Genomic DNA, 57,671 nt, shown 5'->3' on the forward strand with positions numbered 1-57,671 from the left:
GGAAGTATTACACTTGAGCATCTAGCGGAAGAGACGAAGACTTCTGAATTGTTGCCGGATGGAAGTATTACCAGCAGTAAGCTGGCAGAAGGATCAGTCGGATCATACCAACTTGCGAAGAGTAGCGTACTCGGAGACCATCTGGTATCTGATGTGATCGACAGCCGCCATATCAGTGCAGGAAGTATTACACTGGATCATTTAGCGGATGAAACGAAGTCTCCTAATCTGTTGAAGGATGGAAGTATTACTGGAAATAAGCTGGCAGAGGGGGCAGTTGGTTCACACCAAATTGCACACGGAAGTGTGTACGGAGACCACCTGGCATTGGAGACGGTCGATAGCCGCCATATCAGTGCAGGAAGTATTACACTGGATCATTTAGCGGAAGAGACTAGATCCTCTAAATTGTTAGCGGATGGCAGTATTACTGGAAATAAGCTGGCCGAAGGGGCAGTTGGCTCATTCCAGCTTGCACCTGCCAGTGTGTTTGGAGGTCATCTAGCGGCGGAGTCGGTAGACAGCCGCCACGTCCGTTCGGGTGGCATTAAGCTTAATCATCTGGCATCAGAGGTAAGGACACCTGATATACTACCGGACGGTAGTATTACCGGTAATAAGCTGGCGGAGGGAGCAATCGGCTCGTTCCAGCTTGCGCCGGGAAGTGTATATGGCGGCCATCTGGCATCTAAGGCTGTAGGCAGCCGTCATATCAACACAGGAAGTATTACCTTTGAGCATCTTGCTGAAGATGCTAAGACCTCGGAACTGCTGCCGGATGGAAGTATCACCGGTTCGAAGCTGGCGGAAGGATCTGTACATTCGGAGCATTTGCAGTCTGAGAGTGTCCAGGGCGAGCATTTAGCCGATGAATCCGTAGCAGGTCGTCATTTACAGCATGGAATTATTACTTTGGATCATCTTGCTGAAGATGCCAAGACCTCGGAACTGCTGCCTGATGGTAGTATTACCGGTTCAAAGCTGGCGGAAGGATCTGTACATTCGGAACATCTGCTGTCTGAGAGTGTCCAAAGTGAACATTTAGCCGATGAATCCGTAGCGGGCCATCATTTGCAGCATGGAATCATTACATTGGATCATCTTGCAAAAGAGACCCGTACCTCTGAATTGTTACCGGAAGGCAGTATTACCAGCGATAAGCTGTCACCTGGAAGTGTACGAATGGAACATCTCTTTACAGGAGCGGTGGGAAACACAGAGCTTCAAGACGAAGCAGTAGATTCATCCAAAATTGCACCGTTCTCGATCCAATCCAAACATTTGGAGGAAGAGAGTGTGCAAAGCTTCCATATTGCTCCGGAAGCTGTATGCAAGGAGCATCTGGCACCCGGTTCAGTGGAGAGGGGACATCTAGCCTTTAGTCCGGTCCAAAGTGCCGGGAATAGAGAGGCGCTGCAGCAGTTCGGGATGATGGCATTTATGTTCAATGGTGATGAGGACAGCGTGGAAGTGACCGTAACGTTCGATGAAAGCTTCGGTCATACGGGTTATGTACTTGTTGCCATGACTAATCAACCTTTCTTCCATGCTTCATTAAAAAGCAGGGGCAACGCAGACGCCGTCATAGAGGTGGTAAGATTACGTGAAACGCAGCATTTCTACGGTGTAATCTCATGGATTGCCATTGGAACCCCTCAATTTAAATTACCTGTAGATGATAGGGTGTTTGACTAGATCCACATGAAAGTAGATTAAGCGCAGCCTGAGGCTGCGCTCTTTTTTTGCGAATACAGCCATTTGTCCCATTTTCTATGAGAAGGAGGCATTGGCCGTTACCCTGCTTGGCGGATTACATAAACTGTGGTGTACCCTCAGCCTGGGAAACACGCCCTGTAAGGAAGGTGGATGAGCTTGAAAACAAAAAGATCTTTTGCCCGCCGCACGGGGCGGCCGCTTTCCCGTAAATCAAGGCGCCCCGCCCGTCCTGCGCGAGAAACCTCAGCACCGGTGAATCATCCTGAGCCCTTGGTGTCCGTCATTATTCCGGCCATGAATGAAGCCCCAACCATAGCCAGAGCGATTGCCGGGGCAAGAGGTGTTCACCCTCGATGTGAGGTGATCGTAGTAGCTAACGGTTCTATGGATGGGACAGTGGAAATTGCCCAATCCTGCGGAGCTCGGGTGATTTCCTATGCCGAACCGCTCGGACATGATGTGGGCCGCAGCATCGGGGCTGAAGTAGCAAAGGGTGAAATTCTGTTGTTTACCGATGGTGATCTTGTACTTTCCTCAACCCAGCTCCGCCCCTTTGTGGTGGCTGTGAGCGGCGGGGTAGATGTAGCCTTAAATAATTATTCCGGACCGGTCCATCGATCCCGTCCACATCCGGTTGTACTCTCCAAGCATGTGCTGAATATTATTCTTCAACGTCCCGATTTGAAGGGCTGCTCTATGACAGCTGTTCCGCATGCTTTAAGCCGAAAGGCAATTCAAGTTCTAGGGAGTGACTTGCTGTCCAGACCGCCTGTTGCCTATGTCCATGCCGTCATGGAGGGGCTTCGGGTGGAACCTGTGCATATTGTTCCTGTAGGTAAAATAAATGCTGTCCGCCGAAAGAAGGGTGGAAGAGATCCCTTGCAGCAGCTTGTGATCGCTGACCATCTGGAGGCAATTGCTTTGTTGCTCAAAAGGCGGGGGAACCGGGCCGGTTTCACTGACGGAATCCGGCGCCGCGAGATGGTGAGGTGATAATACGATGAGTAACAGCTCCAAGCTTTTCAAGCCTAGAATCGGGAAGGGTTTCTCTAAATCCGGCAAGTCTGCAAAATCCTCTTCCTCTACACCTCGTCGGTCGTCGCGAAAACCGAAGTCAGGTCGATCCCTTAGCTTGATTCCTGACTTTCGCAGCAGCTTATCCGTCATAATCTCGGCACGGGATGAAGAAGAGACGTTATTCCAGGTACTTAAGCAGGTAATGCGTCTCCGGCCGGTAGAAATAATTGTCGTACTCAACGGATGCAAGGATAGAAGCTTCCAACGTGCCAGATTGTGCAAACAGGCAGTGGTTGTCCATTGTCCGGAATCTGCAGGGCATGATGTAGGCCGGGCTATCGGTGCGAAGCTGAGCCGCGGTGATATTCTGCTTTTTCTCGATGGTGATATGGTAATTCCTGCTCCTCAACTGATTTCGTTTCCGGCGGCGATAGATGGGGGAGGAGATGTAGCGCTTAATGATATAGATCCACTGCTCCCAAATTTCGCTCAGTGGGACGAAGTAACACGCTGCAAGCTGTTTTTAAATTCGGTTCTTGGGCGGACAGATTTGGGCACGAGTTCTATAACTGCAGTTCCGCATGCTCTTTCACGGAAGGCGGTGGAGACGATTGGCTGTCAGCATCTGATGGTTCCTCCGAAAGCTCATGCCGTTGCTATTATGGAAAAGTTAAAAGTGGAAAAAGCAGGCACTGTGAATGTGATAACCCATAATCGGCAGCGTAAAGCCAATACAGGTGAAGGTAATGCTATGGCGAAGCTGATATCCGGTGATCATGCCGAAGCTCTTCACGAGCTGCTGGCGCGCGGAGGAAGCAAGGGGTTTGAGGGGAGCAACGGCGCTGAGAGCCGCCGGCAAACGGCATTATGGAGGAATGGCATATGACGATGACCAGCATCATTATCCCAAACTATAATGGTCTTCATCAGCTTCGGGCTTGTGTGGATTCAATCAGAGAATATACAGCAAGTCCTTATGAGATCATTGTTGTAGATAACGGTTCGGAGGATGGAACAACTGCTTATTGCCGCTCTGAAAAAATAACCTTCATCTCTTTGCCAGCCAATGCCGGTTTCCCGGTAGCCTGTAATATGGGACTGCAGTTAGCTTGCGGAGACGAGTTGCTGCTCCTGAATAATGATGTTATTGTTTCCCGGGAGTGGTTGACCAATCTAAAACGGGCCTTGTATAGCGCTCCTGATGTCGGCATTGTTGGGCCCATCACCAATTATGCCAGTGGAAGACAGCAGGTGAAAACCTACTATGAGGATATCCCGGCTTTTCATAAAACTACGGAAACGGCCAATGTTCCCGACCCTTCCAAATGGAGAGAGACTCACAGGCTTGTGGGGATGTGTTTTCTCTTCAAGCGAGAAGTGTTAGATGTTGTAGGCTTGCTTGACGAACGATTCTCTCCCGGGCATTACGAGGATGATGATTATTGCTTCCGGGCCCGTTTGTTCGGATATCGGCTGCTTATTGCCGGCGATGCTCTGGTACACCATGAAGGAAGTGTGAGCTTCAAGCAGGTATACAATGGAGGATGGCAAGAGTTGGTTGAGCGGAATCGCAAGCTTTATATAGATAAATGGAATACCGATCCTGCAGCTTTTATATAGCTTGGAATTAATAACCCTCAGGCGGGTGGTGCAGGAGTTTGTGTTAGAAGTCAGTTTTTGCTAAGGCAATGTGGTGGGAGCCCTAGGTTCCACAAAATGTTGAGGAGGAAAGGTAGTGAAAGGAGTCATACTGGCGGGCGGAACAGGATCTAGACTTTATCCGCTGACCCGGCTTATGAACAAGCATTTGCTTCCGGTCGGCAAATATCCAATGGTGTGCTACGGTATTGACCGGCTGCGCCGGTGTGGTATAACCGATATTCTTCTCGTAATCAGCAAGCAGTCAGCCGGGCTGTATCTGGATTTTTTGGGAAGTGGTGCTGCATTCGGTGTAACGCTTACTTACAAAATCCAGGAGGCAGCCGGCGGGATTGCGGAGGCACTGGAATTGGCAAAAGGATTTGTACCCCAGGGTGAACGTTTCCTGGTGCTGCTGGGAGATAACCTTTTTCTCGATGATCTAACGCTTTATGTCGAGAGCTACCTCCGTCAGCCTGCGGGTACGGCCAAGGTGCTGCTCAAACCGGTTGATGACGCACGTCGATACGGTGTCCCAGTGTTCGATAGTCAAGATTCTGCTTGGATCGCCTACATTGAAGAAAAACCGCAGCATCCGAAGACGGGGTATTGTGTGACTGGCATTTATATGTACGACGAGGCTGTGTTTGACATTATTAAAAGGGTGTCTCCTTCCAAAAGAGGAGAGCTGGAAATTACAGATGTGAATAATATTTATGCCGCAGACCGCAAGCTCAGCTATGATATCTTAAAAGAGTGGTGGAGCGATGCGGGAACGTTTCAGTCTCTGCGTGAGGCTGGGGAGAAATTGAGAGATGCGCTGCCTTAAGTGCGGCGTATTTTTTATTGTGAATTTCTTACACCTTCGATATCGCCCTTTTCAATTTTCCACCAAATAAGATCATCTGTATCCTGATATATTATCCTTTTCGGTATCGGCAAGTACATATAGGGATCCAGGCTGGTTAAAGATCCATTGAGTCATTGCCTGAAGCGCCTCTGTAGCATAACCTTGTCCTCTATATTTTTTAACTATCATGTAGCCTAAAATTCCTTTCTTTTGAAATTTTGCGTATTTGATCTCCAGCACCGTACAGGCTTATGCCGCATATGCTGTAGCAGGGCGTTTGAGCAAAGGAGACATGAAGGTGCAGAATAAAATTACAAAAGTACTGCAGCACATGGCCCATACGCACGAGCAAATGGCAAGAATTCTGGATGCCGAACGCCACGTGGCTGTCCGGATGTCTCAAATTGTTCACGATCTGCCGGATGCGGACCCGGATTTGGGCGATACCAGCGGTTTGATCGAAAGCTCGGGTCAGGTTAACAAAAGTATTATTGCTTACTTGAACGCACTTGCCGATTTGGAAGAAGCTATGGCCGAAGGGGTCGGCAGAGTCATCAAGGAATTAAATGGCCAGGAAGAAGAGTAAAGCTTAAGGAGCAGGAGGTGGATGATGAGCAGAGAAAAGGCTTATCTGCAAATGCTGGATTCGACCGCCACCATCCAGTGGAACATCGCAATGATTCTGGAGGCCAAGGCGGTGGAGGCAGAGAAGGTAAAGCAGTGGACACAGCATCATATCCATGCCAAAGCGTTCGCCAGTCACGAAGAGCAACTGAAGGAGTCCCTTTCCATACATGAACAAATCGTAGAACTGATGGAGGGACTGACCAAGCTGGAAAACGGATTGTACAGTAATTTAAAAGCTGTGCTTGGCAGCGGTGAAGAAGAGGGAGGCGGGGAAGGCTTTGGCGGAATGGCTGACGGGTTAGGATTCGGAGAGGAAAGCAAATGAGCCCCTCGAATCTTTCGGAACGAGCCGTCAAGCTGGAGATGATCCGCTCCATTGCTCGTAGTCAAGCGGCCTTAGCTACCATTCTGGAGAGTATCGCTGAATTAACAGGACATTCTGAGCTGACTGCCCGTAAGTTATGTGACAATGTAAGGGTATTAAGTCAATACCAGAGCGCGATGTGCCGGATGATGTCCGGTATTTCACTTCACCGGCATAAGACAGGAACTCCGGCTGCACCCTGGCTGAGCAAAACTTGCGTCGGTGAAAGCCGTAAGAGTCATGGAGTACAGGAGGAGTAGAGCGATGAAGAGAAAGAAGAGCCGTAGAGTGCTGCGCTTAGGGAAACCCTCGCGAAAAAGAATACTTTTACTCTCGCGGAAAGCCAGGGTTCGCAGAGGCCTTGTTCGTAAAATCCGCAAAGGACTTACTCGGAAGGTAGTTCGATATGGGAAAAGCAAGAAAGGGATCCTGCTGCGCCGAAAGAGAAGAATTCGCCGCCGGACTGTCCGAAGAGCACAAGTGCTTCATCCAGGTGTTAATGTAACACCGGGAGCCGGCTCTCTACCGGCGGCTGAGGTTGTAGCGCTCCCCCCGGATCTCGGCGTCCCGCCAGAAACACCGCCGGCAGACGCCTTTCAGCAGGGATACACCGAAGCATACAACGTGGGATTCGATGCGGGTTTCGCCAAGGGCTTCGAGGACGGGCATAAACTGGAGTTTGGCTGAGGCAGCAGGCATCCCAAAATAGCGTAGATGACAATGTATAATAGGTAACGAGAGAGTGTCTCAGTCTTATTAAGAATGAGGTCGCTCTCTTTTGTATGGATAAAATAAAGGTTGTATTTCTGCTTTTACCTGTAAATATGATAGACTTCTTTACAGAATGATAGGGGTTCAAAATACTATAGACGAAAGCAGGTGCACAGGGTGACAAGTGCTATTCGAGCAGGGCGCCAGGATGAGATTGAACAGATTATGGAACTGATTACCCGGTGCGTCCAAGTGATGCAGAACAGTGGAAGTGATCAGTGGGACGAAAGCTACCCCAATAGGGAAGTGATCAAGGAGGATCTGGAGCATGGCACATTGTATGTATGTGAGGTAGAAGGTGCCATTGCAGGAATTATCGTGTTGGATGAGAATCAGGCAGAAGAATATTCGGCCATCCACTGGGTACAGAATCAAGGCCCTCATCTAAGCATGCATAGGCTGGCTGTGCATCCGGAGGTTCAAGGAAAGGGAATTGCTCGCAGACTGATTGCTTTTGCGGAAGATCATGCCCTACGTAGCGGTTATACCAGCATCCGTCTGGATACCTATGCTAAGAATGCTTCTGCTCTGAAGCTGTATAATAGTTTGGAATATGATCTTAGGGGTGAAGTGAACTTTCCGGGAAGAATAGCAAGCTTTCCGGTGTTTGAGAAAGTATTTGTTTAGGTAGAAAAGTCCGATGGATAGAAATTAATATAGTTGTGTGATTATACATTACATATGGGAGTCGGGATACAGACAAAAAGACGTATTTATACTCTTAAAATGTGAAGTTGTGTTATTATATCTAACTATGATTGACAAGTAAGTTGTCCTTAGATTAAAATTGGACTATTCAATCGAAAATTGAATAGTCCTTTTTTCGTATATCCTTAATAATTGGTTTAAGGGTCTCTACCGGAAACCGTAAATTTCTGGCTACGAAAATATGCTCAGGCATATTTTTGTGGCCTTTTTGCACTATATAAATTGAACTTTAAATTAGAGAAAAGGGAACGGAGTGACGAAGGGGAATTTTGGAACTGGAGGAGCGATAGCGACCGCCTTTGTATCCGGATTTCAACCGCTAAAAGCGGGTTAAATCAAAGAAAGTCTTACTACAACAGCGGCCGGAAGTCCAAACATTCACCGCAGTGCGACTAATCCTTTATTCTAAAAATCTTAAGTTCAATTTATATAGAGGAAACATTAAGATGATCTACGATAAGGGGGAGAAAGGCCATGAGAAATATACTGATCAAGAATGCGGAAATCATAACGATGAACAAGCAGGAGGAAATCATTCAGGGAGACATTAGAATCAAGGACGGCATAATCGTTGAAATAGGCAGCGGGCTGACTCCCCGAGGTGACGAGAAGATCATAGACGCTACCAACCGTACGGTCATTCCGGGTTTCATCCAAACGCACATTCATTTATGCCAAACGTTGTTCCGGGGGAAAGGGGATGATCTGGAGCTAATGGATTGGCTTCGCAATCGGATCTGGCCCCTGGAGGCAGCGCATGATGAGGAGTCTATCTACTATTCCGCTATGCTGGGAATTGGTGAGCTAATCTCCAGCGGAACCACAACGATTGTTGACATGGAGACGGTACATCATACGGATTTCGCCTTTCAAGCTATTGCCCAGAGCGGGATAAGAGCCTTGTCGGGAAAGGTGATGATGGATCAAAAGAACAGTGATATCCCCCAAGCTCTTCAGGAGGATACCTTATCCTCTCTGCAAGAGAGTGTAGATTTGCTGGAAAAGTGGAACGGCTACGGGGAGGGACGCATTCAATACGCTTTCTCACCGCGATTCGTAATCTCCTGTACGGAACCCTTGCTGACAGAAGTAAGGGATTTGTCAGCCCGTTATGGAGTCAAGGTTCATACCCATGCTTCCGAGAATATGGGGGAAATTGAAATTGTGAAGGCTATGACCGGTATGCGCAATGTGGTATATCTGGATCATCTGGGGCTGGCCAATGACCGTTTGATTCTGGCGCACTGTGTTTGGCTGGATGAGGAGGAACATCGTATTCTACATGACAGGGGTGTTCATGTTAGCCATTGTCCGGGTTCCAATCTGAAGTTGGCTTCAGGTGTGGCAGACATTCCTGGAATGCTGCATGAGCATATTTCATTAAGCCTTGGTGCGGATGGTGCACCCTGCAACAATAATCTGGATATGTTCAACGAGATGAGGCTGGCGGCACTCATCCAGAAGCCGCTGCATGGACCAACAACGATGGATGCGAGGAGCGTATTTCGTATGGCAACGATAGGCGGGGCGCGGGCGGTGGGCATGGAGGACAAAATCGGCAGCATTGAAGTTGGAAAAAAGGCGGATCTTGCTATTCTAAATCTATATAATTTCCATACCTTTCCCTCCTATGATGTTGACCCTATCTCCCGTATTGTGTATTCAGCCACCCGGGCGGATGTAGAGACTACCATCGTGGACGGTGAGATTTTGATGGAGAGAGGGATACTTAAGACCGTTGATAAAGAGACTGTACTCCGTGAAGCTAATCGTTCTATAAAAAGACTCCTGAGAACCACATCTTTGGTTTAGAAGGGTTATCGGTAGGAATATAAGGACACAGCTGATGTATTTATGCTGTGTTCTTTTTTTTCAATTTTGATAAAAAAATAAAGTATTGTTATACTAGAAAAATCTGATATTTACAAAAGAAGAGTATGGTTTTTACAAATGAGGAATATAGAGGGAGGAATTATGAAGAATACAATGCTTGGACTCGGTAGAGTTCAATTTTATAGGGTCACTTGTTTACTGTTCCTTAAGCTGTTACTGCTCAGAATGATATTCTTTAATCGCATTGCCCTGGGGTGGGTAGCATCGGATGCGGCATCTGTACTGCTATTGATGGGGATTTTATATCTTATTACTCCAAATCGGATGAAAACCGCAGTATTTTGGGGATTTAATACACTGCTCTCTCTGGTGCTCTTCGCGGCTAGTGTATACTTCAATCAGTTCGGATCTGTTCCGACCTATCTAGCGCTGTCTGATTTGGATCAGGTGTTCGAGATCAGGGAAAGTGTGGGTTCCACGATACAGCTTATTGATTATTTGTTTTTCGCTGATATTGTAATTTTCCTTGGAGCTGCCATGTATCGTAAATGGAGCCGGGGTTCAAGCCGTACCCGGAATGCTTATGTCTCACCGACCGCACACCGAGTTCATCTCATTGTAATCATGATAGCTATCGTTGGTGGGCTTTCTTTATCTACCTACTCCATTCATGCAACGAAAGGAATTGCGAACGAGCTGGTTCAGGCGGAAAGCACCGGTTTCCTGAATTATGAGTTCGTTGCTGCGGTAGAAAGTAAAGAGGATAAAGTACTTGTCGGTACCGGCGACATCAGTGAGACTGTTGCGAAGGTTGCCGCATTGGAGTCCACGTTCAACTATAAGGATCAGGTTGCTGTGGGAGAGGTTCCGGCATATTTCGGATCGCAAAAAGGTAAAAATGTAATTGTGATCCAGATGGAAGCCCTTCAAAATTTCGCTCTGTTCCAATCCCTTGGGGGTCAGGAATTAACACCGGTGCTGAACAAGCTTGCCAAAGAGAGCATGTATTTTCCTCATGTCTTTCAACAAATTGGTCCGGGCAATACCTCAGATGCAGAGTTTATGAGTAATACGTCTATATATCCCATCGGATCACAGGCTATGTCTACCTCATTTGGAGACAGGGTACTTCCAAGTCTGCCGCGTTTACTTCGAGATAAGGGCTACGAGGCTTACACCTTCCATGTGAACAAAGTGGGATTCTGGAACCGCAAGGAGCTCTATCCCGCCTTGGGATTCACCCGTTATTTTGATCAGCCATATTTCACTAATGACCACTTGAATGCATTTGGTGCTTCGGATGAGCAGCTGTACATCACGGGTTTAAACAAGCTTTCCGAGCTGAAGAAGCAAGATAAACCTTTTTATGCCCAGTTCATTACCGTTTCTGGCCACCACCCTTTCAAGATTCCTAAATCCTTCAAGAAAATAACGGTTCCTGAGAATATGAAGGGAGGGGTGCTGGGTGATTACCTGACAGCGGTCAACTATACGGACTATGCTATTGGCACACTGATTGATGGGTTGAAGAAAAATGGATTATGGGACAACTCTGTGGTTGTGCTGTACGGGGACCACTTCGGCCTGCAGCCCAAGGTTGTAAGCTCGGAACAAATCAACGAAGCACTGGGCATCAAGTATGATAACCGGATTAGTCGCTACAATATCCCACTGATTATACATGCGCCCGACATGAAGCAAGGACAGGTAGTAGAAAGAACAGGCGGACAAGTCGATATTATGCCGACAATATCCAACCTGCTAGGCGTTTCACTCCAACAGGAGGGTTTTACAGCCTTTGGTCATGATCTCCTGAACATTGATCGCAATATTATCGGTATGCGGTATTATTTGCCGACAGGATCTTTTTTTAATAATGATATCCTGTTTGTTCCGGGTAAAGCTTTCAATGATGGAACAGCAGTATCGCTGAAAACACTTGAGCCTGTAGCCGATTTCTCCAAATATGAAGATGATTATAAGTATATAATGAAGCTAATGCGTCTGTCGGACGAATATGTGAAGCTGTTGCCGCAGCGTTAAGAGAGGTAGGAATAATGAAAAAGATTTTAAAACCAGAAATAATTACAGTGCTTGCAGGGCTAGGGCTCGCTGTTTATCTTCTGTTCAGCTCACCGTTTGTTGGAGTCGCCGATAACGGCGACTACCTGCGGATGATGAATACGATAGGGCTGAACTACTACAATGCCGCCGAGTCGTATGCAGACCGATTTTTTAGTTTCAGCCATTCCAGGTTTGCATATGACCATTTATTTAAAGGGTTCTATCCTTCAAGTCAAATCTTTCTTGTGCTGCTGCCGAGACTGATCGGAGGATTGTTTCATGGAAGTTATTTTGATATCCGCTTACTCGCAGCAGTATATGTATTCCTGCTATTGGCCGCTACATGGCTGCTTGTAAGGACTAATGCTCACGGTTCCTATGTGACGGGCTTGCTGCTGGGCGGGAGCTTGTTGTTTGTATTTTACGACATCGGATATTTGGCTTATTTCAACTCCTTGTTCGGAGAGCCGGTATCCATGGTGTTTATGCTGCTGACCTTCGCGCTGGGACTTCGTTTAACAGGCCAGGAGAGACCGACTGTGAAAGGGCTTATCTTGTTTTTTATATCGGTGCTCTTTCTCACCTCTTCCAAAATTCAGAATGCGCCGATTGGTATTGCCTTTGCCCTAATTTTTTTGCGTTTTGCCGCCTTGAAGGGTCAAGGAAGCTGGAGAAAGGTTTCTCTATGGTTTTCAGCAGCTATATTCTTAATATCTGTCCTTTTGTATGCAACGGCCCCCAAGGATCTGAAGCATATCAATCTGTATCAGACCGTATTTTTCGGAATTCTGAATCAGTCACCCGATGTGAGGGGAGATTTGAAGCAGCTTGGATTGCCTGAAAGACTGGAAGTTTTAGCAGGGACGAATTTTTTTCAGCAAGATACAGTAATTAAGCAGAATGATCCTTCACTTCAACCAGACTTCTATGCTCGTGTATCACATAAGGATGTGTTGTTCTTTTATATTAAAAATCCAGATCGCTTGATACATAACATGAAGTATGCGGCTGCGAACGGTATGTCAATCCGTCCCTATTATCTAGGAAACTATGAAATCGGGGAGGGTAATCCGAAAGGTGCTTTATCCTATACATACAGTACTTGGAGCCAGTTCAAGAACAAGCATATCCCGCACAGTCTGGGCTTCCTGAGTGTTTTTTATCTACTGTACTTCACAGGAATATTGTTTCAGTATTTCCGCAGCAAGAATATTCGGGAGAGAGTGGCCGGGGAACTGCTGATGCTGGTGGGACTCATTGGAATCTTTTCGTTTTTGGTACCCATTCTGGGGGATGGACGAGCCGATATCGGCAAGCATTTGTTCATGTTCAATGTCAGCTTCGATATGATGGTGGTCGTTATGTTTGGTTGGTTAGTCCACAAGCTGGTGGGTTTGAGAAGTCGATAGACGCATGTTGTGCGAGGACTACTTTAATAAGCACAAAAACTAGAATCGTTCTTTGGTACATGGAAGAATCAGCAACCATTTCCATAGGAGCGATTTTTTTTGTGCATCGGAGATGGATTTCCATCATTAGGTGTAATTCCGTTTACAAACAACACCCGGGAAACTACTTTCTACTCTCTTACACATATTATTTGACCCACTCCGTGAAATAGATGTATTTTATACACTTATTTCTAGCTTTTGGCGCTCGGATGTATGGATAGATGTACTTTGTGCAACTAAAAACACGAATAAGCCGGTTAAACCTCGGAATACCCAAAAATAAGTGTATAAAGTGCAATTAAACACCCCAAAGTGTGCTAAGGGAGAAATATAAGTGTACTTTGTGCAACTACCTGTAACAGACTTGCAGCAGCAAACTGGAATCCAAACAAACTTGTAATGTATCAGTTACTGGAGCGTAATTAATCGGGAGCTAATAGTTACTGGCAATAATTAAAAACGGTCGAGCGAAGGTCGCGGACAGCGGTAAAAATCAAGTGATTCTTATGACATCTAAAGTGCAATTTGAATAGCCAGTCTCCAATCACCCGGAGACTGGCTATTTTTGCGTCACCGGGTAAGCGTGCTTATTCCGGGCTCAGTAGCTCGTTCAGCATGCCTTCGCGGTCATTCATAAATGCTTTGGTTACGGTGTAATGCTCAGTTTCTTCCAGAGCAACTTGGCGGATACCATCACCCTCCAGCAGAAGAATATCCGCATTCGGATAGGACATCAGAATGGGGGAATGAGTCGCGATAATAAACTGCGAGTTCTGCTGAACGAGTTCATGTAAACGCACCAGCAGAGACATTTGCCGAAGGGGAGAAAGAGCGGCTTCAGGTTCATCAAGGATGTAAAGGCCCCGTCCTCTGAAGCGATGAATGAAGGCAGCGAAGAAGGACTCACCATGGGATTGCTCGTGCAGAGACTTACCTCCGTAGGAGTTCTTGATGGGTGGACCCCCGGGCTCCTCATCCAACTGATCAATATAGGATGCCACATTATAATAGCTTTCTGCCCTTAGAAAAAAACCGTCCTTAGGTCGGTGGGCCCCTCTGGCAATTCTCATATATTCATGCAGGATAGAATGCGAGGGTCGGGTGTTAAAGGAGAAATTAAGCGTTCCACCTTCAGGGTTAAAGCCCCAGGCGGTAGCGATGCTCTCCAGCAGGGTTGATTTTCCTGTGCCGTTTTCTCCTACTAGAAAGGTGACCTTCCTCTCAAAAACCAGTCGCTCCAGTGTACGTACCGCAGGCAAATGAAATGGATAGTTGTGAAATGAAGAGACCTTATCACGGAGCAGTTCCGCATGACGCAGATACAGCATGCTGTTACTCATGGGTTTCCTCCCTGCAGTTTCTTGGAACAGCGCAAGATTACCGTTGTCCGAGTAAATAGATGTACTCAAATTAGGGTTCAAAATCAAAACTAGTGGTTGACGAAATACTTTACACCATGGGGCAGAGGATGAAGATCGCTAACTATTTCACTTCACAACTCTGTGCTACGGACTGTATAGCCGCTATTTAAGTCTCAAAGGGTTATGCGAAACATGAAGCGGACTCAGGAGTCGCTATTCAATCAATAACAGTCTCTTTTGAAAAGAAAACTGCTCAATAGTGTCACTGGAGTCCGTTAAGCTCCCTAATCGACCGGTTTTGCTCAAATAAGGTCTTCTCTGCCCGTTTACTGACGGGTTCTCTCTTTAGGTTCAGCAAACTCTTGGTCAACCCCTAATTGTGAGATGGAGCCCCAATCATAACAGTTTTTCACTTGCTAAAACACTTCAATCCCCCGCTGACGAGCCGGGCGAATGACAGGGGACAGGTGCCAATTTCCCCGTCCTACAGACAAATGACCATGAGGCGGGTGCTGACTCCGCATATAGTTATACTGTCTTGAACAGATGACAGGGCCAAGTGAAGGACGTGAAGATTAAATGAATAAAGAGCACAAGCGGGAATACCACAGCGGCTATCAGGAAGGGTACCGTCTAGGAATGTGCGAGGCAGTGCTCAAGCTTAATCCTGATCAGGTAGAGCAATGCAGGCCATTTAAGCTAATGTACGTTCCCCAAGGGTTCCAAGCGATTGATACGGGGGTAACGGAGGCGTTGAGTCTTCTGGTAAGTGAGCTGATACTTAGTACCCCGGAAGCAATGCTGGAAACGGCGGCAAGGGAACGGCCGGGGGCTGTACTCGTAATGAATGGATTGCATGTATTTCCAGAGAATCATCTAGATCAAATTGCAAAGATACGCAATCTGGGTATCCCAACTGCAATATGGTTTGTGGATGATCCTTATTTCACGGAGGATACCTCGGTAATTTGCAGATTTTATGATCATGTGTTTACGCACGAACTGGGTTGTGTCGACTTCTACCGCTCTCTGGGTGCCGCTTCGGTTCATTACTTACCGCTATGTGTCAACCCGAAAATGTTCTACCCGCGACGGACTGGGCCTGAGTACCAATACGACATTGTATTTATTGGGAATGCCTTCTTTAATCGGACAGAGCTGTTTGATCAGCTTGCTCCTTATTTAAGCAGTAAAAAGACGTTTATAGCCGGCGGTTTTTGGGAGAGGTTAACTACCTATGATAAGCTGTCTCCTTTTATCAGTCATGGATTTATCCCTCCAGAGGAAACAGCGAATTACTACAGCGGAGCGAAGCTTGTCATCAATATTCACCGGCCGTGGGGAGCGGGGCAGGATAACCGGAATTCATTTCAGTTGCCCTCGCGGTCTATTAATCCCCGCACCTATGAGATTAATGCATGCGGAACCATGCAGCTAACGGACATTCGGGATGATCTAGGTAATTTTTACCGTCCCGGTTATGACCTGGATACTTTCGGCTCTGCCGAGGAGCTGCAAGCTAAAATCGAATACTATCTGGACCATGAAAAGGAACGTCGGCAGTTCGCTTTGAGAGGTCTGCATACAACGTTGAAAAGACATACCTTCACTGCGCGTATGCCGCAGCTGCTCGATGTTATTGCCCAGCGTGTGTAAGGAAAAGACTCGTATAAAAGGAGCGACAACCCATGGATAACAATTTTATCATGCCTATTCCGCCTTACCCGCTGACGGTTGCGGAAGAAGAAAAGCTGAGAGGAAGATTGACCGGCTTCAAAGGCGGTTACGATGAGGGTTACCTTCGAGGAAGATTAGCAATACTGAATGGCCGTGTAGAAGAACCGCTTCCTGTGCGGAATATCCATGTCATGTATGTAGCTTCGGGTAAAGGCTATCCCTATTCTCCTTTGGATGATGCTGTTCTTTCATCTTTGCAAAGCCTGACAACGGAAGTAACGGTTACAGATGTACGTCAGAATCTGGTTGAGCTTGCAGCTGTTAAACGGCCGGATTTAGTGCTTGTACTGGATGGTATGGATTTGCCTTTAGATCAGATTGCCACCCTCCGGGAATCCGGTATTCGTACCGCCATATGGCTCACAGATGACCCGTATTATACAGATTTTACGATGAAAATTGTAAACCACTATGACTATGTGTTTACGCTGGAACGGAATTGCATCGACTTTTACAAAGGTTTGGGCTGTGCGGAGGTACACTATTTGCCATTTGGCGCTCACCGGGATCACTATCGTCCAACGATAACACGTTCACCTGTGGTTCGTGATGTCAGTTTTATTGGCTCCGCTTATTGGAACAGAGTGGATTTCTTCCGGCCAATAATGCCAGAGCTGATGGCGTTCAATACCGTCATTAACGGAATATGGTGGGACCGTCTTCCTGAAGCACCGATATACGGGGATCGTATCGAAATTGGTAAATGGATGACTCCACAAGAAACAGCGGTAACCTACAGTGGATCCAAAATCGTAATTAACCTGCACAGATCCCATATGGATGAAGTTGCTAACAACAATACTTTATTAATCCAAGCGGCCTCGCCCAATCCACGAACCTTCGAAATTGCGGCCTCTGGAACATTGCAGTTATGCGATGCCAGAGAAGATCTGGGAACCTTCTATAAGCCGGGTGAAGAAATTGAGACCTTCAGCAACCCGCAGGAAATGATGGATAAAATTCGTTTTTATCTGACTCATGAGGAGGAACGTCGTGCGATTGCACTGCGTGCCTTGGAGCGTACGCTTAAGGATCACACTTACAATAAACGCTTGAATCAGCTTTTGACCGTTATCTTTGGTTAGATTTGTGCGAATACCGGGGGACAGGTGTCGTGCCAGCATCTGTTCCCTGTGCAATATACTATGGTACCAGTGTTGGTGTACGAAGTGCTTTCGAAGTTAGTTTTGCTTCGCAAAACGTTAAGGAGGTGAATGGCTGCTCCGAGTCCCTTATTGGGAGCGCCAAGAAGCCATGGCTGACAAAGCTACGATTGTCCTCTTTTCTCATGTGTCAAATACACGGAGTATTACTGGCGCCGAGAAGCTGCTGCTCTTCTTCGGCCGGGAGCTCTCCCTATACTTTAACTGTCTGCTTGTTGCTCCCCATGAGGGAAAGCTGACACGTCAGGCTCGGAAACACGGCCTTGAGGTTCAACTGCTGCCGATTCCACTTCTGTACGGTATGTATACCCCGTATGCAGGGCTTGAGGCGGATGCCCGTTCGCTTCAGGAAAGTAAAGAGTTTACGGAGTTAACGCAATGGCTGTGGAATCTTAAACCAACCTTTATTATTACGAGCACCTGTGTCCACGTACTTCCGGCAATGGCAGCAAAATTTCTAGGGATCCCCGTGGTTTGGAAAATCTCGGAGAGGATCACAGACAATGATTATACCCCCATCAGCGTGGACCTGATTCACCGTTACAGCGATGAGATTCTGGCGATATCTCATACGGTGGCTGCTCCTTTCCCGGAGGAGATCCGCCAGGCGAAGGTAACGCTACTCCCACCATCTTGGAATGATGCCGAGATGATGACGGAGGCTTGGAGTAAGCTGCGAGGCGAGCGGCGAAGGGAACTGCGAATCGCACCGGATAAGCCGCTGATTGGCTATATCTCCTCCTTTATCAATAAGGAAAAGGGTCTAGAACATTTTGTGAATATGGCAGTGTTAGTGTCGTCTCGATATCCATCCAGTCATTTTCTAGTTGTTGGCATGCCAGGCGATAAGAGCTTCTATGATCGCTGTGTCCGCAAGGTGAAGCTTGAGGGATTAACTTCCCTCTTTCGGTTTGTAGATTATGAGGAATGTATTCCCGCCGCTTACTGCGCGCTCGATGTATTGGTTGTTCCCAGCCTGATTCGTGAGGGCTTTGGTATGACGGCTCTGGAGGGGTTGGCTTTCGGCAAGCCTGTTGTTTCTTACAACTCAGGGGGACTGGGAGAAATTCTTCACACCGCAGGCTGCGCGGATTATCTCGTAACAGCAGAGGATATCGACGCTTTGGCGGAAGTGGTTTGTACACTGCTGGCGGAGCCGGGGCTGGCGGAAATCCTCGGCAATCAAGCGCGTGAGCGTGTGAATGCAATATACGGGCCGGCCGCATATCACGCCCGCCTGCAAGGCCTCGCGGAGGTGTGGAACCTCCGCTATTGCTTGCCAAGCGCGGAGCGTTACGCCGCTGCGCTGACAGTGCCGCCTGCGGCGGATGCGCCGGGCGTGCCCGGACCCGAGCCGCAGCCCGGCCCCGAAGCGGCGGAAGCCCCACGCCGCAACGGCCGTAAACGCCGCGCCCGGCTGCGGCGCGGCAAGCTCCGGCGCGGCAAGCTACGCCGCGCCAAATCTCGGGCGCGCAGACGTACGCGCCCGGCAGTGAAGCCGCGCCGCGCTGGGCGGAAGCGGCGCGGGGGCTCCGCCCGGCGGCGCACTGCCGGGCAGCGCAAGGGCAAGCGCCGGAGCGCGCGGCGTAGCAGCCGCCGCAAAACTGCTTAGAGTCTGACCCTCTTAAGCTCCACATACAAAAATAAGGCAGGGGAGTGAACCCATGAAGATCATGACGATTTTGGGCACACGGCCCGAGATCATCCGTTTAAGTGTGATCATCCCGCTTCTCGATCAGCATGCGGACCGGCATATTCTTGTGCATACGGGACAGAACTTCACCGCAAGTCTAAGCGGTATCTTCTTTGCCGAATTGGGTCTGCGGGCCCCGGATTATGTCCTGCAGGAGAGACAATCCGGTCTGGGCGGTCAGCTTGCCGCCATGTTTGGCGGACTGGAGCCCATCCTGCAGCAGGAACAACCGGATCGAATTCTGCTCCTTGGAGATACCAACAGCGCTCTATGCGCCATTCTTGCCGAACGTATGGGTATTCCGGTCATGCATATGGAGGCCGGGAACCGCTGTTTCGATCTACAGGTGCCAGAGGAGAAAAACCGCCGGGTCATTGATGCCGTCTCTACGATTAATATGCCCTACACGGGGCAGAGCAAAAGGCATTTGCTCAGTGAAGGGTTTCCTTCAGCACGTATTGTACTGACGGGAAATCCAATCCATGAGGTGATGTCCCATTATAAGCCTCAAATACAGGCCAGCCATATTCTGGAACGGCTTCAGCTGTCTCCGGGTCAATACTTTCTAGTAACGGCTCACCGGGCCGAGAATGTAGATGATCCGCAATCACTTATGCAAATAATGTCCGGTTTGAACGCAGTGGCTGAACATTTCGGAATCCGCTTGATCTGCAGCATTCATCCTCGCACACGCTCCAAACTTACGGAGCAACTCTCCCTGCAAATGAACCCTCTTGTTGAATTTCACGAGCCCTTTGGATTTTTTGACTTTGTAGCCTTAGAGCAGGATACCTTCTGCGCGATTACGGATAGTGGCACCGTTCAGGAGGAGTGTTGCCTAATGGGTGTACCTACCGTGACGATCCGCAGAACAACCGAACGGCCGGAAACGGTGGATTGCGGCAGCAACGTGGTGTCCGGCGTGAATGCTGACAGCATTCTGCGGAGTGTGAAACTGATGACGGCGCTAAGCCGAAGATGGGAGGTACCTGAGGGCTATTTGACCCCGGATGTCTCGGTAAAGGTAGTTAAATTTCTGCTTGGAGGGAACCTGCATGTTTAATAAACAACGGATTCTGGTCACGGGCGGCACCGGTTCCTGGGGGCATGAACTGATCAGGCAACTTCTGCCGCAAAACCCTAAGGAAGTCATCATATTCTCGCGCAGCGAGTCTGCCCAGGTAGCGATGAGCCGTGAATTTGAGGATAGTCGCCTCAGTTTCGTCATCGGGGATATCCGCGATAAAGACGCATTAACTGCAGCTTGCCGGGGTGTGGATTATGTATTCCATCTAGCGGCGTTGAAGCATGTGCCTGTCTGTGAAGACCAGCCTTATGAGGCTTTAAAGACGAATGTTGTAGGTACGCAAAATGTTATCGAAGCATCTATTGTCAGCAATGTCAAAAAAGTAATCTATATCTCAACTGACAAAGCTGCTAATCCGTCCAACTTTTACGGTATGACCAAGGCCATTGGTGAAAAGCTGATCGTTTACGCTAATCTTCTGGGCTCAAACACTCGCTTTGTTACCTTACGTGGTGGCAATGTACTAGGAACGAACGGCAGCGTTGTGCATTTGTTCATGAAGCAGATTAAGGATAAAGGTCAGGTACGCATTACCGATATGCAAATGACCCGCTTTTTCCTGACGCTACGTGATGCTATTACTTTACTGTTCAAAGCTTCAGAATTAAGCATAGGAGGAGAAATCTTCGTGATGACGATGCCGACCTGCCGCATCGTTGATTTGGCCGAGGTGCTGATCGAGGCTTCCGGAAAGTCGGGTGTAAGTATTGTGGAGGCAGGAATCCGTCCCGGTGAGAAAATTCACGAAATATTAATGAGCGAGTTTGAGAGCAGAACGACTGTTGTTTACGATGAGCAGTATCTGGTCATTTTGCCGACGCTGGATATGCCTGAATTGAAGGAGCATTACCGGCGCTTCGCTCCAGTCTCTTTTAGTAGCTTCTGTTCCGACCGGCAATTAATTTCAAAAGACGAAATCAGAGCTATATTGCAGCGCGGGGGATTTTTATAATGAAGCTGTTAATTTTTGGCGGAAACGGTATGGCCGGGCATATGCTGGTAGATTTTTTTACACGCCAGAACGGTGTGGAAGTGTTCTATACTACCCGTAATTCTGAGGATAAGAAGGGCTTACTTCTTGATGCTGCCGACGATCAACTTGTGGAGAAGACGTTGGAGCTCATTCGCCCGGATATTATTATTAATGCCATTGGTGTTCTGAACCATTTTGCGGACCAGGATATCATTAATGCTTATCATATCAACGGATTTTTTCCACACAAGCTACGCTTTGCTGCCGATCATATAGGTGCAAGACTGATTCATATCAGCACGGACTGCGTTTTTGAGGGAACGCGCGGTGGTTACAACGAATCCGATATTCCGGACGGAACAAGCACTTACGCATTAACTAAGAAGCTTGGAGAGATCAAAGCTCCCGGGCACCTGACGATCCGTACCTCGATCATCGGGCCCGAGATCCGTTCTAGCGGTATTGGTCTACTGAATTGGTTTATGTCGCAGCAAGGAACGGTAACAGGATACTGCCGTGTGTTGTGGAACGGCGTGACAACATTGGAGCTCGCGAAAGCAGTCAGTGTACTTATGAGGTCTCCTCTTTCGGGGATTGTTCATCTTTCTCACCCGAAGGTGCTCAGTAAATATGAACTGCTTCTTTTGTTTAAGGAGGTCTGGGGACTTCAAGAAATAAATGTAGTTGCTTGCGATACTCTTGTTCAAGATCGTACGCTCCTTTCAACCCGCAGGGATATGGACTATAGTGTCCCGGATTACTCGTTTATGCTGAAGGAGCTGGAAATATGGATGAACGAGGTTTAACGCCGCGTCAAACCGTCTTAATTACCGGCGCTTCCGGATTTACGGGGCAGCATGCCTGCGATTATTTCAGCTCTATCGGCATGAATGTGGTAGGAATGGTCCACAAAAAACCGGTCAATACGGGCACTCTAGGCATCCGCTATCATATCTGCGATCTGCTGGACAGAAACGAGGTTGAAGAAACGATCCGTGGCATCAAACCAGATTATGTGCTTCATCTGGGTGGCAAAAATTCTGTACCGGAAGCATGGGAAAAACCGCTGCTATATTTAGAGTCCAATGTAATGGCTACTCTGTTCCTGCTGAATGCGCTTCGACCCTTCCCTTCCTGCCGTATTCTTGTTGCTGGGTCACGTTTAAGTGCCCCTCTCTTGCCACCCTATCGTCCGGCACATCCTTATAGTTTAAGTAAAAGTCTTCAGTCGGCAGGAGCATTATGTTGGGCTTCATTGTTCGGTCAGTCTGTCATTATAGCTGAACCTAGTAACCTCATGGGTCCCGGACCTTCCTCCGGTTTCTGCTCTCTTTTGGGCAGGCATATCTCCGGACTGGAACGCGGAGAAGTTAAAATACCGTTCACCCTGTCTTCCCCAAAAGATCGCCGCGACTTTCTAGATGTTCGTGATGCGGTTAGGGCATATGCCTCGCTACTCTTCAAGGGTCAACAAGGAAGTACTTATCAGATCAGCTCTGGTATAGAACGAACCTTATTTGAAGCGGCCTCATTAATGAGTAAGCTAGCTTCCTGTTCCGTGCCTCTTACATGGAGCCAACTAGACGATTCGCAAGAAAATCCTACTTCACAAGCTGTAGAGCAGCCGTTTATACCTGAGTATTTACCTATTTGCGATTGGCAGCCAGAAATTCCGATCGAGCAATCGATGGCCGATATTTTGCATTATTTTCGTACGGAAGGGGGGAGTCGACATGAAACCTAAAGTGACTATCGTCATTCCTTTTTATAACTGTCCATATGTAGAGCTTGCCATTCGCAGTACGCTGGCGCAAACCTATCAGCCTATTGAAATTATTGTAGTTGACGACGGCTCTACACGTCATTCCGAGAAAATTCATAAATATCAAGATCGTGTCTTTTACCTTGGGAAGCCTAATGGCGGCACGGCCAGTGCACTCAATCATGGCATTCGCAATGCTTCAGGAGATTATATTGCATGGCTTAGTTCGGATGACTTCTACAAGCCTGACAAGATTGAACGGCAAGTGCGTTTCATGCTGGAGACTGGCGCCTTTATTTCGCATACCAACTTTAATTGCATTAATGGGGATGGGGGGCTGACAAAATTCGCTGCCGCATCCGTTTTCCCGTCCTTGAAGGATTTTTACGGATGTTTTCTCCACGCTAATCCCGTGAATGGATGCACAGTTATGATGAAGCGGGAGCTGTTTGACCAAATCGGGTTCTTTGACGAAAGTCTTCCCTATACGCATGATCTGGACTTCTGGTATCGGGCCGTATTAGCCGGTTTTGCCTTTCCGTTCTTGAATGAGACGCTTGTGTACTATAGGTGGCATGACGGAATGGGAACGCGCCTGCATCAGGCGGAAATTAAGGTGGAACTAGCCAATGTTCAAGCTAAATACCGAGATAGAATGAAGCAATTATTGCTTGGGTAGCCGAAATGGACACTAGAACCATCCAACATAAAGGAGTGAGGGGAATGATTATCGGAACGATCGTTAATGCGTCCGGCTTGCCGGCGGCCATGCTGATGGCGCATTCGGTCAAAGTGCAGATGCCTGATGTCAGAGTCGTCGTATGTTTGGTCGAAGAGAAAATAAATACCGATCAGCACCATCCAGACGTAGACCAGATAATTACCGCCAAAGTACTTTCCCGCTGTATCGGATTTCAGGATTATGATCGTTATATCATTAAGTTTAATCCTCTTCAATACGCTGCAGCTATGAAGGGTCAACTGCTTAAATACCTACTAGAAGCCTATCCGGAAGAGCAGCATATTGTTTACCTTGATCCGGAAATGTATGTGATGGGACCTTTAACCGAGCTGGAGCAAATGCTTCTCCACTATGATGTTGTATTGACTCCCCATCATCTGGAGCCTTCAAAACCTTGGGATTGCTCTCGAGAAATCGGTACTCTTCAGGATGGTACATTTCACGGGGGGCTTGTGGCGATAAGAAATACGTGGGAAGGAAATAATTTTGCCAATTGGTGGCTGACCATCATCGCGGGAGAATTTGAAGGACAGCCTAAGGGGATTTTTACGGATCAGCCATACCTTAACTTTGCTCCGGCTTTCTTTAATACCGGAATTTTGCGGCATCCAGGCTACAATTTAGCCTTCTGGAATCTTCATGAAAGCCATAGATGGCTTTGCCGGGAGAGCGGAGAATATCGACTAATGGGCGGTGTACCGATCCGGTGCGTAAACTTCAGTAATTTTTTGGGCCTACTCGATTACTGCCTGAAGACATATGTGCCTGATAATACGGAGTATGCTTCCCTTTGGAACGACTATAAGGGATGGCTATCCTCAAATGGTTATTAATATGAGATTTGTAGGGGGTGGATTACATGATTATTTGTTCAGTAACCTGTGCAGACAACTTGCATGAAGCGAAAATGATGGCAAGAGCTGTCAAATATCACATGCCGTATGCATGGATTGTGATCTGTCTGATGGAACGAACGATTCATCCGGCAGCAGTAAATGTCCCTTGGTTTGATGAGGTCGTTCTGGCTAAAGATTTGGAAATTCCCAGATTTGAAGGAAGTATCTTCAAATACAGCCTGCTGGAGGCGGTAACCTCCATTAAACCGAAGTTCCTCTGCTCTTTATTTGAAAGGTATCCACATGAGCAGAATGTGATATTTATGGATACGGATATTATTGCCTACGCCCCCTTTGATGATCTTTTAGCTGCTCTGGAGCAGCACCCTATACTATTATCCCCTCACCGTATGGAACCGACTCCTGAGCCTCTGGGGTACCTCCAACACGGTATTTTTAATACAGGATTTTTGGCGCTGCGCAGATCAGAGGAATCCCTACGTTTTCTTGAATGGTGGGGACAACGGTTGTATAGCTACTGTCATTATCATGCTCCTTTCTTTGTAGATCAGAAGTGGGTAGACCTGGCTCCAGCTTTTTTTGATATCAAAGTTTGGAAGCATCCGGGCTATAACGTGGCGGCTTGGAATTTACACGAGAAATGCCGGAAGATTGTCAGGGAAGAGGAAGGCTACTTTTGGCTGGAAAATGATTTCCCGTTCGTTTGTTACCACTATTCTGGGATGCATGGGATGCTGCAGTATTGCATGGACCAATGGATTCCCGATAAAAGCAATCCGCTGTACCACTTGCTTCAGGCCTATGTGGATGAACTGGAGGTTATGGGAATGAATGAGCTCTCTGAAGTGCCTTGGAGCTACGACTATTATTTGGACGGCAGTCCGATTTCCATTGAGGAAAGAAAAGCTTACGGTAAAAATGTTCAAGCTTTTGAGTCTGGTATAGATCCGTTTCTGGGCAGGTCTGAAGTACAGTCGGAGAATGGGGATGAGTGGCTGTGAAGGGGTTAATCGTTTGTGCCGGAAAAGGTTCACGTCTTAGACCCTACACGCTCAACAGGCCGAAAACGATGATACCAGTCGCGGGTAAGCCGATACTGTTCTATGCCATTGAAAAGCTTGCAGATGAAGGGATTCATGATATCGGAATCGTTATTCATCCTTCTCAGGAAGCCGTCATTTACGATGCGGCCGGTACCGGAGAGAAGTTCGGCGTCACTCTGACTTATCTGTACCAGAACGAACCGAAAGGGATAGCGGATGCTGTTGCTACAGCCGAATCCTTTATTGGGACGAGTGATTTTGTCCTTATGCTAGGCGATAACTTGGTCAAGGAGCCGCTTGGTCCGCTCATGGATCAACTGCGGCTAGCCGAGGCCTGTATCCTGCTTACGGAAGTGGTTGACCCTCAGCATTATGGAGTTGTCGAAATTAACGATCACCGGATTGTAAGACTGGATGAGAAACCGAAGTACCCGAAAAGCAATCTGGTTATAGTCGGTGTCTATGCCTTTAAATCCGGAATTTTTGACCACATTCGCAACTTGACAGTCTCTTTAAGGGGAGAACTGGAGATAACGGACGCAATACAGCGGTTAATTGACCAGAAGAACAAGGTGTCTTATGTAATTACACACAAAAATGTTTCTGATGTAGGGAACACAGAGCGATGGCTGGAGGCTAACACATGGATGATGGATGAGGTCTGCCAAGGGAAGAAGCTGATCTCTTCGGATGCCGTTCTTATAAAGTGCACTCTTCATGAACCCGTAATTATCGGTCCCGGGTGTAGGTTGGAAAACTGTTCTATTGGTCCTTATGTATCTATGATATCTGGTGCCCATTTGGTGGAATGCAGTATTGAACGCAGTATTTTACTCTCTGATGTTACCATTCTAGGAACTGGGCAAGCCTTCAGCAACAGCATTCTAGGAGACAAGGCATGTATAAAGGGTCAAAGTGGCACCTTCGCCAAAGGACGTTTTATCCTTGGGGATCACTCGCAATGCAGTTGGCTTGAAGAATAATCTATTCGGTTTATTTAAGGGGGAATAAGGCGTGAAAATCATTCCCAGAAGACTTGCGGGCGTATATGAGATCCGAATGTCTCCTTTTCACGACCATCGGGGGATATTCATGAGGACTTATGAAGAGTCGACCTTCTCGGCTTACGGTATTCATCAGAAGTGGGTTCATGAGAATCAATCGGTAACGTTGAAAAAAGGAACGATTAGGGGGCTACATTTTCAATACGCCCCTTTCTCAGAGACCAAGCTGGTAAGGGTTGTTACCGGAGCTGTTTTAGATGTATTTGTAGATTTGCGGAAAGATTCTCCCACCTTTGGACAGTGGGACAGTCTGGAACTATCCGAAGATAACCTGTCTATGGTTTACATTCCACGGGGGTTTGCGCACGGTTTCTGCACGCTTTGTGATCACTGTACCGTACTTTATAAGGTGGACCATGTGTATACTCCGACTGCCGACAGCGGAATTCGTTGGAATGATCCTTCGCTAGCGATAGATTGGCCCATCCAGGATCCGATTCTCTCTAGTAAAGACAGTAATTTACCGACACTGGACATGTTTGTAAATCAGAATAAAGGGATTGATTCGGTATGAGAATTCTAGTGACCGGAGCAGGAGGGTTTATCGGAAGTGTATTGTGCAAGCAGCTTCATGCAGACGGTCATGAGGTGGTTCGTATGCTTCGGAAACTGCAGAAGAAGGAAGGGAAGGCAGTCGATAGCTACGAGGATTACGAATGTGATGTGCTCTCCGACAGCTTTCCCGACATACAACTGAGTGGGGATGCTATTGTTCATCTTGCGGCAGCCAACGATATTGTTTCCAAGAATGGGCGCGAAGGGATACGGTTATCTGTAATCGGAACAAAAAATGTACTGGATTTTGCCGTAAATAACAGAATTGATAAAGTGGTTTTCTTTTCAACCATACAAGTATTAGGGTCGGAGCTCGAGGGACTTATTACGGAGGAATCTGCTTTCTATCCGGAGAATGACTATGCTGCTAATCATATGATGGCAGAAATGTACACGGAGATGTATGCGCGGAAGGGACTGCTTAGAGCTGTCAGCATGAGGCCGACCAATGTATATGGATACTTCACACTTCCAACGATAAACCGCTGGAGTTTGGTGCCGGCTTGCTTTTGCAGGGAAGCTTTCTTTGACAAACAGATCACTTTACGTTCCTCGGGAAAGCAAATAAGGAATTTTGTCAGTGTGGATAGTGTGGCAGGGGCAACAAGAGCAGTTCTTGCCCATTTCCCGGCTTCCTATGATGTTCTGAATATTGGCTCACAATGTCATATGACCATTCTGGAAGCTGCGGAATTGGTTAAGGAAGTTCATGATGAAATGTATCCACATCCGGTTCAATTGCTTATTCAAGGGGAGCAGCCGCAGCAAGAGAACCGGTTTGAAATTTCTTTGAATAAATTGGAGGATCGGTACGGATTTGGACAGCACCTTGGGAGAGAAGAACTGCGGAGACAAATTCAGTTGATTTTCCTCGATTTGGAACAGTTGCCACCGACAAGTGGAGTCTGATCAAAATAGCATGAATAAAGCAGCCTTGTTCGGTAATTCACCGGAACAAGGCTGCTTTATTTTAAAAATATATGAGAGTGACAGGGATGGGGAGGCAGATGAATACAGAGATGACCCTATTTGATCAAAATCTAACGATTATGGAGTTTAACGGACTCCCCCAATTAGCGGAAATACTGTCCGCAACACAGTCCACAACACAGAGGTGTGAAGTGAAGTGAAAATAGCTTAAAGGGATCCGAATTTTTGTGTCATTAACTAGAGCACTGTTCGTACTGTCTGATCTGTTCGCGACATACCTCGAGCAAATTTTCCTGCTTCGAATAAGCCTTATACCATTCGACAGTGTTAACAAGAGTGGTATCCAAATCCCAACGTGGATGCCATCCAAGGGCAAGCTTCGCTTTGGAACAGTCCAGCTTCAATAAGGCTGCTTCATGCAGCCGGTTGTCGGCTTGCACCTCATAGGTTGCTCCCTCTCCCCATAAGCTGCAAAATTGCCGAACCACCCATTCCACACTTCGGGCGTCTGTATCCTCCGGGCCGAAATTCCAGGACTCCCCAAAACGTATCCCCTCTTCCAGAAGTCGTTGTCCCAAGAGGAGATAACCGCTGAGCGGTTCTAATACATGCTGCCACGGTCGAACAGAGCCGGGGCTTCGAAGCACTAGAGGAGCACGACTGCAGATGGCCTTGAAGCAGTCCGGAATAAGCCGTTCTGAAGCCCAGTCCCCACCTCCGATAACATTCCCCGCTCTAGCGGAGGCGATGGCCACTCCGTGTTCTTGATACCGATCGGGATGAAAGAACGAATTCCGATACGAGGAAGTGACCAGTTCGGAACACGCTTTGCTATTGGAATAGGGGTCGAAGCCCCCCAGAGGATCATTCTCCCTATATCCCCATAGCCACTCTCTGTTCTCGTAGCATTTATCCGTTGTAATGTTTACAAAGGCTTTGACCGCTCCTCCTCGAAGAGCATTCTGACGTACTGCTTCGAGTACATGTACCGTACCTAAAACGTTGGTGGCATAAGTATCAACAGGCCGGCGATAAGCTTCTCTGACGAGCGGTTGAGCGGCGAGATGGAACACGATATCCGGGTCGGCCTCGTGCATGGCCGCTTCAAGGCGGCCGGAATCCCGTATATCTCCTGTGACAGAATGTAGAAGCTGATTACTCTGGCAGCAGTGAAAGAGGCTGGGATCGGTCGGTGGAGCGTCAGAATATCCGGTGATTCTGGCACCTAGCCGGTGCAGCCAAATCGATAACCAGGTGCCCTTGAATCCAGTATGGCCGGTAATGAACACCTTTTTGTCTTTCCAAAAATTTATTTTTTCCACGGCGCATTCCCCGATTTCCATAGTTGCTCCAGATAATTCTTATCTCTCAGAGTATCCATGGGATGCCAGAAGTCTTCGAATTGATAACCCATTAACTGACCATCGCGTGAGATATTTTCCAAGGGTTCTTTTTCGAACACGGTATGATCACCATCGATATACTTAAAAACCTGAGGCTCTAATACAAAAAAACCAGCATTAATCCAAGAGTTATCTCCTTTAGGTTTCTCTCTGAAGGCTTCTACCATGTGCTGATCATTTAACTGCATGGCCCCAAATCTGCCCGGAGGCTGGGTTACAGTTACTGTGGCGAGCTTACCGTGACTGTGATGGAAGGCCAGCAAACTTGTAATGTCTATTGAAGAGAGGCCGTCTCCGTAAGTCATCATAAAAGTCTCATCCCCAACAAAATCCGCAATACGTTTCAGCCTGCCTCCCGTTAGCGTTTCCAGCCCTGTGTCTACAAGCGTAACCTTCCAAGGTTCCGCCTTATGCTGGTGGATGAAAGCTTCACTCTTATTCGTAAAGTCAAAAGTGATATCGGAATTGTACAAATAATAGTGGGAAAAGTACTCTTTGATGATATTGCTTTTGTAGCCCAGACAAATGATAAAATCATTAAACCCATAATAGGAATATGATTTCATAATGTGCCACAGTATCGGTTTTTCCCCGATTTCTATCATCGGTTTAGGTCGAAGATGTGATTCTTCGCTAATGCGTGTTCCATACCCTCCTGCGAGTATAACTACTTTCATATAGACGCTCCCCTTTCGTTTAACGATTAGATCCATTGATTTAATACCTGCATCAGCGCTGCCTGATCGTACTTTCTTATAAGCAGATTGTTGGACAAAATCTTACGGATCCATTCCCGTGAAGACGGGTCTCCATTACACTTCCAATTGCATAAATCCAAGTGAGTCTCCCATTCTTCGGGAGTAGGATAAAGCCCCAATTGGTTGAGCAGCTCCAGACGGATCCGGTCAGCTTGCATAAGCTGTTCCCGTGACATCGTTCTGGTAATCTGACCTTCATGGTGCCTGTAAAGTAGATGAATCTCCTTTAAATTGGCCATACGGGTAATGCCCGACAGTCTTGCCCATAAGCGGTAATCTTCGGCATGCTTGTAGGAAATTTCATAGAGGGGACCTTCTAGTCGCTCCAGGATGTTCCTTCTCATCATTACAGTTGGATGCGCCAGGCAACACTGGAGCAGCAAAGAACAGGCAAGAATATCGGGTTGAGTGGGGAGCATCGAAACTGGAACTTCGGGTGTGACTTTGCCAATGATCCGGTACTGCGTTCCGCAGACCCCGATATCGGAGTGGACGTTCATAAATTGAAGCTGTGCCTTGAATCGATTAGGCAAACTGTAATCATCCGCATCCATTCTGGCGATAAAAGCTCCAGAAGAAGCGGCGAAACCGCTGTTAACACAGGAAACGATTCCGCTGTTCACCGGGTTGTCGATTAGTTTTATACGTGGATCGGTTAACTGATGAATAATTTCCAGGCTGTGATCGGTTGAACCATCATGAATGATGATCAGTTCGAAATCTGTATAGGTTTGGGACAGGATACTCTCTATCGCGACCCCTAGATAGCGGGAGGCATTATATACCGGCATCAAGACAGATAGGTTGGGCATCATCGTTCTCCTCCTTTTATAGTAAATACAAATAGAAGGGATACAGACACGGACAAATGCACCGGACATCCGCAAATATTTAGCATCCTTTGGGAAACGATTATTACGATTATAGGCATACTCCTTATGCGGAATATGCCCTGTATACATATATGTAGTAGTAGGTTATTCAGTCAGGAGGGTTTGACTTGAGGATATTACAGATTGCACCGAATCATGAAACCGTTCCTCCGCAAAGGGATGGGGGAACAGAACGGGTTATTTATGACCTTACTCAAGAGCTGAGCCTCCGTGGTCATGATGTTATTCTCTATGCTCCGCCCGGTAGTTCCGTTTCCGGATCGGTGATTCATTACCCGTTTGTCGGTGACTATCAAATCAGCTCTTATGTATCGGAGACTCTTCCTAACGGTATTGATATCATACATGACCATACTTTTGATTCCGCGATCAGCCGGATCGGAGTAAACATTCCAATGGTGCACACTATCCACCTGCCCGTCCATAATTCTGTTCATTTTCCGGTGTATGTGAGCCGTAGCGCATGGGAAACAATAGGCGGTCGAAACGGCTGGTATGTGCATAACGGGATTGTTCTTGATGATTACCAGTTCAGTCATGAAAAAGACGATTATTTGCTATTTATGGGCAGGCTTATCCGGGAAAAGGGGATTATCGAAGCGATGGATCTTGCGGAAACCACCGGACAGCGTCTGATTATAGCGGGGCCACCTCATGATGAAGAGCTATTCCTGCAAGAAATAACACCTCGATTAAAGCAAAATCCATTGCTGAAATATGTAGGACCGGTCGGTGGAACGATTCGCCAGGATTTGCTGAAACATGCGAAATGCCTCCTTTTCCCAATACAGTGGGATGAGCCGTTCGGGCTGGTCTTAATTGAAGCGTTAGCATGCGGCACTTCAGTGCTTGCTCTGGGGAAAGGAGCAGTACCCGAAATATTAGAGCAGTTCCCCCAAATGATGTGCGGCTCACTTACGGAAATGACACACAAGCTTCTCCATAATAATGCTCCATATTCTCCCGAGGAATTGCGGAAGTACGTCGGAGAACAATTCTCCAGGTCCAAAATGACGGATGATTATTTATGGATCTATCAAAAAGCAATGAATCAATAGTGAAGCAAGGAGGAATCTTCGTGTTCGATAATAAGACATTACACTTTGACGGTAACGAATTGATCAGGTTCCAAAAAACTTGCGATATCAGCAACACCTTTACCTACGAATTTTGGGTGAAGGCGGAAGAGGAGCAAATTCTAGATCCAGAAAGTAACGTTGGAGCGGACGGCTTACATGGGAGAAAGTATGTGGTCGGACCTGATTTCTATCCTGTAGGAGCCGCAGGCTGCGGTATTTCAGTGGGTACAAACGGGATTTCGGTGTACGAACATTGCGTGAATCACCTTCCCGCCAGACTTGTTTTCCCTCATGACTTCTCGGATTGGCAGCATGTTGCCGTCGTCTCGGATAACAAGAAGCTTCAACTTTATATTAATGGACACTGGATTAAAGAAGAAGGTGCTGTTTGTAAAGTCGATCAGCTATTCCCTTCGCTTGGGCTTGGGGGCCATTTTTACGGCATGTTCAAAGGGGATGTCAGGGAATTCCGCTTATGGTCCTCAGCCAGGACAGGGGATGAGATTAATGCTTATCTGTTTTCAAGTCTGAACGGGGAGGAAAAGGATCTATATTTTTATCGTGATCCTGACAGGGGTATATCCGTAAATTATGGAATCAAAAGAGATCTCGCCGTAAGCGTGATTATCCCCTCCCACAATCGCTATCCGCTGAATCATTTTTCATTATTGTCATTGGATAGACAACATTTTCCTCCGCAGCAAATGGAAGTAGTGTTTGTGGATGATGCTTCTTCCGATTCTACAGCGTCCGTGTACGAAATAGTAAACCCGGGCTATTCCTTAATTTGTGTTCAGTTGAAAAGCAATAGGGGAAGATCAGTGGTGCGCAACCTGGGTGCACGTATTGCTGTAGGACGTACATTTATATTTGTGGATGCGGAGATGATTTGCGATCCTGAATTTATTAGGGCACATATCAATCATCACCTAAAAGGAGAACGGAACGTTGTTTCGGGAGCCATGCGGTCTAGACGTATCTATACTGTTGCTGACCCCAACTATTCCTCAGACCAGATAACGAATATGAAAGAAAGCTATTCCGGCCATCCTATAGCAGCTCCACTCATAGACCGCTTTATTCAGGGTGATCGTACTCCCGTTCAATTGCTTCCCTTTGAAATGATGTTTGATCCTGCTCATTTGCAGCGATGGAGCTTTGGTAATTCTTATTTCGAAAATATACTGTCAGATTATGGGAATCGGTTTAAGCATTTTGAATACTCATGGATAAATATGATTACGAATAATGTTTCCCTTACGAAACGGTTTTTTGAAGAGGTTGGAGGTTTTGATGGACACTTTGAAGGTTTCGGTTGGGAAGATTGGGAGTTTGGATACCGTGCCGCCAAAAAAGGCGCAATTTTTATCCATAATGATGCAGTGATAAATTTCCATCAGGAACATCCGATTCAACCAGAAAATATTCTGCAATCACGCCGGAACTATCTGAAGTTTTGTGAAAAGTATCCGGGTGAGATAGAGATTCAATTGCTGGTGCTGACCATGATGCCGGACTATATTACCCTGCCTGAGATTAATGAATATTTGACGGGGCTGGGCCGAATTCGAGCCATTTATCCCAAACGCTTCAAGGCATTTAATCACTATGTGGATACGGCCTTAAATCTGCTTCTTCATAGGCTGTGGGATATGGAAGAGATATCGTTACCCGTTGCAGCTATCGATATTAGTGAAGAAGAACAGATTGCCATACAAGCCGATTTATTTGCCATTTGGGAGTTAGATTCCTTCCCCAAACTCTTGGAACTTCATGAACGGTTATCCAGATACTGTATCAATTATAATGTATAACCTAAAAAGAGCCGAAGGGCTCTTTTTAGTTAAAACTATTTTTATATTTAAAATACACCTAGTGCATTCATTACTTCACGAAAGGAACGGGCATAACGATTTGGAGAGAGTTCAGTTGAAATATGCTTAACTCCTTCTGCTCTAATGGTGTTCCGTAGTTCCCAATTCCCCATTAATTCCAAGGCCTCTTGTACGGCCTGTTCGATATCCCCTTGAGGGTATAACTTGCCGGTAACGTTATGTTTGACAGAAATACGAACCCCGTCCGAATCAGAGCTGAGCACCGGACATCTACAACTGATCGCCTCTGCAACGGCATAACCGAATCCTTCGAGCAGGGATGTGGAGAGTAGAATTCCGCCGGAGTCACCTATCAAAGAGAAGAAAACCGGCATTTCTCGATTCGGAATGTTATCCAGCATCATTAAGTTTGGTCCAAGACCGAGCTGTTCTACTTTAGCCTGCATACGCTCTTGCTCCTCCGGAATGATTAGCTGTGAATCGTAGAACATCCATAGCCGAGCGGAGGGGTAGCTTTTAATGATTTGGTGCGAAATATCCAAATAATCCAGCCAGTTCTTGTTCGGTTCCAGCCTACCGATCCACGCAATCACTGGAAAAGGCGGCGGATCATTTGGGGTATAGTGGAATAAATCCATGTCCAATAAGTTGGGAAAGATAAAGCGCGGTAAGGAAGGAAACATTCCCATAACAAGCTCCATTAAATGCAAGGTAGGAGGTAGAATAAAAGCGTTACAATGAGCGAGAAGCAACGGTTTAGCTTTCGTCAGTAAATTTACAGCCTCCTCTTGTATTCCTAATCCTTGTGCTTCAAAAATTAAAATGCCTCTATACCCCATCCTTCTGAATCGTTCGAGCATTTCATAATCTGAAGCTACGATAACCGCATCATAATTGTGGGTATGAATGATCCGCCAAATATCATCATCTCTGGAAGTGATATACACCGTGGTACCACTGTTGTTATGAAGCATTGACCCTGCCCTTGAATAGAGAAGATGGCATTCGATATTATGCTTGGATAGTTCATTGCAGCGCATTCGATTTAGCGTTTCCATTCCCCCGCTTGCAATATAAAAGGTAAACAGGATCTTCAATGGCTCCCCCTCCTTTACAGAAATTTATATCTATATAAATACAATACGTTGGAGATGGGATGAGGTGTGGGTCCCTTGAACCTGATTAAATATTTGGTTATAGAGTTCATTTCTTTACTCCCAAATCCTTTCAGCATAGCTTGTGGACAAGGAGGCAATCCTAACGATTGTTACGTCAAAACATCACAACTTTAGAGACGGAGGATGAGTACATGTTGCGATCTACAATCAGCAGGTCCCTTGCAGTGGCGCTTCTACTCGGTATGGTTGGGGTCACAGGCTGCGGGACTAATGATGCGGCTGGAAATAATAATGTCCGTACAAACAATGTTCAGACTGCTAAAGATGGCCGTTTGAATGTGAACTCAGTAAAGGGCAGAAATGGAACAGATAACGTCACCAGACTCCAAATGAGTCAGGACTTGGCTGACCGAATTACAGCAATGAGAGATGTTCGTTCAGCTAATGTTTTGGTAGCTGGAAATAAAGCGTATGTTGCCTTAACACTGGATGAGGCCGGTACCGGTACGCGTAGCGGAAGAGCAACAGACTCTTCCCCGCGAACCTTGGCAACGGGTAGAAACAGTGGCGGCATGCTAGGAACTGGTGGTTCATTGACTGGTAGAGGTGGTACAACATCCGGTATGGATGGAACAACGTACGGCATGGACGGAACAATGACAGGTCGAAGTGGAACAATGACAGGTATAGGTGGAGCCATGCCCGGTACAGGCGGAGTAATGAATGGTACTGCAGGCGGTAGCGGTGCTGCCGGGAATATGGGTACCGGAAGTATGGGAACCTATGGTATGGGAACCGGCGGCATGGGAACTAGAGGTGTGGGGACCTATGGTGCAGGAACCGGCGGCATGGGTACTGGTGGCATGGGGAACATGGGCGCTGCTGATGCCGATACTTTACCTAGAGATCTTAAGGATAAAGTTACCGCTGAGATTAAAAGAAATGCACCTCAAATTAAGACTGTGTATGTTTCTGATAATCCAGAATTCGTACAACGTGTAAACGGCTATGCAGACAATGCCCGTGGAGGATACCCTCTTCAAGGCTTTGTACAAGAATTTAGTTCGATGGTGGAGCGTATTTTCCCTGGTAACAACACTAACCGGTAAAAGTTATAATTCTTGAAAAAAAACATCTTTAAATCATATGGAATTTATCCTTTATAACGGATAACACTAATAACGCAGCCACTTTAACGCCTTAGGCGTACGGCTGCGTTATTTTTAATGTATAACATAAATCATTTAGAAGGTGATTTTTTTCCCTTGAACCCAAACGTCGCATAGATTAAGCTCGGCGTCGAGAAGGAGGATATCTCCCTGCTTACCAGCTTCCAAAGACCCAATGATCCGTTCAAGGCCTAACGATACAGCAGGTGTAAGACTTGCCGCCCGAGATGCAGCTTCAAGGGATAAACCGACCTCTTGAACCAGGAAGCGGAAGCCCTTTATCATGGTAAGTGTGCTGCCAGCGAGGGATTCAGGTTGATCTTTAAGGGTAGCTATACCTTGTTGTACCAAAACAGGCAGATCGCCAATCTTGTACTCACCATCACTTAATCCTGCAGCCGACATCGCGTCTGTGATCAACAGCAGATTATCGCCCTTTAATTGGGCCAGTATAGAGACCACAGCAGGATGTACATGTATACCGTCTCCGATAATTTCCGCACGTATGCGATGATCACCCAGAACGGCTCCGACTGTGCCCGGTTTACGGTGGTGCAGTGCTGTCATTGCATTGAATGCATGCACTGCTTGATTTAACCCGGCCTCTGCTGCTGTAATGACCTCATCATAAGTGGCATCGGTATGTCCGAGTGCTGCTGTAATGCTGTGTCTGCGCAGCCATGAAATAGCGGTTAGTGCGCCTTCCCGTTCAGGAGCAAGAGTGACCTGACGAATGAGTCCTGGATAATGGGTCTCCCACTCTTCCAGCCATTCGATATTCGCTAGAACAATGTGCTCGGGATTTTGCGCTCCAGGCCACTTAGGGCTAATAAAAGGTCCTTCCAGATGGACTCCTGCCAACTGGGCATAAGGCATGTTTCGGGATCTATAGGCGTCAACCTCGGACAACACTTGATCAATTGCAGCTTTCGGAGCAGTCATAGTCGTAGCAAGCATGGTTGTAGTTCCTTGCGAACAATGAAATTTCGTAATGGAGTTCAGCGCCTCAGAGTCGCTATACATGAAATCATGACCGGCTCCGCCATGAACATGCACGTCTACAAAGCCGGGGATGAACAGCCCTTCTTTTTCAATAGTGAAAGGCCATGCTGCATAGACAGCGGGCAGCCATTCTGCTTCACCGACATAAAAAATTTGCTCTGCAGAAACTGCTATCACTCCACGCTCCAATATTCCGCCGGGAGTAAGCACTTTTCCGAATAAAAGCTCACCTTCAAGGGTATTTATTTCAACCATTTTCCTGCTCCTTCATCTAGCAACACAACAACATTGGGATGGCTTTGCAACAAGGATGCAGGACATTGAGTGGTAATAGGCCCCTCAATTGCATTTTTAACAGCCTCAGCTTTTTCCTCGCCACGAACGAGAAGAACAATTTGTTTAGCTTTTAGAATACTTGCAATACCCATGGTTACAGCCTGACGGGGTACTTCAGCAAGAGTAGGGAAGAATCGGGCATTCGCTTCGAGTGTTTCTTCTAGCAGATCCACCACATGTGTACCGCTGCTGAGACTGGCATCCGGCTCATTAAAACCTATATGACCATTACTACCTATTCCTAAAATCTGCAGATCGACAGGTCCGTGTTCCTCCAGCATTTTATCGTAGGCAAGACATTCAGCATCTAGATCTTCTGCATTTCCGTTAGGGACATGCGTCCGGCTGAGGTCGATATCAACGTGGTTAAACAGATGCTCGTTCATAAAACTACGGTAGCTTTGGGAATGTTCGACTGGTAATCCTACATACTCATCGAGGTTGTAAGAAGAAGCTTTGGAGAAGCTTACGAGGCCTTTGTTGTACATTTCAACCACGCGGGCATACACACCTACAGGCGAACTTCCGGTAGCTAGGCCAAGCACAGCCTTTGGGTTGCTTTGTAGTAGGCTCACAATTAAATTGGCACCGGTTTGTACGAAATCCTCGTCATTTTGAAATTTGAAAATATTCATTTCATTTGACCTCCTCGTTTATGGCGATACTGTTGGACATTCAGATAAGATTGCTCGAGCTTTGGAATGTAATCTTTAAAGCGGGTACTGACCATCCCAGTGAATAAAATATCAATAATGTGAAGCTGGGCTATACGTGAAGCCATATCTCCACGACGCATTCCCTGTTCAAGCGAAGATGAAAAGAGAGGGATATCGGCATTCGTGGCTAAAGTGCTGCTCCCATAGGAAGTAAGGGCAATTGTACTTGCTCCGCTAGCTCCAGCGCAGGAAAGGGCATCAATGGTTTCTGGAGTTTCTCCCGAATACGATATGGCAAAAGCTACATCCCCTTTAGACAACGTTGAGGCTGAGGTAATCTGCATATGTGAGTCGGAAAAAGCGGTGCAGTTCACACCGATACGAATCAGCTTTTGGTAAAAGTCCTGAGCTACAATCGATGAAGTCGCCATCCCATATAGGTCGATCCGTCTGGCTTTACATAACAAATCAACGACGCTTTCAAGTCTTTCTATATTCAGCAGTGACGTAGTGTCTCTTATTGAAGCCAGATGGTTCGACTGCATAGCCTCCACAATAACCGAGAGCGGATTGCCTGCCACAATATCTTGATAAGAAGAGCTGCCATCCTGCAGTCCATAATCACTTTGGGCAATTTCAGCAGCAAGCTTTACTTTAAAATCGGGAAATCCTTTGAAATGAAAAACTTTGCAGAATCGTGTTACTGTAGCCGGACTGGTACCGCATTGCTCTGCCAGCTCTCGTATTCCCATATGAATAACCTCACCGGGGGAGGCTAAAATGCGTTCCGCCAGCTTACGTTCCATATGTGAAAGCTTGGACATTTCATGGTCCAGCGCATTTAGGATCGGAGCCATAACTCACCTCATCTTGAAAATGAATGCGAAGAAAATAATAATACTGAAATTATTTTTATTATTATGAACCAAAACAAGAAAATTATTTTCATATTTAGAATAAAATAAAATCACTGTGGATGCAATAGTAAACTTACCCGGGATGACCAATATTTTGCGAAAACTTACCTGGGAGTTAATAAGATAGACAAATGGCTGCGTTAAAACCCGGTGATGATTTTCATACTGCTTCATCCGACTTCACTGTGCTTTAACTCGAATGATGCCGTAGCCCTAAATCCTGTACAATGTGCAGAATTTAGAGTGAACGGGACTGGATAAGGATGAAATCCTGCACATAGTGCAGGAATTTAGTGAGAATGGAGCTGGATACGTATGAAATCCTGCACATAGTGCAGGAATATAGAGAGAATGGGGCTGGAAACGGGTGAAATCCTGCATATAGTGCAGGAATATAGAGAGAATGGGGCTGGAAACGGGTGAAATCATGCAAATAGTGCAGGAATATAGAGTGAATGGGGCTGTATAAGGGTGAAATCCTGCATATAGTGCAGGAATATAGAGAGAATGGAGCTGAATACGGATGAAATCCTGCATATTGTGCAGAATTATAGAATTCCCCAGTTCAAGCTAAAAAAAGACAAGTATCCTAGGACGGGACACTTGCCTTAAATGATGGATTTACTTTTAATGAACTGTTTGTGATTTGCCGGAGGTTTTTCGACGCAGCAGCTCCCAGCCAATGAAAAGCAGCAGTAGCAGCTGAGGGAGCACAGTTTCCAGAGTAGGATACAACCCAAGCCAGCTTACTGAAGGCCAACCGTTCTGCACATGTGCCGGTAATTTACCAGCGACTTGCAGAGAGTGAAGGCTTTCACCCAGAAAACGAAATACTAAGTAGTAAATCAGAACTGTAGCCGTACGGAAGAATGCTGCAATCGGGAGCCGCGCACTAAGCGCAATAATGGCATAGCCCATAATGATAAGAACAAAAAGTGCGCCTGCAATGCCAAGCAGAAGCTGTGAGGTTTCAATAGAAGGGGCCATTCCGACGTAAAAAATTGTCGTCTCGGCTCCCTCGCGTAAAATAGCTAAGGCAGAGATAGAGAATAATGACCATAGACTGCCCTTGGCTAAAGCTCCATCGACCTTTCGTCCAACATAGCTGTTCCATGCGGCTGTATTCGACTTTTCATGCAGCCAGCGACCGATGGTCAGCATCATAACAACAGCAACTAGACCTGTAATCCCCTCAATCATTTCTCGTGCTCCACCGGAGGCCGCACGTGAGATGCTGTAGGTTAGAACAACGGCGAGTACGATACTTCCAATTAGACCGGAAGCCGCACCGGACCATACCCATTTTTGAGCATTGCGGCTATCGTTCCGCTTCAGATAAGCGAGGAGGGCAGCCAATACGAGGATAGCTTCCAATCCCTCACGCAGCAGAATAAGTGCGGCATCCCAAGCTGTATAGCTGGACTCCCCAGCCAGAGGTGTTAATTCTGAGAGCATATTATCTAGAGCAGCCAAGGCTTGATCCAGTTTCGGCGGATCAGATAATAGGTAACCGCTGACGGCTGCACTCTCGTTTTCGATATTGTTATAGACCGTAGGGGAAGCAATTTGAACCTGTCCTTCGGCAGAAGGCCAGGCGATAATGAATTGCCCCATAACCCCTGCTGCTGTCGCGCTGTCACCGTTAGCCGCATCGGAACGTGCATCCTTCAGGTAACGGATTAGTCCTTCTATTGAAGCGGATTCACCGACCGTCGTTGGGTTTGTTTGGTTGATTTTACCTGTGCTGTAGTCAGCAAGCAGTGTATATAGCGCCTCGGCTTCAGACTTCGCCGAATCCTCGCGGAGCGGCTCTGCCTGCAGCGCAATGCGCAACAGGCTCAGCTTCGTCTCCAGCTGGCCGTAGATGGCGGAATTGTCTTGGCGGATGGCGCTTTCGGCAGGCTTCCAGCCATCTACAATGGCGCTGTATGCCTCTTTTGCCGCCGCCCAATCGGCGCGAAGCACCGCATCCCGCGTGCGTTCCACCGCGGGCAGCAGCTGCGCCGCCGTTTCACGGCCGGCGGCACCGCCCTTGCCTTCGCCGCCCGTGCCGGAGGCGGCGCTGACGTACGCGTCCACGGCTCTGGCGAGCGTGGACAGCGCGGACTTGGCGGGCGCTGGCGTATCGCCGCCCGCCGCAAGCTTGGCCGCCGCGTCTGCGAGCGCGGCGTCAACGGCAGCAGCCGGACCGGCGAGTGCCGGGTCCGGAGTGCCAGCCTGCGCGGCGCGCCATAGCGCCGCGAACGTCTCTACATCCGCTGCTGCGGCGTCCCACTGGCCCTGGCCGGCTTCCACGAGCGCGCTGCCAAGAGGCGGCAGCAGCTCATCATGCCGGCCCGCTCCCTCCGCCGCAAGCACTGGCGCGCACAGCAGAAGCGCGCACAGAAAACCAAGCAGCACTGTAGCTTTCAGTGTACGAAATCTATTGTGTAGCATCCGGTAATCCTCCTTCAATAATAAGCATGTTACGGGTGTAGCCATTAACCCAGCAAAGATTGGCCGATATAACCGCCTTTTCGGGTCCCCGGGAAACAGGCAAAAACAGCGCTGCCCGTGTGGGTCATATACTCGTTCAGCTTATCGATTTTAGATAGGCGCTGTTGAATGGATACGAACTGCTTAACCAGATCGCGCTGGAAGCTTATAAAAAGAAGTCCGGCGTCCAACTGCCCGGTCTTAAGATTCATACCGCTTGAATAGGAGTAGGATCGACGCAGCATTTTAACAGTACCATCTCCATGTGCAAGTGCTGAATGAGAGTTTTCTGGGATAATAAGTTTCCCCGATGCGTCAGTTGCTTTCAAATCAAGATCATCGAACTCATCCTTGGCTCCGATCGGAGCACCGGTTTGGCGGTGCCGTCCGAAGGTCGCTTCCTGATCACTCAAGTTTGAACGGTCCCACACCTCGATACGAAGCATTACACGGCGTACAGCCATATAGGTGCCGCCATTCATCCAAGAAGGGCCATCCCCGCTATTATTCCATACCACTGTGTCCATCTCTTTACGATCAGTGACATCCGGATTTCCTGTCCCATCTTTGAAGCCAAGCAGGTTCCGTGGGGTTGCTCCCTTAGGGTCCGCTCCGCTTGAACGCTGGAAACCCTCCTGTGTCCAACGTAGAACAGCCGTCCCACGGGCAATCCTCGCCAGATTGCGAATAGCATGAAAGGCCACTTGCATATCATCGGCGCAGGCTTGCACACAGAGGTCTCCTCCACACCACTGAGGTTCGAGATTGTCTCCAGTGAATACCGGAAGGTCCTGGAATGAAGCAGGCCGCTGTGAGCCTAAACCTAATCTCCCGTCAAAAAAGGACGGGCCAACTCCGAAGGTAAGTGTACAGCGGGAAGGAGATAATCCATCTGCTTCACCTGTGTCAGTGGGCGGAAGATTGGGGTTGTCATTTACGTTTCCTATTAGTTGGCCAGATGTGAGGGAGGCTGCAGTAGTTGTCCACGCCTGGAAGAGCTTCTTAACATCCGAAAGGTTGGTGGTTGTTAAATCAAAGGCTGCAAAACATAAGAAATTTTGTGCAGGAGTAAGAATTCCTGCCTGATGCTCACCGAAGAATGGGATGGAATCGGCAAGCGCCGCAGAGGCTTGGACTGCACGGTTTGGTGCTGCTGCGCTTCTTGCAGCAATAATACTTCCAATACCGCCTCCCCCTAGCAGGAGACCTAGTCCACCAACACCAGTAAGCCGCAGCATATCGCGGCGGCTTACTTTTTTGCCTGTAAATCCAGTCGAAGAATCATTTTCTTTGCTATTTAGTTCAGGTGAACTTGGCCCTGGGTTTGACGGGTTTTTATCTTTCATGCCGATCACACTCCTAAAATAGTTCCCATATTGGATAAAGGCTCGGCCAATGCATCCAGGCTCTGGCTCAATTTGCGCACTTCTTCTTCTTTCAGCTCTTCATAGGAAACGTATCCTTCCCCAACTTTGAACGGTGCAAGTTCAGTCTTCAAAGCAGCAAATCTTTCACCGATTGTTTGCTCAAGTGTCGGATCAATTTTGGCCAGTTCGGGTTTAAGCAGCTCGTATATTTTTTCGGCACCTTCAACATTAGCAACAAAATCGTACAGATCTGTGTGGGAATAACGTTCCTCTTCACCTGTTACCTTGGAGGAGGATACTTCATTCAGCAGCTCCACAGCGCCGGTTACAAGTAGGTTCGCGTCAATATCTGCCGTTTCAACTTTCGCCCGAAGCAGCTGAGCATCCTTTAATAAAATGTCGGCTGTAGTTTCCATCCCTTTTGTTGTTTTTTCCACCCAAAGTGATTTCTCAATCCGGTGGAACCCCCGCCATTCGGTCGCATCTACATCATTCTCTCGGGCATCAATATTCGGATCCAGATCGCCCAAAGCCTCTGCAATCGGCTCGATTCGCTCATAATACATACGTGCTGGTGCGTAAAGGGCTTTGGCTTCCTCCAGTTTGCCTTCCTTTACAGCGTTGATGAAGTTCTCTGTTTCCTTTACAAATGCATCGCATTGTTCAATTACATAAGTCCGATACTTGTCGATCGCTGCTGTGAAATCAGCTGCAGCTTCTGTAGTTCCAGGGGCAGTTGTAGCAACCTGAGCATCAGCTGTAGTGTTACTGTCAGATGCAGTGTTGCCGTTATTCTCATTGCTGCCACAACCTGCAAATAGGATCGATGCCGCTAGCAAACCTACGGGAACAACATAACTAAATTTCAAAATAAACACCCCTTTTATATGTATGGTTGATAATGATTATCAATTAAACTGAATTTATCATAAATGCCTAGTCTTTTACTGTCAATAAAAAAATGTGATAATTCTCACATTCGTTATCAGAGGGACAGATATCCTCCAAGTAAGCTTCTTACATGGGGTAAATGCTTAATAAATAAGGAAACATACCAATGTTTAGTGAGAAAACAAATTGAGGTTTTGCTCCACACGCAGAAATTTATTTTAATTTTGAGATTTATGTTCGGATGAGGGTTGGAGAAATGAAGTGATGGGAGCAAGGAGTAGGAGTAGGAGTAGGAGTAGGAGCAAGGAGCAAGGAGCAAGGAGTAGGAAGTAAGGAGAGTACCTTTGGTAGTTAGTGTTTTAATTGCAGGATGTGCAGTTATTTGGCACGTAGGAGCCACCCTATGAGAAATAATTGCATTTTGTGCAACTAAAAACAGCTGAGAAGCCTATTTTGGCATATAAAGGGGTTTTTAGTTGCACTTTCTACAACTAAAACTCTGAAATTCGGCTAAAAGTCTATTTTAGTTGCATTTTCTACATCTAAAACTTATCGGGCGTGAGCCCATATCCCCACCTAACTCACCATCCCTCTAAAACTCACCATCTCCCAAACTCACCATCCCAACAAACTAATATTCCTGATCTTTACCCTATAGAGCGCTGTGAAATACGGCATTCTGGTATTGGTTTTTCGGTTTACTACTTTATACGTTTTTTGGTTTTTGATACCCGTCCTACAAGCTGAAGTAGAGGCTTAATGAAGTTTTATTTTCCTATACGAGAGGGATATTTTTTTCCGCCTTGCAGAAATGGAAATTAAAAGATTAACGCCAGCGGAGACAGCCAGTCTGTGGAATTCATATTTAACAAACTCAATGGTAGTCTGGGTTACCAAGTATTTCACCGGAAAAACACAAGATAAAGAACTACACGATATCCTTGAGTATGCAGAAGAGATTGCCACTATTGAAGTGGAAAAGTCAAAAGCTTTTTTAGAGAATGCTAACCATCCATTACCCCAAAAGTTCGATAATACGGATGTGGATGTAGAGGCACCGGCAATTTGTACCGATAACTTTACTTATCAAATTGGGATTGGTGCAAGCTGCACAAGTTGTTTATTCAATGGCTTTAAACACTTCGGTACGTAAAGATATCCGCTTGAATTATCAAGAATGTCAAAAAAATACAACGGAACTATTTATCAGACTATCAGATTTGTCAATAAAAAAGGGGCTGCACCTGGCTGAGCTCCATATCCCCATTCCCAATCATGTTGAGAAGGTAAGCAAACAAAGCTTCTTAGCAGGGTGGTTTGCAGATCGCCGGCCGATTAATGCGATTGAAATTGCCTTGCTGGAATATAACTTCAGATCCACTGAATTTCATAAAACGTTTTTAAAAAGCTTTGCTCAAATTACAAAAAATCCTGAGTTAAAAGAACATTTCGTTCGCGGTGATGAAATTTATCAAAAACATTTGGAGATTTTCCAATCTCCATTTTCGGAGAGACTGATGTTGTTTAAAATGTCTTTATTAGTTGCGTCTTCATCGGGTCAATATGGAGAAGACAGACTTCCAATGGCTAAAGAAAATCCGACAGTACCTTCCTCCATGTGATGCATTATGGATAAATCAGGTCGTTGTTGAATCAAAAATATATTAAAGGGATTACGTTTATTATTTTAGAAATCCTGGTGGATGTTCAGGCGAATTTTAACACAGTGATCATTTTGAGCTTTCACGGTCAAATCCATAAAGCTATAGAACAAACCAACTACCAATACTTGATGTTTTATCCCTGTCTTTATTTTTTTGCGATATGGGATGCCTTCAGAGATGCGGGAGGGGGGGGGAAACCTTTGCTTTTCTTCCTTTTGTAACCTGTGCTTATTTGGTAACGGTTGGATTGATTTATTCCAACACTCTTCGGATTTTTGGAGTATTGCTTGGTCCTGTATGGTTGCCTATGGCTTTTACAATTCCGGGGATATTAGTGGGTTTAATTGCCCGAAAAGCCCTGAATTATGGAATTAAAGTGACGCATTAATGAGGAGCATGCTGATAGCAGGCTCCTTGAGGTGTTTTTTTACACTGTGGAGCGCTCTATAATACGGTAATTGAGCTTTTGGTATACGGGCTCGGAGCTAACGTCCCCGTTAATCTGTCCAAGTATAATCCGAAAAGCAGCGGCACCCATCTCAAAGAGTTGATTATCTATAGTGGTCAGACCCAGCAGTCTGCCGATAGGCTGATTATCGAACCCGATGATCGCTAAATCCTCAGGAATACGGATGTTGTTCTTTCCAGCTTCTATAATGAGACCCGCAGCAACATGGTCCCCTGTAATAATGAGGGCATCAGGCCGTTCCTTCATGTTCAGCAGTCTGTGGAGTACAGCCGCTCCGTCATCTTCGGTCAAACAATCATATAACATCCATTCACTATGAACAGCAAGTCCTCTCTCTGTAAAAAAATCATTGTATGCAGATTGTCTGATAGAGCTGCTGCTGCCATTCCTTCTTCCCTCACAGTACCCTATATTGCGATAACCTTTATCTACCAAGTACTGCAAACCGTGACGGAACGCTGAGTAGTGTTCAATATACACAGAAGAGAAGCTGCGTTTACCGCTATCCTGGCAGGTTACGATAGGTCCATATTCGGTATATTCCTCAATCGTTGCGGGATCTAAGGCGGTGGATACGAGTACAACACCATCAATTTCCTTATTGCGGAGCATGTCCAGCACTTTGAGCTCCTCTTCAGGACGGTAGTCCGTTTGGCACAAAATAAGTCGGTACTCAGCCAGCAGCGCTTCTTTCGCCAGTCCGTCCATGATCACGGAAAAATAAAAAAAATTAATATGAGGCAGAATTACCGCGATTGCTTTGGTACGCCCAGTGATCAAGTGTACAGCATTCATATTACGGGAATAGTTCAATTGCTCTATCGTTTTGAGTACGGCGGCCCGTTTATCCGAGCTTACATAAGGATGATTGTTAAGTACACGAGAGACGGTAGTCACGGATACGCCGGACATTCGAGCGATTTCTTTAATGTTTGCCATCGGTGTGCAGCCTCCCGGTGAGGTGGTATCATTGTTCCTATTTTAACATATCGGCCCGATTCGGATTCCCTAATAAAAGACTTGCTATGGAATCCATTTCATACTTTACAATAGGTTTGTAACCTCTACCGGATAAAATCGGCGTGACCGAAAGGGCGTGACGAACCGGTAATATATTAATCCTCCGCACCGCCGCCGAAGGCGGTATTTTTGTATCCGCTATCGCCCATTTTAGCCCTTCCACAGCACCATTAACATCTCCCATACATAGTATGATTTGACTGTATCCCTTTACCTTGTTATACCAAACAAACCCGAGCAAGGAGGGGTGACACCATTGAAAGGGAACGAACATCACAGCAAATTTTTGTTGACACATCGTGAACGCGAAGTTTTCGAGCTTCTCGTGCAGGACAAAACGACACGCGATATCGCTGGTCTCTTATTTATCAGCGAAAAGACGGTTCGCAACCACATCTCCAATGTTATGCAAAAACTAAACGTTAAAGGCCGTTCGCAAGCGGTTGTCGAGCTGATCAAGCTTGGGGAGCTGAAAATATAGCTGCCGTGCCTTCGCAGGTGACGCGTTTAAGCCTTCTTTTACCTTTAGGGGTGAGGGGAGGTTTTTTGTTGTGAAGGTGAACATTAAGCGTATATTGGTCGATGCGTTAGGCATTCGATTGATTTCTATTGAAGAAGGCTTTGATTCATTTAAAGACAACGACGAGCTCAAGTTTCAGATTATATCAGCAGTGAACCAGAAGCTCAGCGAGCAGATTAGTCCTTCATCAAAAGTGGAATTAGGCCGTAATAAATGAAGTAAGCATGAAGTTGAAGCGAGTCATCAACGTTGAGTCTACAACTACTACAATCACAGCTAACAAAGTCATTCCAGAACAAGGAAGAACAAATCAATTTGGGGGAAATAATAATCACCTTGAAACTAAGTACATTCGCCTAACCAGTGCATATGATATTTTTATAAACTTTGAAGGGATTGAGAAAAATGTACTATGCTCCTTATAGGTATCAATATCCTTATTATGTTAATGTGCCAATGTATAACTATGGAAGACAGCCTGTGTACTGGACTTTTCCTAATCAAAATGTAACCCGATTTGATTCTTTTCGCTCTTCCAACGGTAATGAAAATATGTTGTTAACAGATTATGGACCAAAACCATTTGTGGTCAATATCAATGAAGCCACAAAGCAAAACAATACCTATCGTACTGCTTTATGGACAGGAGCACATTTACAAGTTACTTTAATGAGTCTCAATGTTGGAGAAGATATCGGTTTGGAAATGCATTCTGACGTTGATCAATTCTTACGTATTGAGCAAGGACAGGGAATTGTTCAAATGGGTGAGAGTAAAGAGAATCTAAACTTTCAAAAAGAAGTCTTTGACGATTCTGCAATACTGCTACCTGCTGGAACATGGCATAATTTAACCAATACAGGTAGAATCCCGCTTAAACTTTACTCAATATATGCTCCTCCTAACCATCCATTTGGTACTGTTCATGTTACCAAAGCAGATGCAATGGCTATGGAAGAAGGCTACGGTAATGGCAATGGAAAGGGTATTCTCCTGAAAGAGCATATGAAACAGTTGAAGAATGGGAACGTACAGGAGAATCCAAACTTCTTCAGCAAAGCAAAACCATGATGAAATAGAGTAAAAGTATATTCAAGAATAGAATCGATTCTTTAATCAACTAATAGGAACGTTAGTTCAAACAACAGCGGCGGTCAACGACTTTACTTTCTCGTCGATGGTTACCGTTTTATTAATATGGTCAGGATATCAGCTTTTTTGGAATCAACAATTAAGGTTACATGAACTTTTATTATTAATGTATTTCAAGCCACATCTCCTTGTGTTATGCAAAAACTAAACGTTAAAGGCCGTTCGCAAGCGGTTGTCGAGCTGATCAAGCTTGGGGAGCTGAAAATATAGCTGCCGTGCCTTCGCAGGTGACGCGTTTAAGCCTTCTTTTACCTTTAGAGGTGAGGGGAGGTTTTTTGTTTACCCACCAAACAACTGAGTAGTGATTTAGATCACAATCTATTTTTTATGACATGATAAATTAAAGCTATTAAGGTAATCCAGGAGGATCTGTAATGACAAGATACGAACAACATAGGCACTTTCTAAAATCTAATTTCCATGAATTTAAACATATAAAAACCGATAAGATCAAAGGACTTACACAACCGCCAATTGTTAAGCCTTTTGATTCGAAATCACTAATTATTGATTTGCCAAAGGTCAGCAAAGACGTTGTGTGTAAAGAAAACATTTTTGATTGTATAAATCAAAGAAGAAGTACAAGGTTTTATTCCGAGGAAACTTTAAGTCTGGATGAGTTATCCTATTTATTATGGGCTACCCAAGGGATTAGTGGTATGAATAAGAACGGACTTACGCTGCGAACTGTACCCTGCAGTGGGGCGACACACACATTTGAAACCTATTTAATTATTATGCGAGTAGAAGGCATTCAACAAGGGGTCTACAGATACCTTCCTGTCGAACATAAGCTCTTATTTATGTTTGAATTAGAAAAAATTGAACAGAAGGTTGATGCTATTACTTTAGATCAGCCATTTGTCCCTAACTTTGCAAAAAAAGCTTCTGTACTGTTTGCATGGAGTACAACACCATACCGCTCCGAATGGAAGTATGATATTTCAGCTCACAAAAAAATCCTCATCGATGTTGGACATGTATGCCAAAACCTTTATTTATCCAGTGAATCTATCGGTGCAGGTGCTTGCGCAATTGGAATCTATGATCAAAAGTTGATTGATGAGATTTTAGAATTAGACGGTGATGAAGAATTTGTTATCTATCTTGGTGCAGTAGGGAAGAAACGAGAATAGCTAATAAATTAACAACTTTACAATTTCGCAACCTATCGAATTCACGGGATTTTAGGGTTCGTGTGTCCTGTGGCTCACATTCGTCTAGAAGTCTTTCGTAGATTCTTGCAGCCGTAAGTCGTTTCCATCACTGGACAGGTGCGATCCTGCTGACGATTGTATTTCGGTATCTCAGCATCTTCTAGAGCATTTTGCGGACAGTCTGTCTAGCGATTTTTAATTGCTAATCAACTCGCGAATGGACCACCCATCGCCTTCTTTTACCTTATGGTGAAGGGAGTTTTTTGTTGTGGCAGTTCATGGGAAAGCTGATTTCGCAAATCGCTTATGATAAAATAAGAATATGTAGAATTATACAAAAGAGGCTCACAGATTGTAATAGATACTTTATGAAACGCTGATGGATAAAAGGGAGGGGATGTAATTGAAAGACCCAAAGATGTTGGAGAAAAAAGATAAACTGCTCGAGTTGTTGCAAGGCTTTTGCCGCGAGCATCTGGATGAAGAATATGAGCAGGTAGCTGTTAAAATGGTAGAGAAGTTAGGGCGCAAACGGACGGTTCCTTTTATGTCTGGGAAGCTGGAGGTCTGGGCAGCAGGTATCATTCATGCACTGGGCACGATTAATTTTCTTTTCGACAAATCTTCTCAGCCCTATGCATCAGTAAGTGACATTTGTGGATATTATGGTATTGCACAAAGCACAACCAGCCAGAAATCTAAAGTGATTCGCGATATGTTGAAACTTAGCCACTTCGACAGTGAATTTTTAACCAAGAGTATGCAAGAGAAAAATCCGTTCATAAATTTATTCTCTGTAAATGGATTTATTGTCCCGAGAGATTGATAGATTTCTGTGATAATAAAAGGTTCCTGAGAAGGATGCCAACAAGGAATTTTTCAGCACTGAACCTGGTAGCATTGTTTATCACACGTCCAATAAGGAGTGCATCATTCACGAAGGTAATGGATCAGATAGGAATTGATGCTCTAAGGATTGAAAATGTGGTAGTTGATGTGGGAATACTCCCCAAACATTAATAGATGACTCCAAAAGCATTGGAGCCCTTTGAGGTTAAACAACCTTGAGGGCTCCTTTTTAATTCCCAGTATTTAGAATAGTTGATATACTAGAGGAGGAAATGAGATGCAAATCCAGTTGAGTATGCGTGACGAGAGAACCATTGTCATAAAGCTTGAGAAAATTGGTGTAAATTTAAGTTCATAATTGAATTTCACTTCTTTAAAGTACGTAATAAATTTTTTGAAGAGATTTTTTGAAGTGATTGATTTAAGGAAGACGGATGGACTGATTTGAACTATAAAGTCGATGACTATGAAACCGAAGATATTAGGTTTTACTACAAGGAAATAGAAGTAATAACAGTAACAAGAATGTAGTAAGTTCGGGAAGTCCGGACCATCATATAACACCGTATTCACGCTGCGGGCCATACGGCCCTTCGTCTGCAGAGGCATTTCGAGAAGTGGAATCAGCAGACAACCCTGCACTGACTAAGTCCGTCGGACCCGGGGCTAGCGCCCCTTAAGCCAGTGAGGGTTCGTGAATACAACAACGTTATAAGAAATCAATGCAAATCAATTAAGTGAGGGTTGACAGAATGAAGATCGAATTAAAACCACTAACAGAAGCCGATTTTTCGCTAATCGTAGAATGGGTAAATGCTCACGACGAAGATTTTATCTATCAGTGGGCAGGAAATACTTATAGCTATCCATTAACAGTCAAACAAATAGAAGATCATTATAGTAAAGGGATCAATGCAATAGATGCCGGTGTTTTTATTTATAAGATCATTGATACTTCGACACAAGAAACTATTGGCTCAGTCCAGCTATGTAGGATGGATCTAATAAAAAGTGAAGCAGTTGTAGGTAGATTTTTAATTAAGTCAGAACAATATCGAGGTATAGGCATAGGAACCACAGTACTAAAAGAATTAGTTCGAATAGGATTTGAAGAATTCTCATTGAAAAGAATAAAACTAAATGTCTTTCATATCAATACGCAAGCGATTCGTTGCTATGAGAAAGTTGGCTTCATTAAAGGACAGATACATCAAAACGTATACCAATCATTAACCGGTGAGTCTTGGAATGGAATAGAAATGACCCTAGAAAAAGAATTGTGGGAGTAAATTCATAGAAGGCATTGACATCCTATAACAATGTGTTCACGTATTGGGGGACAAGCCCCCTCGGTCCCGGGAGATAAGTTGAAGAAGTGATTTCCGGGACACATCCGCACCACCTAACCGCATCGCGGCCGCTCACTACGTTCGCTTAAGGTGGTGGGACGTCGTGAACACGGAACCGTTATGTGAAACCTGAGCAAAAAATGGTAGACCACAAAAGAATAAAATATTAGTTACTTTATGGGGGAGAGAGCATATGATTATCAATCAAGGTATTGAATTTGGAGATAATATAGATGGAATTACATATAGAGATAGACCGGGAGTATATGCGGTCATTGAAAAAGAAAATAAAATAGCGGTGGTTAAGACAAAAGATCGTATTTTTTTACCTGGCGGAGGAATTGAAGGGGCAGAATCTTATCAAGAGTGCTTAAGAAGAGAGTGTTCTGAAGAACTTGGATGTGATATAGAAGTTGGTTATTATATAGGGAATGCTGCACAATATACTTTTTCATTCAAAGATAAGCAACCACTCAAGATTATCGGACACTTTTATTTCGTAACAATAACTGGTTTAAATAACTTAAAGATTGAAGATGATCATGAATTAGTGTGGCTATCTTCTGACAAAGCAATACAAAGTATGGATGTTGAGTTTCAAGCTTGGGCAATTAATGAGTATATAAAACTAAGATAAATGACAAAAAGATTAGATCAAGTCGTTGATCGAAGAGGGCTCAGGCATCAGATAACATCGCATTCAACGTTGCGGACCGGGAGAGGTGTTTCGGGGAAATGAATTCACCGGACACATTCAACCGGCAAAGTGGCAGAGCCACCCGGACCTAATATTTGGAATGGGATACAATTCCATTAAGAGCTTGAATAAGGAATACTGGAGGTTACCAAATGTCTAAATATATAAAAATTGAAGGGATAGTAGAAATTAATGATTATCAAGATAATGATTTGTTTATTGACGAATTTATAAAATTTGTAGAGAAACACAAGTGGTATTTTGGGGGCGGAAGTAAAGAAGTAGATGAAAATGGAGAAAATATATAATCATAGTTAGAGCCAAAATAAAGCTTGAATAATAGCTTGAAAAGGGCAAAGAAAAAGACTAAAAAGAAAATCGAAAAAATAATAAAGTACCATAAAGACGAATTGTAAGTATGACCAGGAAGCAGGAGGCATCGGATAACAACGTATTCACGCTGCGTCGCATACGCTCCTTGATTCGCTCGAAGCAGAGATGCGAGGAAGTAGAATCTGGTGAATAACCACTGCGAGGCTAAGTCTTCGACCCGGCGCTACGCGCCTTAAGCCTCTCGGGTTCGTGAATACAACAACGTTATCAGAAATCGTGTGAAAGACAAATTAATAAAATCCAAGGAGTTAGAAACATATGAAAATTGCATATCTTGGGCCAAAGGGAACATTTTCAGAAGAAGCGGCTACACAATATTTCAATGATGATGAAGTAGAATTCTATATGTACGATACAATTCCAGATGTAATTGAAGCAATTGGAGAATATAAAGTAGATAAAGCAATTGTTCCTCTAGAGAACACAATTGAAGGAACTATTAATATGACAATTGACTCTTTAATCTCCTTTGATAAATTGTTTATCGAAGGAGAGTTCATATTGCCAGTTTCCTTACATCTGCTTGCTAATAAGGGAACGAATCTTTCTGAAATTAAAGAAGTATGGTCAATTTCTCCAATACTAACTCAATGCAGGAAGTACATAAGAAAACGTAATATTAAGAGCTTACAGTATGATAGTTCGGCTTCTGCTGCTGCAACATTAAAAAATATCGGAAGAATTGATGTGGCAGCAATTGGTTCAAGGTCATTGGCAAATATATTGGACTTAAACATAATTGATTGGAATATCCAAGACAATGCTGACAATCAGACACGATTTATTATTATCAGTAATAATAAAAATACTGATACAGATTTAAAGAAGACTATGTTTGTAATAACTCCAGGTCAAGATCAACCAGGGATATTATCTTCAATATTGAATGTATTTACCGCTCTTGTAATAAATTTGTCATGGATTGAATCACGTCCAACGGCAAGGAAATTAGGAGTTTATAGATTTTTTCTAGAAGCAAATAACCACTGTAGCGAAATGACGATTAAAAAAGCAGTTACTATATTAGAAACTTTAGGGCATGAGGTTCGAATAATAGGGAGATATAATGCTTTTGAAAGTAACTCAATGAAGTCACACGACATCTGATAACAACATATCTACGCTGCGGGCTAACGCCCTTGGTCTGGCCGAGGGAATTCGGGGAAGTGATTCAGCCAAACAACCCAGTGAGGGTTCGTAGATACACCAACGTTATATGAAATTCATCCAAAACATTATAAATACGAGGTAAAGCCCATGAATAATTGGATTTCATTACAGGATGATGAATACAGAATAGTTTGGAATAATTTCTATAAACACTTTTCATTCAAACCAAGTATATATCCTAAGGATTGGCAGCATGAATCATTTTATTATTCTCCATATTTGCAAGACGTATCTCCAAGAATATCTTTTTATCCTGATGGTGATTATTATTTATTCTTAAAGACAGATTTTAGTTTTGGTTATTTAGGCCATCCTTGGGAACATAGCATTACAATATTTGGTGAAGAGCTAATACAACAATTTATTAAACATAAACCTAAGATTTTGGGTGGGATAATTCGAAGAGGTAGATGAACTTCATATAACATAATATTCGTGCATCGGGCCATTCGGCCCTCGGTCCGGCAGAAGGGTTTCGAAGAAGCAGAAGCAGCCGGACACATCCGACTTCGTCGGATGTCGTGAATACGGGAATGTTATACGAAACCACCTAAACAATTGGGACATACAAGATGAAAAATTTTAAGAGGTGAGTATATTGAATTCGAATTTATTAATTAGGGAATTTGTTAACGATGATTGCAAAACAATATCAAACATTATTAGAGATAATTTATTAAATGTAAACATCCGAGATTATCCAGAAAAGATAATAAATAATATGAGTAGAATATTCACGCCAGAATATATAGTTGATATCTCCAAGGTTAGAAAAGTATATGTTGTTGTTGAAGGTACGAAAATTATCGGTACTGCAAGTCTTGATAAAGATACTATATATACAGTCTTTATTGATATTAACCATCATAATAAGGGATTCGGACGAATCCTGATTAATTTTATTGAACGAATTGCTCTTGAGTCTGGGACTATATCACTTAAGCTTCCCAGCAGCATTACTGCACAAGGATTTTATGAGAAGCTTGGATATCATGCAATAGACTCGATAGAGTCTGAAGAGTTTGGTAGAGATATAATTATGATAAAGAATATTGTAAAGGAATAAGGTCTAGAAGAACTATTAAGTGATTTTTAAGGATTTTGAATGTAAATTCGATGAAGTAGGTGTCTTCGTATAACACGGTATTCACGCGTCGGGACCTGACGGTCCCTTGGTCTTCAGAGGCTTTTCAAGGAAGCGAAGACAGCAGACAACCCTGCACTGGCTAAGTCCGTTGGACCCCGGGCTAACGCCCCTTAAGCCAGTGAGGGGTTCGTGAATACAACAACGTTATATGAAAGTGCTGAAATTCTTGAAAGGAAATGATTTAATGACCAAATTTACTTGTCCATGTTGTGGATATAAAACACTAGATGAAGAACCACCCGGAACATATGACATTTGTAAGATTTGTTTTTGGGAAGATGATGGAGTTCAATTTGATGATCCTGATATGCAGGCGGGGCCAATGTAGTGTCATTAAGAGAGGGACAATCTAATTTTCTTAAATTTGGATCTTGTGAAGAGAGATGTAATAAATTTGTAAGAAAACCACATGAAAATGATGTATTTGAAGGGCCAAAGAAAATTTAATTCATCTATTCAAAGATTTTAAAAAGGGTTATAAAAGTGATTGAAAATTGACTTGTATGTATACCGAAGAAGTCAGCACTTTCATATAACACAGTATTCCCGCTGCGGGCCATTCGTCCCTTGGTCTGCAGAGGATTTTCGGGGAAGCGTGATCAGCAGACAACCCTGCACTGTCTAAGTCCGTCGGACCCGGGACTAACGCCCCTTAAGCCAGTAAGGGTTCGTGACTACAACAACGTTAAGCGAAATCATCCAAGGAGATTAAACATGAATAAAAACAAAAGAAAAACTATAATACTGGATACAAATATTATTATAAAAGATCCCAATAGTATTACACGTTGGACACCGATGGTAGATATAATAGTGCCCGATATAGTTGTCAGAGAACTTTTCTCATTATCTAATCATGGAAGAATATCTAAAAATCTTATTCATCTATGGGAAGAGTCAGGATACAAGCAGTTTATTAAAGAAGTTGAAATTGATAATTTAGTAATTGATAGAAGGAAAGTATCTTCTCCAAATACTTTGTCGCGAACTGATTTATTATTAGCTCAATACACTCAATCATTAAGCGGTAAGTCAGGTTCTGATGTTTATCTTGCTACAGAAGATAGAAAGTTAGAGGAATATTGCCAATCCATTGGTGTAAAAACTTTAAGGATCTCCGATTTTTCAAGAATAGTATCTGAGTATGTAACAACTGATCTTTCTGAAACAAACGAAAGTATTGGAAGTGAACAAAAAAAATTAATTAGATTCTGGGTTGTTTCTTTTTTAATTTTACTTATTTGTACAGGAATTACTCTTTATTTTCAGGACAAAATTATTAAATACATAATAAATAGTTTTCTTCCAATGCTACATAAGAACTATAAAGTTATAATTCCTTCTTCCTTACCAGTTATAGGCATTCTATTGTATTGGTTTAGATCTTTACAAAGAGGACTGTATGGTCTGGTTGAGACTGGTGTAGGAACAGTTGGAGCTATGTATATCTTTTCAATTAATGACAATCAGAATAACATCAATTCGTTAACTGTAATAAGTATTATTGGTAGTCTATATGTGATTGTAAGAGGTTTAGATAACTTTTATCAAGGGATAAAAGGATCCAAGCTAGAACCGTATGTAAGAAAGTTTTTAATGGAAAAACAAAAGAAATAACTTGTAAGAAGAATCACAATGACCTCGCTTAACAGCATATTCACGCATCGGGCATACGCCCTCGGTCCGGCAGAGGAATTTCAGGGAAGCAGGGGCTGCTGAACACACTTGGCATTCGCCAAGCGTCGTGAATACGGGAACGTTATAGGAAATAGCTGCAATTCTTATATAAACCTATATACAAAACCGATTAAGGAGAATTATATGGAATTTCAAATAGAAGTAGATAATCATGTAATGGAAGAGATTGACCCGGAATTTGATTTTGTAACCGACTTCCTTATCCAAATGAACGGCAGTACAAACTCTTTTTGTACCGTATCTCATAGTGATTATTTATTTATACAATGTGCGGGTTCTAAATCAAAAATGACAATAGAATATAGAGAACCAGATAACGACGGATTCAGGCATTTTGTAATAGGCGTGAGGAGTATAATCGAGACAAATACGAAGGTTTCTTATAGCGGAGGAGAAATAAAAGTAAGGACTAATGAAGTCTTAAATTATGAACAAGCAGAAGAGCTATTTAAAACCTTCATTAATGAGAGAAGAATATTGG

56 protein-coding genes, 4 pseudogenes and 1 riboswitch (1 of these 61 running past the window's edge) are annotated in these 57,671 nt (G+C 45.1%); of the genes and pseudogenes, 47 read left to right on the forward strand and 13 right to left on the reverse strand.

Features of this window, described 5'->3' with window-relative positions; translation table 11 throughout:
* The 5 genes from J2T20_RS13990 to J2T20_RS14010 all read left to right on the forward strand — a co-directional run.
* A partial coding sequence (locus J2T20_RS13990; RefSeq protein ID WP_307589296.1) for a WIAG-tail domain occupies window positions 1-1,695 on the forward strand: 1,695 nt, incomplete at its 5' end.
* Between the two features lie 171 nt (window positions 1,696-1,866).
* Window positions 1,867-2,709 (forward strand): glycosyltransferase family 2 protein, encoded by an 843-nt coding sequence (locus J2T20_RS13995; protein WP_307589297.1) that lies wholly within the window; start codon window positions 1,867-1,869, stop codon window positions 2,707-2,709.
* 7 nt (window positions 2,710-2,716) lie between these two features.
* Window positions 2,717-3,619, forward strand: a complete 903-nt coding sequence (locus J2T20_RS14000) for a glycosyltransferase family 2 protein (RefSeq protein ID WP_307589299.1) — start codon at window positions 2,717-2,719, stop codon at window positions 3,617-3,619.
* The gene (locus J2T20_RS14005; protein ID WP_307589302.1) at window positions 3,616-4,353 is read left to right on the forward strand and encodes a glycosyltransferase family 2 protein; all 738 of its coding nucleotides are present in this window, start codon (window positions 3,616-3,618) and stop codon (window positions 4,351-4,353) included. The genes J2T20_RS14000 and J2T20_RS14005 overlap by 4 nt, the downstream gene beginning before the upstream one ends.
* 115 nt (window positions 4,354-4,468) lie before the next feature.
* Window positions 4,469-5,200 (forward strand): sugar phosphate nucleotidyltransferase, encoded by a 732-nt coding sequence (locus J2T20_RS14010; RefSeq protein ID WP_307589304.1) that lies wholly within the window; start codon window positions 4,469-4,471, stop codon window positions 5,198-5,200.
* 72 nt (window positions 5,201-5,272) lie between these two features.
* Here J2T20_RS14010 and J2T20_RS14015 read toward each other — a convergent pair whose 3' ends face one another.
* On the reverse strand, window positions 5,273-5,461 hold the full coding sequence (locus tag J2T20_RS14015) for a GNAT family N-acetyltransferase (RefSeq protein WP_307589306.1): 189 nt from the start codon (window positions 5,459-5,461) through the stop codon (window positions 5,273-5,275).
* 58 nt (window positions 5,462-5,519) lie between these two features.
* On the opposite strand from J2T20_RS14015, the gene J2T20_RS14020 reads away from it, so the two are divergent.
* The 8 genes from J2T20_RS14020 (at window position 5,520) to wsfD (ending at window position 12,997) form a co-directional block, all read left to right on the forward strand.
* Entirely contained in the window at window positions 5,520-5,807 is a 288-nt protein-coding gene (locus J2T20_RS14020) for a nucleoside-diphosphate sugar epimerase (protein WP_307589307.1), read from the forward strand.
* A 24-nt stretch (window positions 5,808-5,831) separates the two neighbouring features.
* Window positions 5,832-6,173 (forward strand): restriction endonuclease subunit S, encoded by a 342-nt coding sequence (locus tag J2T20_RS14025; RefSeq protein ID WP_307589505.1) that lies wholly within the window; start codon window positions 5,832-5,834, stop codon window positions 6,171-6,173.
* Window positions 6,170-6,472 (forward strand): hypothetical protein, encoded by a 303-nt coding sequence (locus J2T20_RS14030; protein ID WP_307589309.1) that lies wholly within the window; start codon window positions 6,170-6,172, stop codon window positions 6,470-6,472. The genes J2T20_RS14025 and J2T20_RS14030 overlap by 4 nt, the downstream gene beginning before the upstream one ends.
* Before the next feature lie 4 nt (window positions 6,473-6,476).
* Entirely contained in the window at window positions 6,477-6,899 is a 423-nt protein-coding gene (locus tag J2T20_RS14035) for a hypothetical protein (protein ID WP_307589310.1), read from the forward strand.
* A gap of 201 nt (window positions 6,900-7,100) precedes the next feature.
* Window positions 7,101-7,610, forward strand: a complete 510-nt coding sequence (locus J2T20_RS14040) for a GNAT family N-acetyltransferase (protein ID WP_307589312.1) — start codon at window positions 7,101-7,103, stop codon at window positions 7,608-7,610.
* 176 nt (window positions 7,611-7,786) lie between these two features.
* Window positions 7,787-7,885: riboswitch (purine riboswitch) on the forward strand.
* Window positions 7,886-8,165: 280 nt separating this feature from the next.
* Complete coding sequence (locus J2T20_RS14045) at window positions 8,166-9,503, forward strand: 5'-deoxyadenosine deaminase (RefSeq protein WP_307589313.1); 1,338 nt, start codon at window positions 8,166-8,168, stop codon at window positions 9,501-9,503.
* A gap of 162 nt (window positions 9,504-9,665) precedes the next feature.
* The gene (locus J2T20_RS14050; protein WP_307589315.1) at window positions 9,666-11,567 is read left to right on the forward strand and encodes an LTA synthase family protein; all 1,902 of its coding nucleotides are present in this window, start codon (window positions 9,666-9,668) and stop codon (window positions 11,565-11,567) included.
* A 14-nt stretch (window positions 11,568-11,581) separates the two neighbouring features.
* Window positions 11,582-12,997 carry a glycan biosynthesis hexose transferase WsfD gene (wsfD, locus tag J2T20_RS14055; RefSeq protein ID WP_307589317.1) on the forward strand — a complete coding sequence of 472 codons (1,416 nt, stop codon included), beginning with the start codon at window positions 11,582-11,584 and terminating at the stop codon, window positions 12,995-12,997.
* Between the two features lie 629 nt (window positions 12,998-13,626).
* On the opposite strand, the gene J2T20_RS14060 is transcribed toward wsfD, so the two are convergent.
* Complete coding sequence (locus J2T20_RS14060; RefSeq protein WP_307589319.1) at window positions 13,627-14,379, reverse strand: AAA family ATPase; 753 nt, start codon at window positions 14,377-14,379, stop codon at window positions 13,627-13,629.
* Between the two features lie 600 nt (window positions 14,380-14,979).
* Between J2T20_RS14060 and J2T20_RS14065 the strand changes: the two genes are divergently transcribed.
* The 13 genes from J2T20_RS14065 (at window position 14,980) to J2T20_RS14125 (ending at window position 27,985) form a co-directional block, all read left to right on the forward strand.
* Complete coding sequence (locus J2T20_RS14065; protein WP_307589321.1) at window positions 14,980-16,056, forward strand: CgeB family protein; 1,077 nt, start codon at window positions 14,980-14,982, stop codon at window positions 16,054-16,056.
* A 50-nt stretch (window positions 16,057-16,106) separates the two neighbouring features.
* Complete coding sequence (locus J2T20_RS14070; RefSeq protein WP_373457803.1) at window positions 16,107-17,222, forward strand: CgeB family protein; 1,116 nt, start codon at window positions 16,107-16,109, stop codon at window positions 17,220-17,222.
* A 169-nt stretch (window positions 17,223-17,391) separates the two neighbouring features.
* Window positions 17,392-18,912: a glycosyltransferase family 4 protein gene (locus J2T20_RS14075; protein ID WP_307589324.1), complete on the forward strand. Its 1,521-nt coding sequence runs from the start codon at window positions 17,392-17,394 to the stop codon at window positions 18,910-18,912.
* Between the two features lie 52 nt (window positions 18,913-18,964).
* Complete coding sequence (wecB, locus tag J2T20_RS14080; protein ID WP_307589326.1) at window positions 18,965-20,056, forward strand: non-hydrolyzing UDP-N-acetylglucosamine 2-epimerase; 1,092 nt, start codon at window positions 18,965-18,967, stop codon at window positions 20,054-20,056.
* Window positions 20,049-21,032, forward strand: coding sequence for a polysaccharide biosynthesis protein (locus J2T20_RS14085; RefSeq protein WP_307589328.1), 984 nt, complete (start codon window positions 20,049-20,051; stop codon window positions 21,030-21,032). Before wecB ends, J2T20_RS14085 begins: the two co-directional genes overlap by 8 nt.
* Window positions 21,032-21,859: a dTDP-4-dehydrorhamnose reductase family protein gene (locus J2T20_RS14090; RefSeq protein WP_307589329.1), complete on the forward strand. Its 828-nt coding sequence runs from the start codon at window positions 21,032-21,034 to the stop codon at window positions 21,857-21,859. The genes J2T20_RS14085 and J2T20_RS14090 overlap by 1 nt, the downstream gene beginning before the upstream one ends.
* A complete protein-coding gene (locus tag J2T20_RS14095) occupies window positions 21,841-22,797 on the forward strand; it encodes an NAD-dependent epimerase/dehydratase family protein (RefSeq protein ID WP_307589331.1) in 957 nt (318 codons plus the stop codon). Before J2T20_RS14090 ends, J2T20_RS14095 begins: the two co-directional genes overlap by 19 nt.
* Entirely contained in the window at window positions 22,787-23,494 is a 708-nt protein-coding gene (locus J2T20_RS14100; RefSeq protein ID WP_307589332.1) for a glycosyltransferase, read from the forward strand. Before J2T20_RS14095 ends, J2T20_RS14100 begins: the two co-directional genes overlap by 11 nt.
* Window positions 23,495-23,538: 44 nt before the next feature.
* Window positions 23,539-24,390, forward strand: a complete 852-nt coding sequence (locus J2T20_RS14105) for a hypothetical protein (protein ID WP_307589333.1) — start codon at window positions 23,539-23,541, stop codon at window positions 24,388-24,390.
* Window positions 24,391-24,416: 26 nt separating this feature from the next.
* Window positions 24,417-25,415, forward strand: a complete 999-nt coding sequence (locus J2T20_RS14110) for a hypothetical protein (RefSeq protein ID WP_307589338.1) — start codon at window positions 24,417-24,419, stop codon at window positions 25,413-25,415.
* Window positions 25,412-26,440 (forward strand): sugar phosphate nucleotidyltransferase, encoded by a 1,029-nt coding sequence (locus tag J2T20_RS14115; RefSeq protein WP_307589340.1) that lies wholly within the window; start codon window positions 25,412-25,414, stop codon window positions 26,438-26,440. The genes J2T20_RS14110 and J2T20_RS14115 overlap by 4 nt, the downstream gene beginning before the upstream one ends.
* 31 nt (window positions 26,441-26,471) lie before the next feature.
* Window positions 26,472-27,035 (forward strand): dTDP-4-dehydrorhamnose 3,5-epimerase, encoded by a 564-nt coding sequence (gene rfbC / locus J2T20_RS14120; RefSeq protein ID WP_307589342.1) that lies wholly within the window; start codon window positions 26,472-26,474, stop codon window positions 27,033-27,035.
* On the forward strand, window positions 27,032-27,985 hold the full coding sequence (locus J2T20_RS14125; protein ID WP_307589344.1) for an NAD-dependent epimerase/dehydratase family protein: 954 nt from the start codon (window positions 27,032-27,034) through the stop codon (window positions 27,983-27,985). Before rfbC ends, J2T20_RS14125 begins: the two co-directional genes overlap by 4 nt.
* A gap of 254 nt (window positions 27,986-28,239) precedes the next feature.
* On the opposite strand, the gene rfbG is transcribed toward J2T20_RS14125, so the two are convergent.
* From rfbG to J2T20_RS14140, 3 genes are read right to left on the reverse strand one after another with little or no spacing between them, the layout of a single operon-like run.
* A complete protein-coding gene (gene rfbG / locus J2T20_RS14130) occupies window positions 28,240-29,349 on the reverse strand; it encodes a CDP-glucose 4,6-dehydratase (protein ID WP_373457802.1) in 1,110 nt (369 codons plus the stop codon).
* Window positions 29,316-30,086 (reverse strand): glucose-1-phosphate cytidylyltransferase, encoded by a 771-nt coding sequence (rfbF, locus tag J2T20_RS14135; protein WP_307589348.1) that lies wholly within the window; start codon window positions 30,084-30,086, stop codon window positions 29,316-29,318. Before rfbF ends, rfbG begins: the two co-directional genes overlap by 34 nt.
* Window positions 30,087-30,112: 26 nt before the next feature.
* Entirely contained in the window at window positions 30,113-30,982 is an 870-nt protein-coding gene (locus J2T20_RS14140; RefSeq protein WP_307589350.1) for a glycosyltransferase family 2 protein, read from the reverse strand.
* A 185-nt stretch (window positions 30,983-31,167) separates the two neighbouring features.
* On the opposite strand from J2T20_RS14140, the gene J2T20_RS14145 reads away from it, so the two are divergent.
* Both J2T20_RS14145 and J2T20_RS14150 read left to right on the forward strand, forming a co-directional pair.
* On the forward strand, window positions 31,168-32,118 hold the full coding sequence (locus J2T20_RS14145; RefSeq protein WP_307589352.1) for a glycosyltransferase: 951 nt from the start codon (window positions 31,168-31,170) through the stop codon (window positions 32,116-32,118).
* 20 nt (window positions 32,119-32,138) lie between these two features.
* The gene (locus J2T20_RS14150) at window positions 32,139-33,953 is read left to right on the forward strand and encodes a glycosyltransferase (RefSeq protein ID WP_307589353.1); all 1,815 of its coding nucleotides are present in this window, start codon (window positions 32,139-32,141) and stop codon (window positions 33,951-33,953) included.
* 47 nt (window positions 33,954-34,000) lie between these two features.
* Here J2T20_RS14150 and J2T20_RS14155 read toward each other — a convergent pair whose 3' ends face one another.
* The gene (locus J2T20_RS14155) at window positions 34,001-35,071 is read right to left on the reverse strand and encodes a glycosyltransferase family 4 protein (protein WP_307589355.1); all 1,071 of its coding nucleotides are present in this window, start codon (window positions 35,069-35,071) and stop codon (window positions 34,001-34,003) included.
* 212 nt (window positions 35,072-35,283) lie between these two features.
* On the opposite strand from J2T20_RS14155, the gene J2T20_RS14160 reads away from it, so the two are divergent.
* A complete protein-coding gene (locus tag J2T20_RS14160) occupies window positions 35,284-36,201 on the forward strand; it encodes a YhcN/YlaJ family sporulation lipoprotein (RefSeq protein ID WP_307589357.1) in 918 nt (305 codons plus the stop codon).
* 135 nt (window positions 36,202-36,336) lie between these two features.
* On the opposite strand, the gene nagA is transcribed toward J2T20_RS14160, so the two are convergent.
* The 6 genes from nagA to efeO all read right to left on the reverse strand — a co-directional run bounded on the left by nagA (window position 36,337) and on the right by efeO (window position 43,883).
* Entirely contained in the window at window positions 36,337-37,518 is a 1,182-nt protein-coding gene (gene nagA / locus J2T20_RS14165) for an N-acetylglucosamine-6-phosphate deacetylase (RefSeq protein ID WP_307589359.1), read from the reverse strand.
* Window positions 37,506-38,234, reverse strand: coding sequence for a glucosamine-6-phosphate deaminase (nagB, locus tag J2T20_RS14170; RefSeq protein ID WP_307589361.1), 729 nt, complete (start codon window positions 38,232-38,234; stop codon window positions 37,506-37,508). The genes nagA and nagB overlap by 13 nt, the downstream gene beginning before the upstream one ends.
* Window positions 38,231-39,112, reverse strand: coding sequence for a MurR/RpiR family transcriptional regulator (locus tag J2T20_RS14175; RefSeq protein ID WP_307589363.1), 882 nt, complete (start codon window positions 39,110-39,112; stop codon window positions 38,231-38,233). Before J2T20_RS14175 ends, nagB begins: the two co-directional genes overlap by 4 nt.
* A 687-nt stretch (window positions 39,113-39,799) precedes the next feature.
* A complete protein-coding gene (locus tag J2T20_RS14180) occupies window positions 39,800-41,608 on the reverse strand; it encodes an FTR1 family iron permease (RefSeq protein ID WP_307589365.1) in 1,809 nt (602 codons plus the stop codon).
* Between the two features lie 44 nt (window positions 41,609-41,652).
* The gene (gene efeB / locus J2T20_RS14185; protein ID WP_307589366.1) at window positions 41,653-42,993 is read right to left on the reverse strand and encodes an iron uptake transporter deferrochelatase/peroxidase subunit; all 1,341 of its coding nucleotides are present in this window, start codon (window positions 42,991-42,993) and stop codon (window positions 41,653-41,655) included.
* Window positions 42,994-42,998: 5 nt separating this feature from the next.
* Complete coding sequence (gene efeO / locus J2T20_RS14190; protein WP_307589367.1) at window positions 42,999-43,883, reverse strand: iron uptake system protein EfeO; 885 nt, start codon at window positions 43,881-43,883, stop codon at window positions 42,999-43,001.
* Between the two features lie 833 nt (window positions 43,884-44,716).
* Here efeO and J2T20_RS14195 point away from each other — a divergent pair.
* From J2T20_RS14195 to J2T20_RS14205, 3 genes and pseudogenes are all read left to right on the forward strand, one after another.
* A complete protein-coding gene (locus J2T20_RS14195; RefSeq protein ID WP_307589370.1) occupies window positions 44,717-45,058 on the forward strand; it encodes a DUF3231 family protein in 342 nt (113 codons plus the stop codon).
* On the forward strand, window positions 45,033-45,527 hold the full coding sequence (locus tag J2T20_RS14200) for a hypothetical protein (protein ID WP_307589371.1): 495 nt from the start codon (window positions 45,033-45,035) through the stop codon (window positions 45,525-45,527). Before J2T20_RS14195 ends, J2T20_RS14200 begins: the two co-directional genes overlap by 26 nt.
* Window positions 45,528-45,541: 14 nt before the next feature.
* Window positions 45,542-45,957, forward strand: a pseudogene (locus J2T20_RS14205) (hypothetical protein).
* Between the two features lie 39 nt (window positions 45,958-45,996).
* Here the strand turns inward: J2T20_RS14205 and J2T20_RS14210 are convergent.
* Complete coding sequence (locus J2T20_RS14210; protein WP_307589373.1) at window positions 45,997-46,977, reverse strand: LacI family DNA-binding transcriptional regulator; 981 nt, start codon at window positions 46,975-46,977, stop codon at window positions 45,997-45,999.
* 337 nt (window positions 46,978-47,314) lie between these two features.
* Between J2T20_RS14210 and J2T20_RS14215 the strand changes: the two genes are divergently transcribed.
* From J2T20_RS14215 to J2T20_RS14285, 15 genes and pseudogenes are all read left to right on the forward strand, one after another.
* A complete protein-coding gene (locus J2T20_RS14215) occupies window positions 47,315-47,539 on the forward strand; it encodes a helix-turn-helix domain-containing protein (protein ID WP_019908812.1) in 225 nt (74 codons plus the stop codon).
* Window positions 47,540-47,609: 70 nt separating this feature from the next.
* Window positions 47,610-47,795: a hypothetical protein gene (locus J2T20_RS14220; protein WP_307589395.1), complete on the forward strand. Its 186-nt coding sequence runs from the start codon at window positions 47,610-47,612 to the stop codon at window positions 47,793-47,795.
* A gap of 188 nt (window positions 47,796-47,983) precedes the next feature.
* Window positions 47,984-48,556: pseudogene (locus J2T20_RS14225) on the forward strand (cupin domain-containing protein); the annotation flags it as partial.
* A 306-nt stretch (window positions 48,557-48,862) separates the two neighbouring features.
* A pseudogene (locus J2T20_RS14230) lies at window positions 48,863-48,940 on the forward strand (helix-turn-helix domain-containing protein); the annotation flags it as partial.
* Between the two features lie 164 nt (window positions 48,941-49,104).
* Window positions 49,105-49,866: a SagB/ThcOx family dehydrogenase gene (locus J2T20_RS14235; RefSeq protein ID WP_307589397.1), complete on the forward strand. Its 762-nt coding sequence runs from the start codon at window positions 49,105-49,107 to the stop codon at window positions 49,864-49,866.
* Window positions 49,867-50,290: 424 nt separating this feature from the next.
* The gene (locus tag J2T20_RS14240; protein WP_307589399.1) at window positions 50,291-50,713 is read left to right on the forward strand and encodes a DUF6398 domain-containing protein; all 423 of its coding nucleotides are present in this window, start codon (window positions 50,291-50,293) and stop codon (window positions 50,711-50,713) included.
* A gap of 775 nt (window positions 50,714-51,488) precedes the next feature.
* Window positions 51,489-52,025 carry a GNAT family N-acetyltransferase gene (locus J2T20_RS14245; RefSeq protein WP_307589401.1) on the forward strand — a complete coding sequence of 179 codons (537 nt, stop codon included), beginning with the start codon at window positions 51,489-51,491 and terminating at the stop codon, window positions 52,023-52,025.
* Window positions 52,026-52,278: 253 nt separating this feature from the next.
* A complete protein-coding gene (locus J2T20_RS14250; RefSeq protein WP_307589402.1) occupies window positions 52,279-52,722 on the forward strand; it encodes an NUDIX domain-containing protein in 444 nt (147 codons plus the stop codon).
* Between the two features lie 212 nt (window positions 52,723-52,934).
* On the forward strand, window positions 52,935-53,090 hold the full coding sequence (locus J2T20_RS14255; RefSeq protein ID WP_307589404.1) for a hypothetical protein: 156 nt from the start codon (window positions 52,935-52,937) through the stop codon (window positions 53,088-53,090).
* 343 nt (window positions 53,091-53,433) lie between these two features.
* Entirely contained in the window at window positions 53,434-54,282 is an 849-nt protein-coding gene (gene pheA, locus J2T20_RS14260) for a prephenate dehydratase (RefSeq protein WP_307589406.1), read from the forward strand.
* 150 nt (window positions 54,283-54,432) lie between these two features.
* Complete coding sequence (locus tag J2T20_RS14265; protein ID WP_307589408.1) at window positions 54,433-54,759, forward strand: DUF2716 domain-containing protein; 327 nt, start codon at window positions 54,433-54,435, stop codon at window positions 54,757-54,759.
* Between the two features lie 184 nt (window positions 54,760-54,943).
* Window positions 54,944-55,411, forward strand: coding sequence for a GNAT family N-acetyltransferase (locus J2T20_RS14270; protein WP_307589410.1), 468 nt, complete (start codon window positions 54,944-54,946; stop codon window positions 55,409-55,411).
* A 265-nt stretch (window positions 55,412-55,676) separates the two neighbouring features.
* A pseudogene (locus tag J2T20_RS14275) lies at window positions 55,677-55,939 on the forward strand (CPCC family cysteine-rich protein).
* Between the two features lie 267 nt (window positions 55,940-56,206).
* Complete coding sequence (locus tag J2T20_RS14280; RefSeq protein WP_307589412.1) at window positions 56,207-57,109, forward strand: PIN domain-containing protein; 903 nt, start codon at window positions 56,207-56,209, stop codon at window positions 57,107-57,109.
* 204 nt (window positions 57,110-57,313) lie between these two features.
* Window positions 57,314-57,671, forward strand: partial view of a hypothetical protein gene (locus tag J2T20_RS14285; RefSeq protein WP_307589414.1) — the 5' portion only. The gene runs 47 nt beyond the window's last position; the window shows 358 of its 405 coding nt (coding positions 1-358); its start codon is at window positions 57,314-57,316; its stop codon lies beyond the right edge, outside the window.

Origin of the sequence: Paenibacillus wynnii (genome assembly GCF_030812855.1) — a bacterium.
GTDB classification, from domain to species: domain Bacteria; phylum Bacillota; class Bacilli; order Paenibacillales; family Paenibacillaceae; genus Paenibacillus_AQ; species Paenibacillus_AQ wynnii_A.

Bases quoted from the DNA above. Each gene is read 5' to 3' on its own strand.
- J2T20_RS14250 (WP_307589402.1), top strand. From the start codon at position 52,279: ATGATTATCAATCAAGGTATTGAATTTGGAGATAATATAGATGGAATT.
- wecB (WP_307589326.1), top strand. From the start codon at position 18,965: ATGAAGATCATGACGATTTTGGGCACACGGCCCGAGATCATCCGTTTA.
- wsfD (WP_307589317.1), top strand. From the start codon at position 11,582: ATGAAAAAGATTTTAAAACCAGAAATAATTACAGTGCTTGCAGGGCTA.
- J2T20_RS14235 (WP_307589397.1), top strand. From the start codon at position 49,105: ATGACAAGATACGAACAACATAGGCACTTTCTAAAATCTAATTTCCAT.
- J2T20_RS14195 (WP_307589370.1), top strand. From the start codon at position 44,717: ATGGAAATTAAAAGATTAACGCCAGCGGAGACAGCCAGTCTGTGGAAT.
- J2T20_RS14075 (WP_307589324.1), top strand. From the start codon at position 17,392: ATGGCTGACAAAGCTACGATTGTCCTCTTTTCTCATGTGTCAAATACA.
- J2T20_RS14200 (WP_307589371.1), top strand. From the start codon at position 45,033: ATGGCTTTAAACACTTCGGTACGTAAAGATATCCGCTTGAATTATCAA.
- rfbF (WP_307589348.1), bottom strand. From the start codon at position 30,086: ATGAAAGTAGTTATACTCGCAGGAGGGTATGGAACACGCATTAGCGAA.
- J2T20_RS14265 (WP_307589408.1), top strand. From the start codon at position 54,433: ATGAATAATTGGATTTCATTACAGGATGATGAATACAGAATAGTTTGG.
- J2T20_RS14125 (WP_307589344.1), top strand. From the start codon at position 27,032: ATGAGAATTCTAGTGACCGGAGCAGGAGGGTTTATCGGAAGTGTATTG.
- J2T20_RS14025 (WP_307589505.1), top strand. From the start codon at position 5,832: ATGAGCAGAGAAAAGGCTTATCTGCAAATGCTGGATTCGACCGCCACC.
- J2T20_RS14175 (WP_307589363.1), bottom strand. From the start codon at position 39,112: ATGGCTCCGATCCTAAATGCGCTGGACCATGAAATGTCCAAGCTTTCA.
- J2T20_RS14210 (WP_307589373.1), bottom strand. From the start codon at position 46,977: ATGGCAAACATTAAAGAAATCGCTCGAATGTCCGGCGTATCCGTGACT.
- J2T20_RS13995 (WP_307589297.1), top strand. From the start codon at position 1,867: ATGAGCTTGAAAACAAAAAGATCTTTTGCCCGCCGCACGGGGCGGCCG.
- J2T20_RS14095 (WP_307589331.1), top strand. From the start codon at position 21,841: ATGGATGAACGAGGTTTAACGCCGCGTCAAACCGTCTTAATTACCGGC.
- J2T20_RS14035 (WP_307589310.1), top strand. From the start codon at position 6,477: ATGAAGAGAAAGAAGAGCCGTAGAGTGCTGCGCTTAGGGAAACCCTCG.
- J2T20_RS14050 (WP_307589315.1), top strand. From the start codon at position 9,666: ATGAAGAATACAATGCTTGGACTCGGTAGAGTTCAATTTTATAGGGTC.
- J2T20_RS14085 (WP_307589328.1), top strand. From the start codon at position 20,049: ATGTTTAATAAACAACGGATTCTGGTCACGGGCGGCACCGGTTCCTGG.
- J2T20_RS14100 (WP_307589332.1), top strand. From the start codon at position 22,787: ATGAAACCTAAAGTGACTATCGTCATTCCTTTTTATAACTGTCCATAT.
- J2T20_RS14255 (WP_307589404.1), top strand. From the start codon at position 52,935: ATGTCTAAATATATAAAAATTGAAGGGATAGTAGAAATTAATGATTAT.
- J2T20_RS14110 (WP_307589338.1), top strand. From the start codon at position 24,417: ATGATTATTTGTTCAGTAACCTGTGCAGACAACTTGCATGAAGCGAAA.
- J2T20_RS14280 (WP_307589412.1), top strand. From the start codon at position 56,207: ATGAATAAAAACAAAAGAAAAACTATAATACTGGATACAAATATTATT.
- J2T20_RS14105 (WP_307589333.1), top strand. From the start codon at position 23,539: ATGATTATCGGAACGATCGTTAATGCGTCCGGCTTGCCGGCGGCCATG.
- J2T20_RS14140 (WP_307589350.1), bottom strand. From the start codon at position 30,982: ATGATGCCCAACCTATCTGTCTTGATGCCGGTATATAATGCCTCCCGC.
- J2T20_RS14060 (WP_307589319.1), bottom strand. From the start codon at position 14,379: ATGAGTAACAGCATGCTGTATCTGCGTCATGCGGAACTGCTCCGTGAT.
- efeB (WP_307589366.1), bottom strand. From the start codon at position 42,993: ATGAAAGATAAAAACCCGTCAAACCCAGGGCCAAGTTCACCTGAACTA.
- nagB (WP_307589361.1), bottom strand. From the start codon at position 38,234: ATGAATATTTTCAAATTTCAAAATGACGAGGATTTCGTACAAACCGGT.
- J2T20_RS14070 (WP_373457803.1), top strand. From the start codon at position 16,107: ATGCCTATTCCGCCTTACCCGCTGACGGTTGCGGAAGAAGAAAAGCTG.
- J2T20_RS14000 (WP_307589299.1), top strand. From the start codon at position 2,717: ATGAGTAACAGCTCCAAGCTTTTCAAGCCTAGAATCGGGAAGGGTTTC.
- J2T20_RS14090 (WP_307589329.1), top strand. From the start codon at position 21,032: ATGAAGCTGTTAATTTTTGGCGGAAACGGTATGGCCGGGCATATGCTG.
- J2T20_RS14245 (WP_307589401.1), top strand. From the start codon at position 51,489: ATGAAGATCGAATTAAAACCACTAACAGAAGCCGATTTTTCGCTAATC.
- nagA (WP_307589359.1), bottom strand. From the start codon at position 37,518: ATGGTTGAAATAAATACCCTTGAAGGTGAGCTTTTATTCGGAAAAGTG.
- pheA (WP_307589406.1), top strand. From the start codon at position 53,434: ATGAAAATTGCATATCTTGGGCCAAAGGGAACATTTTCAGAAGAAGCG.
- J2T20_RS14065 (WP_307589321.1), top strand. From the start codon at position 14,980: ATGAATAAAGAGCACAAGCGGGAATACCACAGCGGCTATCAGGAAGGG.
- J2T20_RS14180 (WP_307589365.1), bottom strand. From the start codon at position 41,608: ATGCTACACAATAGATTTCGTACACTGAAAGCTACAGTGCTGCTTGGT.
- J2T20_RS14045 (WP_307589313.1), top strand. From the start codon at position 8,166: ATGAGAAATATACTGATCAAGAATGCGGAAATCATAACGATGAACAAG.
- J2T20_RS14160 (WP_307589357.1), top strand. From the start codon at position 35,284: ATGTTGCGATCTACAATCAGCAGGTCCCTTGCAGTGGCGCTTCTACTC.
- J2T20_RS14030 (WP_307589309.1), top strand. From the start codon at position 6,170: ATGAGCCCCTCGAATCTTTCGGAACGAGCCGTCAAGCTGGAGATGATC.
- J2T20_RS14005 (WP_307589302.1), top strand. From the start codon at position 3,616: ATGACGATGACCAGCATCATTATCCCAAACTATAATGGTCTTCATCAG.
- rfbG (WP_373457802.1), bottom strand. From the start codon at position 29,349: ATGGAAATCGGGGAATGCGCCGTGGAAAAAATAAATTTTTGGAAAGAC.